Origin of the sequence: Geodermatophilus marinus, from assembly GCF_003428645.1 — a bacterium.
GTDB lineage: Bacteria > Actinomycetota > Actinomycetes > Mycobacteriales > Geodermatophilaceae > Geodermatophilus.
Genome location: NZ_QVQH01000002.1, coordinates 286,327 through 342,370, shown reverse-complemented (window position 1 = coordinate 342,370; position 56,044 = coordinate 286,327). Strand labels below are relative to the sequence as shown.

The following is a 56,044-nucleotide window of genomic DNA, read 5'->3' as shown; positions in this document are numbered from 1 at the left end:
CGCCGGGCACCTCCAGCAGCACAACCAGGCTCACCACGGTCGGGCCCACGGCGGAGAGCACCAGGTTGAGCAGGGTGTGCCCGAACAGCTGGGCGCAGACGGTGATGGCGGCGATGAGCAGCCAGTCGCGGGCCGTGAAGCCGACGAGCGGGTCGCCGACCACGGCCGCGGCGAGGGCTACCACCACCGCGCAGGTGGAGTAGCAGACGACGGCGTAGGCCGACGTGGACAGCCGCTGCCGGGCCCGTGCCCCGGCCAGCACGTAGCCTGCGGCGCAGATCGCGCCCAGCAGCGCCAGGCCGTCGCCGGCCAGGGCGCGCAGGCTCACGCGGACGTCGACGCCGGCGATGAGGACCACCCCGGCGACGGCCAGCACCAGCCCCCACCAGACCGCGGCCGGCAGGCGCACCCCGCTGGCCCGGGCGACCAGGGCGGTCCAGACCGGGGTCGTGGTGACCAGCGCGGTGGAGGCGGCCACCGTCGTCATCGACAGGCTGGGCAGCCAGGCGGCGAAGTGCGCGGCGAGGAACAGCCCGGCCAGCGCGGAGGTGCGCAGGTCGGCCGCGCCCAGCCCGGCCAGGGCGCGCCGCTCGCGCATCAGCAGCACCGGCAGCAGCACGGCCGCCCCGGCGGCGTTGCGCCAGAAGGCCAGCGCCAGCACCGGCGCGGCCAGCAGCGTCGTCAGCGGCGCGGACAGCGAGATCCCGACGACCGCCAGCGACATGACCCCGAGCTCGCGCCCGCCGGGCCGGTGCACCGCCCACGCGGAGGCGGATGCCGGGGCGGTCACGGGGCCCGACGGTAGCCTCGTCCCCCGTGACCACGGTGACCCGGGCGTACGTCTCGCGCGTCGCCGGGCTGCCGGTGTTCGACCCCAACGGCGACCGCGTCGGCAAGGCCCGGGACGTCGTCGTGGCCCTCCGCGTGGGCACCGCCGCGCCGCGGGTCCTCGGCCTGGTGGTGGAGGTGGTCGCCCGCCGCCGCATCTTCGTGCCCATGGGCCGGGTGACCACCCTGGACCCGGGGGCCGTCGTGCTCGCCTCCGGCACCCTCAACCTGCGGCGGTTCGAGCAGCGCGCCGGGGAGACGCTGGTGCTCGGTGAGCTGCTGGACCGGTCGGTGCGGATCGCCGAGTCCGGGCGGCCGGCGACCGTCGTCGACGCCGGCATGGAGCAGACCCGCACCGGCGACTGGGTGCTCTCCCGGCTGGCCGTGCAGGAGCCCGGCCGGCTCGGCCGCCGCGGCCAGTTGCAGCAGCTGGCCTGGGACGAGGTGACCGGGCTGGCGCTGCCCGAGAGCGGGCAGGGCGCCCAGACGCTCATCGCCACCTACCGCGAGCTCAACGCCGCCGACCTCGCCCACGCGCTGCAGGAGCTGCCGGTCAAGCGGCGGCACGAGGTGGCCGAGGCCCTGGACGACGACCGGTTGGCCGACGTCCTCGGCGAGCTGCCCGAGGGCGACCAGCTGTCGATCCTGGGCACCCTCAACGAGGGCCGAGCCGCCGACGTCCTCGAGGTCATGGACCCGGACGACGCCGCCGACCTGCTCGCCGAGCTGTCCAACGTCGACCGCAACCGGCTGCTCGAGCTGATGGAGCCCGACGAGGCCGAGCCGGTGCGCCAGCTGCTGCAGTACTCCGAGGACACCGCCGGCGGCATCATGACCAGCGAGCCGGTGATCCTCACCCCCGACGCGACCATCGCCGAGGCGCTGGCCCGCGTGCGCCAGCCGGAGCTGAGCCCGGCGCTGGCCAGCCAGGTCTACGTGTGCCGCCCGCCCTCGGCCACCCCCACCGGGCGCTACCTGGGCCTGGCGCACATCCAGCGGCTGCTCCGCGAGCCGCCGTCCAGCCTGGTCAGCGGCGTGCTCGACGACATGGACCCGCTGCGTCCCGGGGCGCCGCTGGGCGAGGTCACCCGCTACTTCGCCACCTACAACCTGGTCGCCGCCCCCGTCGTCGACCCGCAGCGCCGGCTGGTCGGCGCCGTCAGCGTCGACGACGTCCTGGACCACCTCCTGCCCGACGACTGGCGCGAGCGGGCCCGCCGTGGCTGAGGGGCGGCGGCTCGACGTCCCCCGCGGGGCGCGGACCTTCGGCAGCTTCCTGCGGCTGGACCCCGACGCGGTGGGCCGCTACGCGGAGGGGATCGCCCGCTTCCTCGGGACCGGCCGCTACCTCGCCGTCCAGACGCTGCTCGTCATCGTCTGGATCGCCCTGAACGTCTTCGCCGTCCGGCTGCGGTGGGACCCGTACCCGTTCATCCTGCTCAACCTGGCGTTCTCCACCCAGGCCGCCTACGCCGCGCCGCTGATCCTGCTGGCGCAGAACCGCCAGGCCGACCGCGACCGGGTGCAGGCCGAGGAGGACCGCGCCCGCGCGGCGGTGACCCGCGCCGACACCGAGTACCTGGCCCGCGAGCTGGCCGCCCTGCGCGTGGCGATCGGCGAGCTGGCCACCCGCGACTTCATCCGCGGCGAGCTCACCCGGCTGACCGAGGAGACCGCGGACGAGGCCGAGCGCCGGGAGCGCAAGGCCCGCAAGAAGCGGGAGCGCGAGGCCGCCGCGCAGGAGACGGCCGGCTGACCCCGCCGGCCGGCGACCTCAGCCGGTCAGCACGTTCACCAGGGCGCCGGCCGCCCCGGCCAGCAGCAGGACGACGACGAACGGCGCGCGCAGCGCCAGCGCCAGCGCAGCCACGGCCAGCCCGGCCAGCCGGCCGTCGACGACCAGGGCGGTGCCCGCCGTGAGCGCCTGCACCGCGACCAGCGCGGCCAGCAGGGCGGCCGGGACGACGTCGACCACCCGGGTCACCCACGGGTGCTGCACCCACGCGGCCGGCACCGACAGCCCGGCCAGCTTGAGCAGGTAGCAGCCGACCGAGGCGGCGACCACCACGGCCCACAGCGCGCCGCCGCTCACGCCCGCCCCCCGGCCGGGCGCGGCCGGCCGGCCAGCAGCACGGCCACCGCGGCGGCGAGCACCTGGACCCCCGGGGGCACGACCGGGGTCAGCAGCAGCGCGACCGCCGCCCCGCCCGCGGCCACCCGGCGCTGCACCGGGGCCTCGGGCGCCCCGCGCCGCAGCCGGGGCCAGAGCAGCGCCAGGAACGCCGCGGGGACGACCGCGTCGAGCGCGGCCCGCGCGGTCTCGCCGAGCGCGGCCGCGCCGAGCACGCCGGCCAGCGTCGCCGCGTTCCAGGTCAGGTACAGCGCGGCGCCGCCGGCGAGGAAGGCCAGCCGGGCCAGTCGGCGGTCGGGGGCGGCGACGGCGAGCGCGGTGGTCTCGTCGATGACCCAGTGCGCGGTGCCGGCGCGGCGGAGGAACCCGCGGGGGCGCAGCAGCGGCAGCAGCCGCACCCCGTAGAGGGTGTTGCGGGTGCCGAGCAGGAGGGCCGAGCCGATCGCGGCCGGGCCGCCGCCGCCGGCGCCCAGGACGCCGACGAGCGCGAACTGGGAGGCACCGGTGAACATGACCGCCGAGAGGACGACGGCCTGCCACGGGGACAGCCCGGCGGCGCCGGCCGTCGCCCCGAAGGCGGCGCCGTAGAGGCCGACCGCCAGCCCGAGGCCGATCGCGTCGCGCAGGGTCGCGGCGCGCTCGGCGGTGGTCACCCGGCGACCCTAGGGAACGCCACCGACAGGTCGTGTGACCTCCCCCGTGGGCGGGCACGGGGAGGGGGTCGGCCGGCCGAGACGAGGTGCTGATGACGCTGACCCAGCGGCTGGACCGGTTCCAGCGGCGCCACCGCTGGGCGGGGTTCCCGCTGGCGGTGCTCTACAAGTTCTTCGACGACACGGGGATCTACCTGGCGGCGCTGATGGCGTACTACGCGCTGCTGTCGCTGTTCCCCCTGCTGCTGCTGCTCACCACCGTGCTCGGGTACGCCCTGGCCGGCAACCCCGAGCTGCAGGCCGACATCGTCGGCACCGCGCTGGCCCAGTTCCCGGTCATCGGCGCGCAGCTGGAGGAACCGGAGCAGCTCGGGGGCGGCGCCGTGGGCCTCGCCATCGGCATCGCCGGCGCCCTGTACGGCGGCCTGGGCGTCGGGCTGGCCCTGCAGAACGCCGTGAACACCGCGTGGGCCGTGCCGCGCAACCGCCGTCCCAACCCCGTCGCCGCCCGGGGCCGCAGCCTGCTGCTGCTGTGCACGGTGGGCCTGGCGCTGCTGGCCACCACGGCGCTGTCGACCTTCTCGGGCAACGCCACCGTCTTCGGGACCGACCTGGGCACCGCCCTCCCGGTCGTCATGATCGGCGTCTCGGTGCTGGTCAACGCCGGCTTCCTCGTGCTGGCCTTCCGGCTGGCCACCGCCCGCGACCTGGGCATCCGCGACGTCGCCCCCGGCGCCCTGGCCGCCGCGGTCGTCTGGCAGCTGCTGCAGTCCTTCGGCGGCATCCTGGTCACCCGGGTGGTCCGCGACTCCAGCGCGACCAACGGGGTCTTCGCCCTGGTGCTCGGTCTGATCGCCTTCCTGTTCGTGGCCGCGATCGCCGTCGTCCTCTGCGTGGAGGTCAACGTGGTGCGGGTCGACCGGCTGTGGCCGCGGGCGCTGCTCACCCCGTTCACCGACGACGTCGAGCTCACCCGCGGCGACGAGCGGGTCTACACCCGCGCCGCCCGCGCGCAGCGCACCAAGGGCTACGAGCGGGTCGAGGTCCGCTTCGACAAGCGGCTCGACGAGGACACCTCCCCGGGCGTCCCGCTCCCGGGGACGCCGGTGATCCCGGTGCTGCGCGAGCCGGAGGACGAGCGGCCGCGGTGAGGGGTACCTCACGGCCGCAGCCGCCGGTGCCCTCCGGGGCCGCCGTACAGTGGCGGTGGTCCGAGTGAGCAGGTCGTGGCCCGGATGCGGCCGGCCGCCCCCGGATCCCCGACGGAGGAGACAGACGAGAACGATGCCCGACCAGCTGACCGGCACGCCCGCGCTGGACGCCGTCAACGCGGCGCTGGCGACCGTCCAGGACCCGGAGATCAACCGCCCGCTGCCCGAGCTGGGCATGGTCAAGGACGTCCAGATCGAGGCGGACGGCACCGTCCGGGTCGAGGTCTACCTCACCGTCGCCGGCTGCCCGATGCGCCAGACCATCACCGACCGGGTCACCGAGGCCGTCTCCGGGGTCCCCGGGGTCACCGCGGTGCAGGTGGGCCTGGACGTGATGAGCGACGAGCAGCGCGCCGAGTTGCGCCGCACCGTCCGGGGGGACGCCGCCGACCCGGTGATCCCGTTCTCCCAGCCCGGCTCGCTGACCCGCGTCTACGCGGTCGCCTCCGGCAAGGGTGGCGTCGGCAAGTCCAGCGTCACGGTCAACCTCGCCGCCGCGCTGGCCAAGCGGGGCCTGTCCGTGGGCGTGGTGGACGCCGACATCTACGGGCACTCGGTGCCGCGCATGCTCGGCGTCGAGGACAAGCCGACCCAGGTCGACAACATGATCATGCCGCCGCAGGCCTTCGGCGTGAAGGTCATCTCGATCGGCATGTTCACCCCGGGCAACACCCCGGTCGTGTGGCGCGGGCCGATGCTGCACCGGGCCCTGCAGCAGTTCCTCGCCGACGTGTGGTGGGGCGACCTCGACGTCCTGCTGCTCGACCTGCCGCCCGGCACCGGCGACGTCGCCATCTCGATCGCCCAGCTGCTGCCCAACGCCGAGATCCTCGTCGTGACCACGCCGCAGCTGGCCGCGGCCGAGGTGGCCGAGCGGGCCGGGGCGATCGCCACCCAGACGCACCAGCAGGTGGTCGGCGTCATCGAGAACATGTCGTGGCTCGAGCTGCCCGACGGCTCCCGCATGGAGGTGTTCGGCTCCGGCGGCGGCCAGACGGTCTCCGACGCGCTGACCCGCACCCTCGGTGCCCGGGTCCCGCTGCTGGGGCAGATCCCGCTGGACACCCGGGTGCGCGAGGCCGGGGACGCCGGCGCGCCCGTCGTCCTGGCCGAGCCGGGGTCGCCGGCCGCGCAGGCGATGAGCGCGGTGGCCGAGGGCCTCGCCGTCCGCCAGCGCGGGCTGTCGGGCATGTCGCTGGGGCTGACCCCGGTCCGCCACTGAGCCCGGTCGCCGAGAGGCCGGTCCCCGCGCGGGCCGGCCTCTCGCGCTGTCGGGGGTGGTAGCGGGGCGTGATCGGCACCGGCCGGGTCACCCCTCGCTGGCCGAGGGGCCGGGGTGCCTCCGGGGCCGGACCTCCGGCTGCGCCGCCTCCGGCGGACGCAGCGCGGCGGGCCCTCCCGGCGCGGACCGGCGGATCAGGTCGCGTCGACGTCGAACGGCGGCGGGGTGGCGTGGTCGCGGGTGCGGACGGCGTCCCTGGCGGCCACCGCACCGCCGGTCTTGGTCAGCCCGACCGAACCGGTGGCGCTGCCGCGGCGGGCCGGTGGGGCGTCGTCGTCGGCGAGCAGCTGGCTGCGGATGAAGGTCTTCGGGTGGTACTGGCGCAGGTCGAGGTCGCGCAGCCCGGCCAGGTCCTCCCCCAGCGACTCGTCGACCTGCGCCCGGACGCCGGTCACCGCCGCGCGCACCTTCTTCAGCCCGGCGGCGGCCTCCTTGGCCAGGTCGGGCAGCCGCTCGGGGCCGAAGATGAACAGCGCGGCGAGCACGAGGACGACGATCTCGCCCCAGCCGATCGAGTCGAACACACCCGCTCCCGTCCTGCCGGCGCACGGACCGGTGCCGCGCGCCCTCAGCGTAGGCCCCCGCCGCCGCGGGTCACCGCCCCCGAGCTGGGGGGCGGGTCACGCCGCGTCGAGGGTGGCCTCGAGCGTGGTCGACGACCCGGTGCGGACCACCTCGACGGTGACGGTGTCCCCCGGGTCCCGGGAGTCCACGGCGACGACGAGCTCCTCGGAGCTGCCCACGGGCTGGTCGTCCACGGCGATGATGACGTCCTGCTCGCGGATGCCGGCCTCCGCGGCCGCGCTGCCCGGCTCGACGTTGACCACCAGGGCGCCGTCCCGGGTGCCGTCGGTCACCGACCGGGCGTTGACGCCGAGCGAGGCGTGCACGGCGCGGCCGGTGCCGATCAGCTGCTCGGAGATGTCGCGCACGGTGTCGATGGGGATCGCGAAGCCGAGGCCGACGCTGCCGCCGCCGAGCGAGGCGATGGCGGTGTTGATGCCGATGACCTCGCCGGCGCCGTTCACCAGGGCGCCGCCGGAGTTGCCGGGGTTGATCGGCGCGTCGGTCTGCACGGCGCTGATGACGGCGTTGGTGTCGCTGCCCTCACCGGCCAGCCGCACCGGCCGGTCGAGGGCGCTGACGATGCCGCTGGTGACCGTGCTGGCCAGGCCGAGCGGCGACCCGATGGCGACGACCGGGTCACCGACGACGACGGAGTCCGAGCTGCCGAGCGCGGCGGTGAGCAGGCCGGGCCGCTCGACCTTGAGGACGGCGATGTCGCTGGCCGGGTCGCGCCCGACGATGCGCGCCGCCGAGCCGCTGCCGTCGTCGAAGACCGCGCGGATCTCGGCCCCCTCGATGCCGTCGGCACCGGAGACCACGTGGTTGTTGGTGACGATGTACCCGTTCTCGCCGTCGACCACCACGCCGGAGCCGGTGGCGCCGGCCTGGCCGATGCGCACCTCGACCGAGACGACGGCGGGGGTCACCCGGGCGGCGATGTCGGAGACCGAACCGGGCTCGCGGGCGATGCCCTCGTCGGTCTCGTTGAGCTGGGTGCCCGGCGCGAGCAGCGGCGTCTCCTCGGCGGTGCGGGTCAGCAGGTAGCCGATCCCCCCGCCGAGGGCGCCGGCGACCAGGACGGCGAGCAGCACGAGCGCCGACACCCGGACCGACAGGTCGCGCAGCCGCAGCCGCCGGCGGCCGCGCGCGTCGACCACCACGGGCCCGGGCTGCTCGGCCAGGTCGTCCGCGAAGACGGCCGGCCCGGTGAGCCCGGCCGGGGCGTGCGGGTCGCGCCAGGGGTCGGAGCGCGCGTCGGGCTTCCACCACGGCCCGGCCGAGGTGCGGCGGCGGCCCGGCCGACCGCCCGGCGGCTCCTGCAGCCCGCGCCCGGCGCCCGGCGGCGGGGCGAAGGCCCGCAGGACCGCCTCCGGCGGCGGGGCGGGGACCGGGGGCGGCGGGGGCAGCGGCCGGTCCCGGCCGAAGCTGCCGTCGACCGCCGCGGGGCGGGAGAAGGCGGCCTGCTGCGCGGCGTCGGGCCGCCCGGCCCGGGGCAGCGCGACGGGCCGGGTCGCGCCCGGCGGCGGGTCGAAGCCGCCCACGCCCTCCCGGGGGCGGGCGAAGGCCTCGTCGGGGACCTGCTGCGGCGGTGCGCCGTCCTGCGGGTCGCGGCTGTCCTCGGGGTCGGCGGGCAGCGGGTCCTCCCCGGACGGTCCGGCGGTGGGGGTGGTCAGGGCGTGCCGCCCGCGGCGCCGGCAGGGGCGGGGGCGGCCGAGCCGGTGCCCGCGACCCGGGCGGCGAACGGCGGCACGATCTCGCTGCGCTGGTCACCGGACGGCCGGGCCACCGACGGGGGTGCGCCCCCGTCACCCGCCCCGCCGGCCGGGAGGCTCAGCGCCATCAGGGTCACCCCGAGGCCGAGCCCGGCCAGCGCGCCGGTCATCCCCCGGCGCAGCCACCGGGCCTGCCCGGGGCGCTCCTCCGGCCGCCGGACGTCGAGCGGCACCGACCAGGAGCCGGACGCGCCGGAGACGGTGAGCTGCCCGGGGCCCGCGCTCAGCGAGCCGCCGCCGGACCCCGGGACGTCCGCGGTGAACGGGATCGCCTGCAACCGGCTCAGCAGGTCGCCGGGGACGCAGACGTCGGAGGCCCGGTGCAGTGTCTCCTTGGCCTCGCGCTGGGCCTCGACGGCCGTGCGGCACTGCGCGCAGCTGCCGAGGTGGCGGGCGGCCCGGGCGGCCGGGCCGCCGGACAGCTCACCGTCGACCAGGGCGGTGATCGCCTCCTGGGCCAGGTGGCTCTCGGGGATGTTCACCCCGCACTCCCCTCCGGGACCGGCGGCCGACGCGGGGCGAGGTGGGCCAGCGCCTCCCGCAGCTGCACGCGGCCGCGGTGGATGCGGCTGCGGACGGTGCCCAGCTTGATGCCGAGCGTGGCCGCGATCTCCTCGTAGGTCAGGCCCTCGATGTCGCAGAGGACGACGGCGACGCGGAACTCCGGGGAGAGGGCGTCGAGCGCCGCCTGCACCTGCGGGTCGAGGTGGGTGTCGGCGTAGACCTGCTCCGGGCTCGGCGCCGTGCCGGGTAGCCGTTCGGTGTCCTCCGGCAGCGCGTCGAAGCGGATGCGCTGCCGGCGGCGGACCATGTCGAGGAACAGGTTGGTGGTGATGCGGTGCAGCCAGCCCTCGAACGTGCCGGGCGAGAAGTCGGCCAGCGACCGGAACACCCGGACGAAGGTCTCCTGGGTGAGGTCCTCGGCGTCCTGGGCGTTGCCGGAGAGCCGGTAGGCCAGCCGGTAGACCCGGGCGGAGTGGTCGCGGACCACCTGCTCCCAGGTCGGCGCGACCCAGGGCTCGCCGCCCGCGGTGGTCGCGGGGGTGGGCACGTCGGGCTGCTGCACGGCTCCAGTATCGCGGACGGGGGCCGTGCCGGGCCGTCCAGCGTCAGCGGGTCGGGGGACGGTGGCTCGCTCGGGGCGCACGTACGGGTCAACGGGGCCGGATCGGGCCGGTGTTCCCGTTCACAGGGTGTTCACAGCTGCGCGGCGCCGCCGGGCGGAGCGGCACCGGCCACTACCCTCGCCCGGTGATGACGGACGCGGGGACGACGGGCGGGCGGCCCTCGCCCCCGCGCGGGGTGCGGCGGTGACCGCCGGGGCGCCGCGGCCGGGCGTCGACGCCTGGGCCGACCGCTACGCCACCGAGACGACGGCGGTCGTGGCGGCCCGCTCGCGGGCCGCCCGGCTCGGCGGGCCGCCGCCGGTCGAGCCCGCCGTGGGGGCCACGCTGGCCGTCCTCGCCGCCGGCGGCGGCGCCCGGGCCGTCGTGTCGATCGGCAGCGGGGGCGGCGTGGTCGGGCTGTGGCTGCTCCAGGGCATGCGGCCCGACGGCGTCCTCACCGCGCTGGACGCCGACCCCGAGCAGCTGCGCGCCGCCCGGCGCGCCTTCGGCGAGGCCGGGTACCCGGCCGGCCGGACGCGGATGATCTTCGGCACCCCGGCGGAGGTGCTCCCGCGGCTGTCCCCCGGCGCCTACGACATGGTGGTGTGCGCCGGTCCGCCCACCGAGTACGCCGGGCACCTCGCCGCGGTGCTCGACCTGGTCCGGGTGGGCGGCACGCTGACCTGCCACGGCCTGCTGGAGGGCGGCCGGATCGCCGACCGGGCGGCCCGCGACGAGCAGACGGTGGCCTGGCGCGAGCTGGCCCGCACGGTGCGCGAGCACGAGGACCTCACCTCCGCCGTCCTCCCCATCGGGGCCGGGCTGCTGGTGGCCACCCGCCGCCGCTGACCGCCCGCGGCAGCCGGGGGTCCGATCAGACGGTCGTCAGCCAGATCGACGCGCCGTCGCCCTTGCGGGCCCCGAAGTCCGGCCAGCGCGCCTCGAGCACCTCCCGGTGCTCGCTCATCAGGTAGGCCGAGAACCACAGCACCCGGAACCTCGGGTTGTCCGTGAGCAGGGCCCGCAGGAGGTACGCCTCGTTCCAGTAGCGCCCCTGGGCGACCCAGTGCTTCCAGTACTCGAACGGCCAGGGGATGTCGTGGACGTGCACGAGGACCCCGGCGGGCAGCCGCGGCAGCACCTCCAGGAAGAGGTGGTTCACGTCGGACCCGATGCGGGAGACGTGCGACGAGTCGATGAACAGGAGGTCACCGGCCCGCAGACCGGAGAAGACGACGGGGTCGAGCAACTCGGCCCGCTCCTCGATCACCGTGACCCGTTGCCGGTCGCGGTCGGACAGGAGGCCGTGCAGCCGCTCCGGGTGGGGGTCGATGAACGTGAACTCCGTCCTGCTGCGGAAGTGGGTGTCGTCGGTGTCCAGCATCAGGGCGGAGCTGAAGCCGGAGCCGACCTCCACCACGCGCGGCGGCCGGTGCAGGCGCAGCATCGCGTAGAGGACCAGCGCATCCCCCCGGGCGAACATGTGGTTGTCCATGCGGTACCGGAGCGCGTGCCCGTCCTGCCAGGGGTGCTCCGCCGCCAGGTCGGCCAGTCGGCCGGCGAGGGCGAGCTGCTCGTCGGCGTGCAGGTCGATGCCCGGCACGTCGTCCCGCGATGCCCACAGCGCCGCCTCCCGCGCCCAGACGTCGTCCATGTCGGGGACCGGCGAGTGGAAGTGGCCCACCGGGTACTCGCCGACGGAGGCCGCACGGGCCGCGGTCGCCAGATCGGCACGCAGGCGCTCCACCTCGCGGTGCAACGACTCGACCTCCGCTGCCGCCGCCCTGCGCCGGTCCACCACCCGCCGGGCGACGGGCACGGTCCGGATCATGGCACTAGCGTGACGGCGCATGTACTGAGAGTAGTTCAGCAGGGTGGGGCCGCCGGGCAACCTCGCCTCAGGTGCGGTCGGGGGCGAACGGGAACTCGGCGACCGGCTCCCACGGGCCGCCGGCGTAGCGCCACAGCCCGAGTCCCCGCGCGGGCACCCGCTCGGGGACGAACGCGGCCGAGAGGTCGGCCAGCAGGGCTCGGGCGGCGGCCGGGTCCACCTTGTTCTGCACGGTGACGTGCGGCCGGTGCGGCTGCCGGTCCTGCGGGGTGAGCCGGTCGGCCCAGCGGGCGGCCAGCCCCGCGCGCAGGGCGGCGAGCTCGGCGGACTCGAGGGTGTAGGCCACGCCGCGGCCCAGCGAGCGCAGCCCGGTGACGGCCACCTCGAAGGCGGGGCGGTGCGCGGCGGCGGCGAGGTCGGCGGTGACGGCCTCGGCGTCCTCCCCGGGCAGCGCGTGGAAGAGCGTCACGTGCGCGGCGAGGTGGTTGCGCTCCGGCGGGAAGTGCGCGGCGCGCAGCCGGTCGAAGCGGGCCTGGGCCTGCCCCCCGAGCAGCAACGTGACGATCAGGGGGCGCACGGCCGCCGTCCGCGGGCGGGCCTCACACGTGGGCCCGGGCGCCCTTGCCGAGCACGGTGACCCCGCCGGGGCTGACGTGGTAGCGGTCGGCGTCGCCGATGACGTCCACGCCGACGCGGGCCCACGCGGGCACGACGACGTTCTTGTCGAGGATCGCCCGCCGCACGTAGGCCCCCTCGCCGACGTGGACGCCGTCCATGAGCACGCTGTCCTCGACCCGCGCGCCCCGCTCCACCCGCACACCCGGGGAGATCACGGAGTTGTGCACGGACCCGCCGCCGATGATCACCCCGGCGCTGACCATCGACTCCTCGGCCCGCCCGCCGAGGACGAACTTCGCCGGGGGCTGCTGCGGCGGCAGCGTGAGGATCGGCCAGCGGTCGTTGTAGAGGTTGAAGATGGGGGTCACCGACACGAGGTCCATGTGGGCGTCGAAGTAGCTGTCGATGGTCCCGACGTCGCGCCAGTACCCGTGGTCGCGCTCGGTGGCGCCGGGGACGACGTTGGTGGAGAAGTCGTAGACCCAGGCCCGGCCCTCGTCGGCCAGCATCGGCATGATCGAGCCGCCCATGTCGTGCACCGAGTGCTGGTCCTCGGCGTCGACCCGCAGGGCCTCGAGCAGGGCGTCGGTGGTGAAGACGTAGTTGCCCATGGAGGCGAAGCTCTCCTCGGGCGAGTCGGGCAGCCCCGGCGGGTCCGCGGGCTTCTCCAGGAAGCCGCGCACCCGCCCCTCGGCGTCGGCGTCGATGACCCCGAACTCGGTGGCCTCCACCCGGGGCACCCGCAACCCCGCGATGGTGACGCCGGCCCCGGTCTGCAGGTGCTGGTCGATCATCTGCGCCGGGTCCATGCGGTAGACGTGGTCGGCGCCGAAGACGACGACGATGTCGGGCCGGGCGTCGTAGATGAGGTTCAGGCTCTGGAAGATGGCGTCGGCGCTGCCCATGTACCAGCGCGGGCCGAGGCGCTGCTGCGCCGGCACGGGGGTGATGTAGTTGCCCAGCAGCTGCGAGAGCCGCCACGTGGTGGTGATGTGCCGGTCGAGGCTGTGGCTCTTGTACTGGGTGAGGACGGCGATCTGCCGGATGTCGGCGTTGACCAGGTTCGAGAGCACGAAGTCGATGAGCCGGTAGTTGCCCCCGAAGGGCACCGCGGGCTTGGCCCGGTCCTGCGTCAGGGGCGCGAGCCGCTTGCCCTCACCACCGGCGAGGACGATGCCGAGAACCCGAGGACCGCCGCGCATGCCCGCAACCTAGTCCCTGGCCAGGGCCGCCGCGCCCCCGCAGGGCACCGGCGCCCGTTCAGGGGACCCCCCGGTTCACCTGCGCGGCCCCCCCTGCAGGGTCCCGCCGCGAGCCCGCGAGGGGCGGGGGCAGCGGCGGCCCCGTCCAGAGGCTCGCCGCGAGCCCGCGAGCGGTGAGGAGGACGGGGTCCTCTTAGGGTGACCGCGTGCACATCGGGATCGTGACCCGCGAGTGGCCCCCGGACGTCTACGGCGGGGCCGGCGTCCACGTCGAGCACCTCGCCGCCGCCCTCCGCGGGCTGGAGGACGGCCCGCGCGTCGACGTCCACTGCTTCGGCGGCGAGCGGGCCGACGCGGTCGGGCACGCGGTCCCGGCGGGCCTGCGCGAGGCCAACGGCGCGCTGCAGGCGCTCGGGGTCGACGTGGAGATCGCCGGCGCCCTGGCCGGGGTCGACCTGGTGCACAGCCACACCTGGTACGCCAACGGGGCGGGCCTGTTCGCCGGGCTGGTGCACGGCACCCCGCACGTGGTCACCGCGCACTCGCTCGAACCGCGCCGGCCGTGGAAGGCCGACCAGCTCGGCGGCGGCTACCGGCTCTCCTCCTGGGTGGAGCGCACCGCCTACCTCGCCGCCGACGCGGTGATCGCGGTCAGCAACGGCATGCGCGCCGACGTGCTCGACGCCTACCCCGACCTGGACCCGGCGCGGGTGCACGTCGTGGGCAACGGCGTGGACGCCCAGGCCTACCGCCCGGTGGCCGACCCGGACGTCGTCCGGTCGCTGGGCGTGGACCCCGACCGGCCCTACGCGCTGTTCGTCGGCCGGATCACCCGCCAGAAGGGCGTGACCCACCTGCTCGCCGCCGCCGAGCAGCTGCCCGCCGAGGCCGGCCTGGTGCTGTGCGCGGGCGCGGCCGACACCCCCGAGGAGCGCCGCCAGGTCGCCGACGCGGTGGCCGCGCTGCAGGAGCGCCGGGACGGCGTGGTGTGGATCGAGGCCATGCTGCCGCGCGAGCAGCTCGTCCCGCTGATCACCGGGGCCACGGTGTTCGTCGTCCCGTCGGTGTACGAGCCGCTGGGCATCGTGAACCTGGAGGCCGCCGCCTGCGCGACCGCCGTGGTCGCCAGCGCGGTCGGGGGCATCCCCGAGGTGGTGGACGACGGCCGCACGGGCCTGCTCGTCCCCTACGACCCCGGGGACACCGCGGCCTTCGAGGCCGGGCTCGCCGCGCGGGTGGCCGAGCTGCTCGCCGACCCGGCGCGGGCCGCGGCGATGGGGGCGGCCGGGCGCGAGCGGGTGCTCGCCGAGTTCGGCTGGCCGGCGATCGCCCGGCAGACGGTGGAGGTCTACGCCGCCGTCCTCGCCGGCCGGGGCTGACCAGCGGCGCTGGTACCGTCGCCTGGCCGGCCCACGGCCGGTGGCGCGCCCGCAGCGAAGTCCGGTGGGAACCCGGCACTGTCCCGCAGCTGTGATGGCCCGAGAACGGGCCCGAGTCAGATCGCCTGCTCGCGCCGTGTTCCGACCCTCGCGGCAGGGGTCGCACACCCGGGCGCCCGGCGTCCGCGTGGGCGGCGCGTGCCGCCCCTCCGGAGAGGCCCCGTTGTCCCGCACCCCCCGCCGGCTCTCCGCCGCCGCGCTGCTCCTGCCCCTCGTGCTCGCCCTCCCCGCCTGTGGGGACGACGCCGAGCCGGGCGCCGTGGTCCCCGAGGCCCCGTCCTCGGGGAACGCCTTCCCCGTCACGGTCACCGGGGACGACGGCGAGCTGACCCTGGACGAGCGACCCGAGGCCGTCGTGTCGATGTCGGCCACCGCCACGGAGATGCTCTTCGCCGTCGGCGCCGGGGACCAGGTCGAGGCGGTGGACAGCACCTCCGACTTCCCGGCCGGGGCCCCGACGACCGACCTGTCGGCCTTCACCCCGAGCGCCGAGGCGATCGCCGGGTACGAGCCCGACCTCGTCGTCCTCAGCGACGACCTGAACGGCGTCGTCGACTCCCTCGACGCGCTGGGGATCCCCACGCTGCTGCTCGGCGCCGCCGACGACCTCGAGGAGGCCTACGACCAGATCCGGGCCCTCGGCGCGGCCACCGGGCACCCCCAGGAGGCCGCCGAGGTCGTCGCCGACGTGCAGGAGCGCATCGACGCGGCGGTCGGGTCGGTGCCCGACGACGCCGCGGGCATGCGCGTCTACCACGAGCTGGACCCGAGCTACTACTCCGCGACCAGCGACACCTTCATCGGCGGCGTCTACTCCCTGTTCGGCCTGGAGAACATCGCCGACGGCGCGGCCGACCAGGCCGGTGGGTACCCGCAGCTGTCGGCCGAGTACGTCGTGGGCCGGGCGCCGGACCTCGTGGTGCTCGCCGACACCGCGTGCTGCGGGGAGACCGCCGCGACGCTGGCCCAGCGGCCGGCGTTCGACACCGTCCCCGCCGTCCAGGAGGGCCGCGTGCTCGAGGTGGACGACGCGGTCGCCTCGCGCTGGGGCCCGCGGGTCGCCGACCTCGCCGAGGCGGTGGCCGGCGCGCTGCGGGGCTGAGCCGCGTGACGGTGACCGCCGGCGGCACGCGGGCTCCCGGTGCCCTGGCCGCCACCCGCCGCCACCCCGGGGTGGTGCTCGCCGGGGCCGGCGCGGCCGTGGTCGCCGCGGTGCTGGCCGGGGTGTGGGTGGGCGCGCTGCCGCTGCCGCCGGGCGCGGTGGTGGCGACCCTGCTCGACCGGGCCGTGGCCCCGCTGGGGCTCGACGTCCCCGGCGGGCTGACCGGCACGGAGGCCGCGGTGCTGCTGCGGCTGCGGCTGCCGCGCGTGGTGCTGGCCGCGTTGGTGGGCGCGGCCCTGGCGGTCTCGGGGGCGGCCTACCAGGGGGTGTTCCGCAACCCGCTGGCCGACCCGTACCTGCTCGGCGCGGCGGCCGGGGCCGGACTCGGCGCGACCCTGGTCATCGCCCTGGCGCCGGGTGCCTCGGTCGGTCCGGTCGGGGTGGTGCCGCTGGCCGCGTTCGCCGGGGCGCTGCTCGGCGTCGGCGCCGCGCTGGCGCTGGGGACGGCGGCCGGCGGGTCGCACACCGCCACCCTGCTGCTCGCCGGGATCGCCGTCGCCTCCTTCCTGGCCGCGGCCCAGACCCTGGTGCAGCAGCAGAACACCGACGACCTGCGCGAGGTCTACGGCTGGCTGCTCGGCCAGCTCGGCCGCGCCGCCTGGTCCGACGTCGTCCTCGTGCTGCCCTACCTGGGGGCGGCCTGCCTCGTGCTGCTGCTGTGCGCCCGCGCCCTCGACGTGCTCGCGGTCGGGGACGACGAGGCCCGCGCCCTGGGCGTGCACCCGGCACGGGTGCGGCTGCTGGTGGTCGCCGCCGCCTCGCTGGCGACGGCCGCGGCGGTGGCGGTCAGCGGCCTGATCGGGTTCGTCGGCCTCGTCGTCCCGCACGTGGCGCGCCGGCTGGTCGGCGGGGCCAACGCCCGGGTGCTGCCGGTGGCCCTGCTGGCCGGCGCGGCGTTCCTGGTGCTGGCCGACCTCGCGGCCCGGGTCGTGCTCGCCCCGGCCGAGCTGCCGCTCGGGGTGGTGACGGCGTTCGTCGGGGCGCCGTTCTTCGCCGGCCTGCTGTGGGCGGGGGCGCGGCGCCGGTGAGCGGGGCCCGCCTGGAGGTGGTCGGGCTGTCGGCCGCCCACGGCCGCACCCGCGTCCTCGACGACGTGCGCCTCACCGTCGAGCCCGGCGGCTGGACGGCGGTCATCGGCCCCAACGGCTCGGGGAAGACGACGCTGCTGCGCGCCGTCCTCGGCCTGCACCGGCACGCCGGCGAGGTGCGGGTCGACGGCCGCCCGGCCGCCGGGCTCGGCCGGCGCGGGCGCGCGCTCGTGCTGGCCTACGCCGCGCAGCAGCCGGTGCTGCCCGAGGGCGTCACCACCCGGGACTACGTGGGGCTGGGCCGCACGCCGCACCGGGGCCTGCTCGCCGCGCCCCGCGCCCGCGACGCCGCGGTGGTCACCGACGTGATGGCGCGGCTGGGGCTCACCGGCCTGGCCGACCGCCTGCTAGGGACGCTCTCGGGCGGCGAGCAGCAGCGCGCGGTGCTGGCCCGGGCCCTGGCCCAGCAACCGCGGGTGCTGCTCCTGGACGAGCCCACGGCCGCCCTCGACCTGGGGCACGCCCAGCAGGTGCTCGACCTCGTCGACCGGCTGCGCCGCCAGGACGGCCTGACCGTCCTCTCCACGCTGCACGACCTCAGCCTGGCCGGGCAGTACGCCGGCCGGCTGGCGCTGCTGGCCGGCGGGCGGGTGGTGGCCGAGGGACCGCCCGCGCAGGTGCTGACCGACGCCGCGCTGGCCGCGCACTACGGCGCCCGGGCCCGGGTGGTCGCCGGTCCCGACGGGCCCGCCGTCCTCCCGCTGCGGCACCCGCCGGCCCCCGCACCGGGCGGTGCCGCGTGAGCGCCCCGCCGGCCGCCCCGCTCGTGGAGCTCGGCCTGGTCCGCGGGCCCGGGGTCGCCGCCGACCTGGCCGACCGGCTGGCCGGCGAGCTCGGCCGGGTGCTGGCCGCCCGGCACCCGCAGGTGCGCTGGTCGGTCCGCACCGTCGAGGACCCGCTGGCCCGCCCGCCGGCCGACGACGACGACCTGGTCGACGCCGCCCGCCGCCGGCTGCTGGCCGAGGACTGGGACCTGGCCGTGGTCCTCACCGACCTGCCGCTCACCGTGGCCCGCCGGCCGGTGGTGGCCCACGCCAGCCCGCTGCACGGCGTGGGCCTGCTGTCGGTGCCGGCGCTGGGCGCGGTCGGCACCCGCCGCCGGGCCCTGGAGGTCGCCGTCGGGCTGGTCCGCACGCTGCTCGGCGACGAGGACGACGGCGACCGGGACGCCGTGGGGCGGCGGCTGCGGGAGCTGGCCACCGACCCGGCCGACGCGGACGCGGGGGTGCGCTTCACCGCCCGGGTGCTGACGGGCAACCTCACCCTGCTGCTCGGGATGGTGCGGGCCAACCGGCCGTGGCGGCTGGCGGTCCGGCTCTCCCGGGCCCTGACCGCCGCGGTCGCGGCCGGCGTCTTCGCGCTCGTCACCCCCGACGTGTGGGTGCTGGCCGACGCCTACGGCGGGGTCCGGCTGACCGTGATCGCCCTGGGGTCGGTGGCGGCGGTGGTCACCGCCCTGGTGGTGGGCGGTGCGCTCTGGGAGCGGGTGCCCCGGGGCCGCGGGCGCAAGCAGGTGCTGCTGTTCGACCTCGCCACGGTGGCGACCGTCGTCCTGGGCGTCCTCACCTTCCACGCGGCGCTGTTCGTGCTCGCCCTGGCCGGGGCGCTGCTCCTGGTGGTCGACCCGGTGCTCGCCGGGGCGCTCGGCCACCCGGCCGGGTTCGGTGACCACCTCGCGCTGGCGTGGCTCACCTGCTCGCTGGCGACCGTCGGCGGCGCGCTCGGGGCGGGCCTGGAGTCCGACGACGCCGTCCGGGAGGCGGCCTACACCCGCCGGTCCGAGGCGTCCGGGTCCGAGGCGTCCGGGACCGGGGCGGCCGGGGCCGAGCCGGGCCCGCCGGCGGCTGGGATGATCCGACCGTGACCATCGCCGAGCGCTTCTCCGCGGCCCTGCACGAGGCGGCGGACCCGGACCTGGGGGCCCCGGCCCTGCTGCCCGAGCGTCTGGCGCGGGTGTGCGCCCGGATCCTGCCGGTCGACGGCGCCGGGCTCAGCGCCGACGACGGCCGGGACCGGCGGCTCCCGCTGGGCGCCAGCGACCCGGTGGCGTCGCTGGCCGAGCGGCTGCAGTTCACCGCCGGCAGCGGCCCGTGCGGCACCGCCCAGCACGAGGAGCAGCCGGTGTTCGCCCCCGCCGACGACCTCGAGCGCCGGTGGCCGGCGTTCGCCGCGCTGCTGCTGGAGCAGACCCCCTACCGCGGGGTCGTGGCGCTGCCGTTCGTCCGGACGCTGGCCGGCGCCGGCGCCCTCGACCTCTACTTCACCGACGACTCCGCCATCCCGTCGCTCGACGTCTTCGAGGCGATGGCGGTCGCCGACCTGGTGGCCACCGAGCTCGCCGAGGCCGCGGTGTGGTCGACGTGGCCGGCCGGGCAGGGCCCGGCCTGGCTGCAGGCGCCCCAGGCGCGGCAGCGGTCGGCGGTCTGGGAGGGGCTCGGGCGGCTGTCGCTGGCCCTGGACGTCGACGTCCCGGCGGCGCTCGACCTGCTCCGGGCCGCGGCCTGGTCGGCCGGCCGGTTGGTCGACGACCTCGCCGCCGAGGTCGCCGACGGCCGGCTGGACCCCGCCCGGCTCCGGCCCGCGGACGACCTGGGCCCCGGCGGCAACGGGCACGGAGCGTGACCGGGCGGTTCCGTTTCCCCCCTGGATCGGGGGTCGGCGGACCCCAGCCCTGGCGCTGGCCGCCGTCGCCTGGTCGGATGACGCTGGCGGCACGGCACCGGACGGATCCCGGTGGCCGATCCGGCTCGGGAGGTGACGCGTGATCAAGGTGCTGCTCGCGGACGACCACGCGTTCGTGCGCTCCGCCCTCGCCGACCTCCTGCAGTCCAGCGGTGACGTGGCCGTCGTCGCCGAGTGCGAGGACGGCGAGGAGGTGCTCGACGCCACCCGCCGCACGCAGCCCGACGTCGTCCTCCTCGACGTGGCCATGCCCCGGGTGACCGGGCTCGAGGCCGCTCGGGAGCTGCTGGCCGAGCACCCCGGTGCGCGGGTCGTGGTCCTCACGGGGCAGCTGACGCCCGCCCTGGTCGAGGAGGCGCGGTCCCTCGGCGTGGCGGGGTACCTGCTCAAGGACGACGACCCCGCGGCCCTGCCCGGGCACGTCCGCACCGTGGCCGAGGGCGGCGAGGCGTGGAGCGAGGCGGCGACGGCCCTCTCCGGGTGAGGGGTGCGGCCGCAACCCTGCACTCGGGTGCTCACCCTCGGTGACGACCCGCGAGGCGTCTCCTCCGAAGTGGTGGGGTCCGAGGTCCCGTCGGTGGTGAAGCCGCTGGTCATCGCGTCGTGGACACGCTCACATACCCCTGCCACACCGTGTGAGGCACATCGCACATCCGGACGGACGGGGGGTCCACCGATGACGCTCGCCCAGCTCGAGCCACCCAGCGCCACCACGACGACCAGGGCGCGGGTGCTCGTCGTCGACGACCACCGCACCTTCGCCGAGCTGCTGACCGTCGCCCTGACGTCGTCCGGCATGGACCCCGTCGGCATCGCGCACTCGGCTGCCCAGGCCGTGGCGATGGCCCAGGACCTCCAGCCCGACATCGTCGTCATGGACATCGAGATGCCCCGGCAGGACGGGCTGGCGGCGACGCGGCGCATCCGCGACGTCGCTCCCGGCGCCGTCGTGGCGGTCGTCACCGCGCACCGCGACCCCGACTGGGTGGTCCGGGCCGCCCAGGCCGGCGCCTCGGCGTTCGTGCCGAAGGACGGCTCACTGGCCGAGATGATCGACGTCCTCACCCGGGTGCGGCCCGGCCAGATGCTCGTGGCGCCGTCCACCTTCTCCGGGGGCCCGACCGTCGCCCGACCGGCCGACCGGCACGGCGCCGTGGTGCCCCAGCTGACCCGCCGGGAGCAGGAGGTGCTCGACTGCCTCGGCCGCGGGATGCAGGTCAAGGCGATCGCCCGCGTCCTGGGCATCACCCTGGAGACCTGCCGCGGCTACGTGAAGAGCCTGCACGTCAAGCTCGGCGTGCGCTCGCAGCTCGAGGCCGTCGTCAAGGCCCAGCAGCTGGGCCTGCTCGGCTCCCCGGAGTGAGCGCGGCACCCGACCAGCTCGACCGCACCACCCCTCCCCCGGTCCCCCGGCGCCCGCGCCGGCCGGCCCGGGGGACGGGGCGGCCGCGCCGCGAGCTGGTCGCCTTCTGCGTGACCGCCCTGCTGGTGCTGCTCATCGTCTCCACCGGGACGGTGTGGGTCAGCGAGCGGATCGCCCGCGCCAACGCCCTCGCCGAGGCCGAGCGCACGGCCGAGCGGCTCGGCCAGTACCTGGTCGCGCCGCAGCTGCCCGAGGTGCTCGCCGGTGTCCCCGGCCGGCGCGAGGAGCTCGACCGCGCCGCCGCGAGCCGGATGCGCGACGGCTCGGTGACCCGGATGGTCGTCTGGAGCCCCGACGGCGAGGTGCTCTGGTCCAGCGACCCGGAGCTGACCGGCCGGGTCTTCGAGGTCGAGCGGGAGCTGGCGGCGGCCTTCGCCGGCGAGACGCACTCCGACGTCGACGAGGCCCCGGAGACCGCCCCGGCGGGGACCGGCTCGATGCTCGAGGTCTACGCGCCCCTGCGGGCGGCCGGCCAGGACCTCGCCTTCGAGGCCTACATCACCTACGAGGGCATCCAGCGGCAGGCCGCGCTCCTGCGCTCCCAGATCATCCCCATGGCGATCGGTGCGCTCGTCCTGCTGCAGCTGGTCCAGATCCCGATCGCCACGTCGCTCGCCCGGCGGGTCGCCCGTCAGGAGGCCGAGCGCACCGCGCTCATGGAGCGCAGCATCACCGCCTCGGAGCGGGAGCGGCGGGCGATCGCGGCCGACGTCCACGACGGCCCGGTGCAGGACCTCGCCGGGGTCAGCTACGCCTTGACCGCCCTCCGCGGGAGCGTGCCGGAGGACCGGCAGCCCACCGTCGACCGGTTGGTGACCACGGTCCGGCACGCCGTCGCCTCGCTGCGCCGCCTCATGGTCGACATCTACCCGCCCGACCTCTCCGGGCCGGGCCTGGGTGCCGCGGTCGCCGACCTCGCCGTGCCGCTGCGCGAGCAGGGCACCGAGGCGGTGCTCGACGTCGGGCTCCCCCCCGACCTCGCCCCCGGCACGGCCGCGGTGCTGTACCGGACGGCCCGCGAGGCGCTGACCAACGTGGCCAAGCACGCCGCGGCCGGGGTCGTCTGGATCACGCTGGAGGAGGCCGTGCTGCACGGGCGCCCGGCCGTGCGCCTCGAGGTCGCCGACGACGGGACCGGCCTGCCGGAGGACTGCGCGGACCGCCGCGGCGAGGGCCACCTGGGGCTGGCGCTGCTGCGTGACCGCGTGCGGGACGCGGAGGGCGAGTTCACCCTCGGCGCCCGGGCCGGCGGCGGGACGGTCCTGACCGCAGTGGTACCGCAGGGACACGAGGAGTGACCACAACAGGCCTCTGACCTGCACGGACCCCCCAATTGCGGGAGCCCCTCCACCCCCCGCGGCGGCTGTGACGGGAGGGGCTCCCTGGACGAAGGTCCTTCCGGACGAAGACGGGCCGGGACGAGAGGGGACCGACCTCATGGAGACGAGGATCAGCAGGCGGGACGTCCTCAAGGTGGGCGCGGCCGGGGCCGCGGCGCTGGCCCTGCCCTACGCCCCCGTGCTCCGGGCCAAGAGCGCCTCGGAGCTCGACGAGCGGAGGTTGCCCCGGCCCTACGCCGCCGCCTTCCGCGCGCCCCGGGTGCTCACCCCGGTCGCCCGGGACGACGTGCGCGGGCGCAGCTTCGGCACCCTCCCGGTCGCCCCCTACACCGACATCACCGGGCCCGAGTACTACGGCACCGAGTACTACCGGATCACCCAGAAGCCCACCACCGCGAACTTCATCAGCGGGGTCGCGACCACGATGTGGGGCTACGAGGGCGAGGTCCCCGGCCCGACGATCCGCACCTACCTGCGCCGCGACCCCCGGGACGGGGTGAAGAAGCCGAGCCGGGTCGTCATGCAGCAGATCAACGCCCTGCCGGCCACCCACCCGACGCTGCGGTACGTGCCCTGGACGTCGACCCACCTGCACGGCTCGCCGTCCAAGCCGCAGTTCGACGGCTACGCCGGCGACCTGACGAACCCGGGCGAGTGGAAGAACTACCAGTACCCGAACAACTGCACCCCGCGGACGCTCTGGTACCACGACCACGGCGTGCACCACACCGCCGAGAACGTCTACATGGGCCTGGCCGCCCAGTACCACGTCGTCGACCCGGAGCTCGAGGACGCGCTGGACATCCCGCGCTTCGACCCCGGCCTGCCGGTCACCGACCCGCGGCAGTACGAGTTCCCGCTGATCATCAGCGACGTCATGTTCGCCGCGAACGGCCAGCTCATGTGGGACGACGACGGCGAGTCCGGCGTCTACGGCGACGTCATCCTGGTCAACGGCGTCCCGTGGCCGACCATGCAGGTGCAGCCCCGCAAGTACCGCTTCCGCGTGCTCAACGGGTCGCTGGCCCGCGGCTACCGGCTCCGGCTGTCCAACGGCAAGCCGTTCCAGGTCATCGCGACCGACGGCGGCTTCATGAGCAGCCCGCAGACGGTCACCACGCTCACGGTCGGCATGGCCGAGCGCTACGAGATCGTCATCGACTTCGCCGGCCTGGCCGGCCAGAAGGTGCAGCTGGTCAACCTCGGCGTGAAGAACGCCCGGGACTTCGACCACACCGGCAAGGTCATGCAGTTCCAGGTCGGCACCTCGGTGCTCTCCACCCGCGGCAACACCGTGCCCGGCGTGCTCGGGGACCCGCACCCCACGATGACGCTGACCCCGGCCATGGCCACCGCCACCCGCCGGATGGAGCTGGAGCGCAGCAACGGGCTGTGGGTCATCAACGACGAGACCTGGGACGACGTCGTCCGCAGCAGGTACGAGCGGGTCTTCGCCCACGTCGAGCCGAACGCGGTCGAGATCTGGGAGGTCACCAACTCCTCGGGGGGCTGGTTCCACCCGCTGCACATCCACCTCGTGGACTTCCAGGTGCTCAGCCGCAACGGGCAGCCCCCGCGACCGGAGGAGCGCGGCCCCAAGGACGTCGTCTACGTCGGCGAGGGCGAGACCGTCCGCCTGCTCATGCGCTTCGAGCACGAGGAGGGGCGGTACATGATCCACTGCCACAACCTGTCGCACGAGGACCACGACATGATGACCCAGTTCCAGGTGGGTCACCACGACATCGACTGCGACTCGATCAACACCGCCCCACCGAAGAGCGGCACCCCGGAGCCGCTCGAGCCGCAGGTGGAGCCGGCGCCCGAGCCCGAGGACCCGGCGGACGACGACCCGGCCGACCCCACGGAGACGCCCGAGCCCACGGAGACGCCCGAGCCCACGGGCACGCCGGAGCCGACGCCCCCGGCGCCCACCACGACCGCACCCTCCACCACCCCGCGGCGTGCGCCGACCACCACCACCACCGCACCGACCACCACCGCACCGACCACCACCGCTGCGCCCACCACGACCCGGGCACCGCGCCGGGGCACGCGGTGACCACGGTCCCGCCGCCGCCCCGCCCGGCCCTCCTGCGGGCCCCGCGGGACGTCGCCCCGCGCAGCACGGGGCGCTGGCAGCTGGCGGCGGCCGCCGGGCTGGCCGCGGCCGCCGGGCTGCACGTGGCCGCCGGCGTCGACCACCTCGGCGCCGGGGACCTGGCGGTCGGCTTCTTCCTGCTGACCGCGCTGGCCCAGGCCGGGCTGGCCGCCCGCCTGGTGCTGGCCGCCCTGACCCGCTCACGGCCCGCGGTCGCGGTGGTCGCGGCGGCCCTCCTGGGCACCGTGCTGCTGCTCGGGCTCTACCTGCTGGCCCACACGACGACGCTGCTCGACGCCTTCGCCGTCCCGGGCTCGGGCGCCGGGGGCGGGCACGCCCACGCCGACACGCCGCAGACCCGCTTCGACCCGGTCACCGGTGTGGACTTCACGGCCGGCATGGCGCCGTCGGTCGAGGGGCCCGTCGCCATGGCCGGCGCCCCGCCGGTCACCGCCGCCCACGGACCCGACGGGGTGGGCTCGGCCGCCGTCGTCGCGGAGCTGCTGGCCACCACGGCCCTGCTGGCGCTGCTGCCCTCCCCCACCGCCCGCCGCCGCGCAGCGGATGCGCTCCTGGTGCTGGGCGGGGGCGCCTGGGTGCTGTGGTTCGCCGGCGTCCTCGGGTGACCCGCACCCCCCGGACCGCCGCCGCGGTCACCGGTGACCCCCGCACCGGTGACCGCGGCGGTGCCGTGCTCGGCCTCCTGCGGCGCACCGCGGCCGTCACCGGCCTCCTGCTGGCCGTCGCCGTCGCCGCCTCCGTGGCCGGCCTGCTGCCCCTCCAGCTGATGCGGGTCCAGTCGACCAGCATGGAACCCACGCTCGCGGCGGGCGACCTGCTGCTGGTCCACCACGGCCGGCACCCCGTCGCCCGCGGGGACGTGGTCGCCGCCACCGACCCGCTCGGCAGCGGCCTGCTGGTCAAGCGGGTGGTCGGCCTCGGCGGGGACCGCGTCGCCCTCGAGGACGGCGTGCTGGTGGTCGACGGCGAACCGGTCTGCGAGCCGGCCATCGACCCCGCGCTCATGGACGGTGTCTGGTTCGGGCCGGTCACCGTGCCGCCCGGCGAGCTGTTCCTGCTCAGCGACCACCGGGACGGCGGCATCGACAGCCGGGCTTTCGGGACGGTCCCGGAATCCGCGCTGCTCGGCCCCGTCACCGGCCGGGTCTGGCCGGACCCGGGCGCGCTGCCCTCCCGCTCCGCCGGCTGCTGAGCACTCCCGCCGGCTGCCCGGGTTGCGGCGCCCGCCGGTCAGCCGGCCGGTGCGGGCAGGTCGTCGCCGGCCGACCGGGAGAGCTCCCGCCACAGCCGGTTGGTGTCGCTGAGCTGCCGCTCGACCGCGGTCAGCGTGAGCCGCACCGGGATGCCCGGGCGGCCACCGACCTTGACCAGGAAGTGGCCGCGGCCGGGGGGCTCGACCTCCGGGCCGGTCCCCGGGTCCCATGACGGCGGGTCCTGCCAGCCCTGGAGGAGCTCCTGCTCGGCCCGGCTGAGCGGGACGGCCTGGGTGAGCGCCGGCATCTCGGCGGCGGGCAGCCCGGCGCAGATGACCATGCCGGCCCGCTCGACGAAGCCGCGGGCCTTGATCCGGTCCTCCTCGGTCGGCAACGCCAGCAGGTCGCCCATCGTGTGGCTGACCATGGCGGTGCCGACGCCCCGCTGGCGGTTGAGCCGGGTGAGCGCGTCGACCCGGTCGACCATGCCGCGCCCGGCCCGCAGCGCCCGCCACAGCTCGTCGAGCACCACGAAGTGGTGGCGGCGGGGCTCCAGGCCGGCGTCGGCGAGCGCGTGGGCCACGCTGATCGCCCCGAAGCCGGCCGACCAGCAGGCCAGCAGGACGGCGGCCTGCAGGTCGCCCTGGGCGTCGTCGAGGCTCGAGACGTCGACCACCACCGGGCGGTCCCGGCGGATGGGCGTGCTGGTCGGCTCGGCGAACACCCGGCCCAGCCGGCCGCCGCCGACGAGGCCGACCAGGGTGGCCTCGAGCTCCTCGGTCACCTCGTCGTACCGGGACCGGTCCCCCCGGTCCAGCGCGGCCGCCCGGACGGCCTCCGGGGCGGCGCGCAGCACCTCCAGCAGGTGGCGCAGGGTGGGAGCACCGAGCCGTGCCCCGTCGTGCGTGTCGTCGAGCACGCGCAGCCCGCGGTCGAGGACCGTCTCCTCGCGGTCCGAGGGGGGCGCGCCGCGCACGACCGTGACCAGCGCCGAGACGATGGCCTGCCGCCGGCCGTGCGCGTCGGCCAGCACCTGCTGCCGGGCCTCACCGGTGAGCCGGCGGGCCGCGGCCGCCGCCTCGCCCGGGTCGAGGACGTTGAGGTGCCCACGGCCCGGGCCCAGCCGCACGACCTGCCCGCCGACCGCCTCCACCAGGTCGACGTAGTCGGGCTTGAGGTCGCCGAGCACCATGGGCAGCACCCCGTAGCCGGCCAGCCCGAGGGCCATCCGCCGCACCACGGTGGACTTGCCCAGCCCGGGCCGGCCCAGGACGAACACCGACGGGTTGCTGATCAACCGGGCCCGCTGGAACCAGCTGATCGGGTCGCAGCACAGCGTGGCCCCGGAGAGCAGGTTGCGCCCCAGCGGGACGCCGGTGACCGGCGTCCCCGCGCCGACGGCGAAGGGCCACAGGCCGCAGGCCTGCACGGTCGTGGCCCGCCACTCGTCGGGCGCGTGGACGACGGTCGCCGCCCCGCGGCCGCGGCCGGGCCAGCCGCGGGGACCGGGCGCGGCGGGCGGCGGCCGGCGCTTCACAGCGCGTCCCGGAACTCGCGGGGCACCGACAGGTGGGCGGAGGGGACGATGCCCAGCGGCAGCGCCGCGGCGAACGCGGAGTCCTGGGAGCCGTGGACCGGCCGCAGCCGGGTCCGCGCGGTGGCCGCCAGGCCCTCCACGGCCGTGCGGGCGGCCTCGACCGCCGCGCGGGGGTCGTCGAACAGGTCCACGTCCGCGACGGTCGCGGTGACCAGCAGGGCGAAGTCCACCAGTCCCGCGCCGCGGGCCTCCTCCTCGGCGGTCAGCGCCGCGGCCTGCTGGTCGGCCAGCGCCCGGGCGCTGGGCCGGGAGGTCGCTATGGCCCGGAAGTCGGCGGTGCGCCGGTCCTGCTCGACGACGCGCGCGGCGCTGCCGGGGTCGAGCGGCCGGTAGAGCACCGTGACCCGCTTGCGGTCGACGTCGGGGTGGGGGGCGAGCAGGTCGGCGAGGACGGAGGAGAACACCTCCCCGCGGGGTGCCTCCGTCATGGACCAGGTCACCGACACCGCCCCGTCGTGGCGGTACCAGCCCCACGCGGCCTGCGCCGCAGTGGGGCCGACGTCGTCCCACCGCAGCTCGGGCACGTCGCCGGCGGCGTGCGCCTCGTCGAGCAGCGGGGCGGCCGAGGGGTCGTACGCCACGCGGATCGCCTCGCACAGCTCCTGGGCGGTGGCCGGGCGGACCGCGCCGGCCCCGGTCGCCGACAGCCCGGTGGTCAGCCCGGGGAGCCGGGCGGCGAGGTCTCGGGCCACGTCGGCGACACCACGCCGGCGCCCTCCGCGTCCGGCGGCGACGGTGAGCGCGACGTAGGCGGTGACCGTGGCCGATCCCGCGGGGTGGGTCTCGACGACCTCCCGCAGCACGGCCAGGGCCAGCTCGGGCGCGCGGGGGTCGAGGGCCGAGGCCACCTCGCGGCGCAGCCGGGCGCCGGAGTCGGGGGCGGTCTCCACCGTCACGGACGCCGCGACCAGGCCGGGTTCGTGGCCGAGCCCGGCCAGCCACACCCCCCAGTGGGCCACCCAGGTGTCGACCTGGTCCTGGTCGACCAGGGAGGCACCGTCGGGCTCGGAGACCAGGACCACGGTCGCGTGGCCGGTCGAGGGCAGCCACACCAGGGCGAAGGGCCGGCCCCGGGCGTCCTGCCACTCCGACAGCTGCGAGCCGGCGGCCAGCCCCGGCAGCTGGGCGGTCCCCCACGGCGTGCACCCGAGCGCGCCGGAGCGGTAGAGGTGCGCCCCGCGGCGGCGGGCCCGGGCCCACCCGGCCCGGGCGGCCAGCCTCTGCGCTCCGGTGCGGTGGTGCCGGTCGCGGAGCGCGAGCGGGCCCAGGACCGCCGCGATCGCGACGGCGGCGAGCACCGCGCCGAGCACGCCGGCCACGGCCAGCGCCGCGACCACCCCGACCAGGCCGGCCAGCAGCAGGCCGGTCGTCAGGGCCCCGAGGGAACCGAGCCCGGCCGTGCCGGGGCGCCGCCAGTTGCCGTAGGTGCGCGGGGCGGTGGGGGGTGCGGTCGTCACGGCAGGCGCTCCTCGTCGCGCGGTGCGGGCAGCGGGCGGGGTCCGCTACCGCGGCGGTGCCGGCCCTCGCCGGCCGGGACCAGGCGGTCGGGGGTGCCCGGCCCGCCGAGCGCGGGGATCTCCACCGGCGCGCCGCTGCGCAACCGGCGGCTCCGGGGGACGTCGACCGCGACACCGGCGGGGCCACCCCCGCGGCCGGAGGGCACCCGCAGGGCCGCGCCGGGCGCGGCGGCGGGGCCGCTCCCGGCCGGGACAACCACCCGGGCACCGGTGGGCAGCCCCCCGGCTCCCCGGCGCCGCCCGCCCGCGGTGGCGGTGCGGACGACCGGCTGCAGGAGCCGCAGCAGTGCGGGCAGGGTCGCCACGGCCAGCGCGAGGAAGGTGACGCCGGTGAGCGACCCGACCAGGGGGGCGTCGGACGCCGGGGGCAGCAGGAAGCCGGCGGAGTACACCAGCGCGGCGGCCGGCTGGTAGAGCACGAAGGCCAGCACCCAGGCGACCGTGCGGGTGAACACCGACCGGCCGAGGTCGGTGTTCGTCGCCGCCGCGGTCAGCGGCAGGGCGCCGGCGAGGACCACCAGGACGACGCCGCGAGCGACCAGCAGGACGATCTGCACCAGGGCCCCGAGCAGCACCGCCGTCCCGAGCAGGACGGTCAGCACCGGGGAGGAGGCCCCGTCCTGCGGGACGGCGAGCAGCTCGGTGAGCCCGGCCTCGACGTCCCCGGTCGCCTGCTGCAGCACCCAGAGGGAGAAGGCGTCGGCGGCGCTGACCACCAGGGTGACGCCGGTGACCGCGGCCCCGCCGACGAGGACGAGCGTGAGCAGGCCGCGCAGCAGGTCGGCGACCGGTGCCCCCCGGCGTTGCCACACCATGCGGCCGGCCGCGACGAGGACCGCGACGACGGCGAGCGCGGCGGTGTACCACGTCAACGACCCGACGACGAGCTGGGCCGCCGCCGACGGGTCGATGGTCCCGTCGGCGCCCACCGCGCCGATGCCGGGGGACGGCGGGTCCGCCCACAGCCGCGCGACCGCGGCGAGCGCCTCGCCGGCCGCCTCGACGACCTCTCGCGCGAGATCCTCCACGGGGTTGCCTCCTCGTGCCTCGTCCACGACCCCGACGCCGGCGGCCGGCATGGCGGGGTCGATCCAGCCGGCGACCGGTTCGGTGCCGCGCGATCCGCCCCGACCGTCGGTGACCACGTCCACCGGCCGCAGGTCGCCCGCCGCGGTGCCGCGGAGGGTCTCGTCGGGGACGACGACGCCCGGGACGCGGTCGAACGCGGCATCGGGCGCGGGGAGCTCCGGGGCGGGGACCAGCACCCCGGGCACGCGGTCGAACGCGGCCTCGAGTGCGGGGGGCTCCGGGGCGGTGGGGACGACGCCGGTGAGCGGGTCCTCCGGCGGCGCGGTGTCCGCGGGCGGCGCGGTGACCGGCGGTGCGGGACCGACCGGCTCCACGGGCGGGGACGGCGGCGCCGGATCGGCGGGTGGGGCGGGGACCGCGGGCTCGGCCGGCGGCGCGGGCGTGGCGGTCGCGGCCGGTGCGCCCGTCGGCTCCGCCGGTGCCCCCGTCGGCTCCGCCGGTGCCCCCGTCTCGACCGCCATCGCCGTCGCCTCGCCCTGCGACTCAGACGAGTGCCGCGACGAGCCCGGAGGCCGAGCCCACGAGCACCGCCGCACCGAGGACGTAACCCAGGCTCACCGCGTGCTCGGCCCCGTCGCCCCGCCGGTGCGCGAGCGCCATGCGGGCCCCGACCAGCAGCACGCCCAGGACGCAGAGGGCGAGCACCGTCCAGGCCACCCAGGAGACGATCGTGACGACGCCCTCGGCGCCCGGCGGGGCGATCCCGGTGCCGGGGTCGACCACCGCGGCGATCGGGTCGGGGCGCTCGCTCATCGCATCCGTCCTCGGGTCCTTCGGATGGGGCGGGTCCACGGTGCGGTCCCGGCGGGAAGTGCGGCAATGCCCGGAATTGGGGGTGCCCCGAGCCGGCCCGCGGGAGCTGTACTCGGGAGGCGACGGGAGGGGAGGGCACCGATGTCCGCGAGGGGACGACGCCGGTCGGCAGCCGTGGCCCGGCTCGCCGCCGTCGCGGCGCTGGCCGGGTGCGCAGCCGTGCTGGCCGGGTGCGGTTCGGTGCGGACCGAACCGGTGCCCGATGCGGACCGGCCCGCCGCCACGGCGGCACCGGGCCCGGGCGACGCCGGGGCGGCGCTGCCCTCCGCGCTGCCCTCCCCCACCGACGACGCCGCCTCCGACGGCGCCGCGCTCGAGGCCGCCCGGACCGCGGTCACCGCGTTCGCCCGACCCCGGCTGGACCCGGCCACCTGGTGGGCCGGGCTCGCGCCGCTGCTCTCGCCGTCCGCGGCCGTCGCCTTCGAGGGCACGGACCCGGCCGAGGTCCCCGCGAGCGCCGTCACCGGGCCCCCGCGCGCGGCCGCCGACGACACCGCCTACCTGGCCACCGTCCTGGTGCCCACCGACACCGGGGACCTCGCCGTCCTCCTGGTGCGCGAGGGCGCCGGCGCCCCCTGGCTCGTCGAGCGGATCACCCCCGTCGGCCCGGCGCCGTCCGCCCCGTGATCCGCACCGCCGTCGCCGGCACGCTGGCCCCGGTCCTGGTCGCGGCCGGGTTGCTGACCGCCGTCCTCGTCCTGGACGCCCGGCCGGCAGGGTGCGCCCCCGCCGGCGGGTCGCTGTCGGTGACCGGGGTGCCGGGCGGGGAGGTGGCCGGCTGGTCCGGTGAGCAGCTAGCCAACGCCGCGGCGATCGTGCAGGCGGGTGCGGCGCTCGGCGTGGGCGCGCGCGGCCAGGTCGTCGGGGTGATGACCGCGATGGGCGAGTCGTCGCTCACCGTGCTGGACCACGGGGACGCCGTCGGGCCGGACAGCCGCGGGCTGTTCCAGCAGCGGGACAACGGCGCGTGGGGCAGCTACGCCGACCGCATGGACCCCGCCACCTCGGCCGCCAACTTCTTCCGGGCCCTGCTGCGGGTGGAGAACTGGGATCAGCTGCCGCCGACCATCGCCGCGCACCGCACCCAGCGCAACGCCGACCCGTGGCACTACGCCCGCTGGTGGGACGACGCGCTGGCCGTGGTCGGAGCGCTCACCGGGGGCCGGCCGGACGGGCTGGCCCCGGGCACCGGTTCGGTCTCCTGCACCGGGGCCGCACCGGTGCTCCGGGCCGTGACCGGGGGGTGGACGTCCCCGTCGGAGGGCCCGATCACCAGCGGTTTCGGCCTCCGCGACGACCCGACCGGCGACGGGACGGCGGTGCACGCGGGCCTGGATCTCGCACCCGGCTGCGACGCCCCGATCGTGGCCGCCGCCACCGGGGTCGTCGTCCGGGCCGGGGCGGCCTCCGGGTACGGCAACCTCGTCGTGGTCGACCACGGCGGCGGGGTGGTGACCCGCTACGCGCACATGGCGGACGACGGCCTGCTCGTCGTCGTGGGCCAGCCCGTGGTGGCCGGCCAGCAGGTGGCGCGGGTGGGCAGCGAGGGCGACTCGACCGGGTGCCACCTGCACTTCGAGGTGCTGCTGGACGGCGTCCCCACCGACCCCCTGGCCTTCCTCACCGATCGCGGCCTCGATCCGCGCTGACCGGCCCGGCTCCCGGAACAGCGCGGTCCCGGCCGGTGCTGCACCCGGCGTGCCCGACGCCGTCCCCACCGTCCCCTCCCCCACCCCCGCAGCGACCGCCCCGGGCCGCCTGCTGCAGGTGCGCCGGGTCTACGCCGAGCCAGCCGCGCTGACCTCGACCCGGGGCCGGGAGGTGCTGGCGCGCTTCCCGGCCGCGGAGGTCGTCGAGGTCGACTCGCACTGGCGGATCCCCGAGCTGCACGGCAACGAGGGCAACGTGGAGCGCTGGGTCCGGGTGAAGACCGAGACGCTCGTGCTCGGCGTCAAGAAGTCGCTGACCGCCCGCCCCAACGGCCGGTCGGCGGACTGGATCGCCCCGTCGACGGCCAACGGCTGCGCGATGGCCTGCGCCTACTGCTACGTGCCGCGGCAGAAGGGCTACGCCAACCCGATCACGGTCTTCACCAACATCGAGCAGATCACCGGCTACCTGCGCCGGCACGTGGCCCGGCAGGGCGTCAAGGCCGAGCCCGACCAGTGCGACCCGGTCAGCTGGGTGTACGACATCGGCGAGAACAGCGACTGCTCGGTCGACGCCCTGGTCAGCGACAACGTCGCCGACCTGGTGGCCACCTTCCGGGAGCTGCCGACGGCGAAGGCCTCGTTCGCCACCAAGTACGTCAACCGGCAGCTGCTGGACCTCGACCCGCGGGGCCGCACGCGCGTCCGGTTCTCGGTGATGCCGGACGCCGACGCCCGCGTCGTCGACGTCCGGACCAGCCGGGTGGCCGAGCGCGTCGCCGCCGTGGACGACTTCGTCGCCGCCGGCTACGAGGTCCACCTCAACCTCTCCCCCGTCATCCTCCGGGACGGCTGGGAGGCCGACTGGGCCGCGTTGCTCCGGCAGCTCGACGACGTGCTCGGCCCGGCCGCCAAGGCCCAGGCCGCCGCCGAGGTGATCATGCTGACGCACAACCGGGACCTGCACGCGGTCAACCTCGGCTGGCACCCGCGCGCCGAGGAGCTGCTGTGGCGACCGGAGCTGCAGCAGCCCAAGCGCAGCCAGAACGGCCAGTGGAACGTGCGCTACCGCAACGACGTCAAGCGGGCGGGCGTGGAACGGCTGCGGGCCCTGGTCGCGGCGCACGCCCCCTGGTTGCGCATCCGGTACGCCTTCTGACGATCGTGTGACCTCGGTGTCCGGGCACCGGGCACCGGATACGGGTGTCCCATGGCCGACACCACCCTCGACGACCGCACCCGGGCCGAGCTGGCCGCGCTGGCCCGGGAGGCCGACCTGCCCGGGCGCTCGTCCATGAACCGGGCGCAGCTGATCGAGGCGCTGCGCGACCGGGGGAACGGGGGCGGCGCCGACCCGAACGGGGACGGTGCCGGGGCCCTGGGTGACGGACCGGAGCCGCCCGAGGACGCGGCCCGCACGACCGGGGAGCGCGGCGGGCGCTCGCCGGTCTCCCGTGTGGCGGCCTTCGAGACCCTGGCGCGGGCCCGGGCGGAGGGCCAGATGGTGCTGGTCCCCCGCCAGCTCCACGGCAACGACCGGCGGATGCACGTGCGCGAGACCGTCCGCGAGGACCACCGCTTCCGCATCGACCGCAACGCCGAGGGCACGCAGGAGAAGTTCGACGTCCTCGCGGACTCGCAGTACGCCTTCTTCCGCGGCACCGCGCTGCTCTTCTACCGCGACATGGCCGGCGAGGACGCCCGGATGCCGACCGTGCTGGCCCTCGGGGACGTGCACCCGGGCAACTTCGGCGTCATGCCCAGCGCCGACAACGTGCCCATCTTCGGCGTGAACGACTTCGACGAGGCCTCCTACGCCCCCTTCACGTGGGACCTCAAGCGCGGGTCCACCGGGTTCCTGCTGGGCGCGGAGGTCCTCGGCGGCCGCGGCCCGGGGAAGGCCGAGGAGGTCGTGCGCTGCTTCGTGCGCGGCTACCTCGACGGGATGGCCACCTTCGCCCGCCGCGGCGACGAGACCGACACGCAGGTGCGCCGGGACAACGCACCGCCGCTGATCGCCGACCTGATCGCCGGGGCGGTCGCCCGGCCCCGCGCCGGGTGGCTCGCCGACAAGCACCTGAACCCGACCCGCACCGGCTTCAAGGTGAGCCGCAAATGCGTGCCGGTCACCTCGCGGGTCGAGGAGTTCCAGGAGATCGTCGACCGGTACGTGGCCGAGAACGGCATCGACGTCCCGGCCCGCGCGAACGGGATGCAGGTCAAGGACGTCGCCCGGCGGCTCGGCAAGGGCACCGCCTCGCTGGGGCTGACCCGCTACCACGTGCTCCTCGGCGGGCCGGCCGGGGACGGCACCGACGACCTGGTGCTGGAGTTCAAGCAGGCCCGCCGGTCGGCGCTGGCCGGGCTCGTCCCGCCCTCGAACTTCCGCCTCGACGGGTACGGCGGCCGGATCCGCGACGCCCAGCGGGTCCAGCTCGTCGGCGGCGACGTGTTCTTCGGCGCGGCGAGCGTCGACGGGCAGAGCTTCATGGTGCGCGAGCGGGCGCCCTACCGGGACGACCTCGACCTCGAGGACATCTCCGGCAGCGAGTGGCGGGAGTACGCGGGCATCTGCGGGCGGGTGCTGGCGCACACGCACTCGCTGTCCGACGACGCCGGTGAGGTCGACTACGACGTGGAGCCGGCGGTGCTCGAGGCCGCCGGGGAGCCGGAGCTGTTCGTCGACGACATGCTGCGCTTCGCCGGCGAGGCGGTGGACCGGCTGCGCGCCGACCACGCCGCCTTCCGCGCCGACCACGCCCTCGGGGCCTTCCAGCACCTGGAGCTCGTCTACGACTGACCCGCCCGGCGCCCGGGCCGTAGCGGCGCTCTACCGTGGCGGGCGTGGCGCGGGTGGCGGTGGTCGGGGCCGGCCTGGGCGGGCTCGCCGCGGCCGCCCGGCTCGCCGCGCAGGGCCACGCGGTCACCGTCCTGGAGCAGGCACCGCAGGTCGGCGGCAAGCTGGGCTGGTACGCCCGCGACGGCCACGGCTTCGACACCGGGCCCAGCCTGGTGACCCTGCCGCAGGTGTACCGGGACCTCTTCGCCGCCACCGGCGCAGCGCTGGAGGACGCCGTCGACCTGGTGCGCCTCGACCCCGCCGTCGCCTACCGCTTCCCCGACGGCACGCGGCTCGCCGTGCCGGGGGAGGCCGCGCGCATCCCGGCCGCCCTCGACGCCGCCCTCGGCGCGGACGCCGGGACCCAGTGGGACCGGCTGACCGCGCGCGCCGAGGCGATGTGGCGGATCACCGAGCAGCCGTTCCTCCGCTCCCCGCTGGCCGGCGCCGGCACCCTGGCGCGGCTGGCCCGCAGCCCGCGGGACGTGGCCACCGTCGCGCCGTGGCAGACCCTGCGCGGCCTGGGCGCGGAGCTGCTGGACTCCCCCGCGCTGCGCATGCTGCTGGACCGGTACGCCACCTACTCGGGGTCGGACCCGCGGCGGGCCCCGGCGGTGCTGGCCACCGTGCCGTACGTCGAGCAGCGGTTCGGCTCGTGGTACGTCCGCGGCGGGCTGCGCCGGCTGGCGCTGGCGGTCGCCGCCCGGGCGGCCGAGCGGGGGGCGGTGGTCCGCACCGGCTGCCCGGTCGAGCGGGTGCTCGTCGAGGGCGGCCGGGCGGCCGGGGTGCGGCTGGCCGGCGGCGGGGTGCTGCCGGCGGACGTCGTCGTCGCCGCCGGGGACGCCGCGGGCCTGTACGCCGACCTGCTGCCGCCGGGGCGCGCGACCCGCGGGGTGCGCCGCGACCTGGCCCGGAGCACCCCCTCCCTTTCGGGCTTCGTGCTGCTGCTGGCGCTGCGCGGCCGCACGCCCGGGCTGGCCCACCACACGGTGCTGTTCCCGGCCGACTACGACGCCGAGTTCGACGCGGTCTTCGGCGTCGGCCGGCACGCCGGTGCGCCGCGCCCCGTGCCCGACCCGACGGTCTACGTATCGGCGCCCGACGACCCCGCCACCCGGCCGGACGACGACAGCGAGTCGTGGTTCGTGCTGGTCAACGCCCCGCGGCACGACCCGGCCGGCGGGGCGGACTGGGACGCCCCCGGCCTGGCCGACCGGTACGCCGCGCGGGTGCTCGACGTGCTGGCCGCCCGCGGGCTCGACGTCCGCGGGCGGGTGCGCTGGTCGGTGGCCCGCACGCCGGCCGACCTCGAGCGGGACACCCGCAGCGTCGGCGGCTCGATCTACGGGACGTCGAGCAACGGCGCCCGGGCGGCGTTCCTGCGCCCGGCCAACGCCTCCCCCGTGCCCGGGCTGTTCCTCGTCGGCGGGTCGGCCCACCCCGGCGGCGGGCTGCCGCTGGTGACCCTGTCGGCCGAGATCGTCGCCGCGATGGTCGGCCCGGCCTGACGACCGCGGTACACCTGTCGTACACCTGTGGCGGGTACGGTAGGTGCATGACCCGGTCCCGGACCAACATCGAGCTGCCCGACCACCTCGTGGAGACGATCATGGAACGGTACGGCGTCCGGACCAAGACCGAGGCCGTGGACCTGGCGCTGCGCCACCTCGCCGGCCAGCCGATGACCCGGGAGGAGGCGCTGGCCATGCGCGGGGCCCGGGCGATCGGCACGCTGCCCGACGACTCGCCCCCGGCAGTTCGCGGGTGATCCTGGCCGACACCTCCGCCTGGGTCGAGTACGACCGGGCGACCGGCAGCCCGGTGGATCGCCGGCTGACCGCGCTCGTCGCGGCCGACGGCCCCCTCGCCGTCACCGAGCCGGTGGTGATGGAGGTGTGCGCCGGAGCGCGCGACGACCGCCGGGCCGCGGACCTGCGCCGCCTGCTGCTGCGGCACCACCTGCTGCCGGTCGACCCCGCCGCCGACTTCGACGCAGCCTCGCGCGTCTACCGCCGCTGCCGACGCGTCGGGGTGACCCCGCGCGGGATGGTCGACTGCCTCATCGCGGCCGTCGCGTGGCGCACCTCCGCGGTCCTCCTCGCCCAGGACGTCGACCTCGACCGGGTCGCGCGCGTGCTGGACCTCGAGGTGGACGCCGCCTCGCTCCGCAGTTGAGCCGTGGTCCGCGCGCGCGTGACGCCCTGATCCCGGTCGGGGACGCCGGGGGTCACCCGCGGGCGGCCCCGTAGCCGAGCAGCGCGGCCAGGCCGAGCGCGCTGCGCGGGGCGTAGGCGGCCCGCCACAGCCCGCCGTGCGCGGCGGCGAACGCCTCGTCCTCCCACGGGTGCGCGTGCGCCGGGCCGCCGCCGGTGTGCAGGTCGTGCACGAGCAGGGCCGCCATGAGCACGTTGGACGTCGCCGGCTCGAACACCTCCACGCCGAACCGGTGCGCCCCGGCGTAGGCCGCCGCCAGCGCCCGGTTGCGGACGACGGAGCGGGTGCGGGTCGGCGGCGCGACGTTCATCGACACCGTCGTCCCGGCCGCCCGGGCGACGGTGGCCCGCCAGCGCTGCAGCCGCTTGGCCAGCGCGTAGTTGGGGCCCTGCTGGGCGACCAGGCTGTCGGCGATCCCGGGCGCGCTGCCCGGCACGTAGGCCCGCTGCAGCAGCCGCCCCGCCGACAGGGTGCGCAGCGGCCGGCCGATCAGCTTGGCCGTCCGCGAGCGCGCGCCGTAGGCCCGCACCGACTGCTCCACCGCGTCGGCCGGGACGGCGAAGACGTCGGTGGGGGTCGCGAGGAAGGCCAGCGCCAGGTCCGGCCGCTCGGCCGAGAGCCGGGCGGTGAGCGCGTCGACGGCCACCGACACCCGCACGTTGGTCGCGCCGTCGGCGTACACGTAGTTGCCGAGGACCGGCCGGCCGGGCAGCCCGGCCAGCCAGCCGGCCACCGCCGGGACCTCGGTCACCAGGTCGGCGCCGGCCCGCCCGGTGAGGTCGCCGTCGCCGCCGGACGCCGGCACGAGCAGGGTGCCCGCGCCGCGGCGGGCGGTGTCGAGCACCCGCTCCCACAGCGGGCGGCGGGGCAGGTCGACCCCGGCCACCCGCGCCCCCCAGCGCAGCAGCGCGGTCAGCGGGCCCATCTCCGCGCCCGCCCCGAGGACGGCGACCGTGGTGCCGGGCACCGACAGCCACTCGGGGTGCGCCGCGACCGTCCGCACCGCCTCCGCGCAGGAGGGCTCCACGACCCCGGCGCCGACCCAGGCGTCGAGCCGGCGCAGCAGGTCGTCCCCGCGCAACCGGCCGCCGTGGAAGGGCAGCGACAGCTCCCGCTCGGGCTCGGCGGTGCCGGTGACCTCGACGGTCTGCGGCACCCGGCCGGCCGGCGCGGTGGCCAGCTCGCCCAGCCCCTGCTCGGTGCCGTCGGGCCCGGCCACCCGCATCCGCCGGTGCAGCGAGGCCAGGCCGGCGTCGGCGACGGCCAGCGCGGCCTCGCGGCTGGGCAGCCCCGCCTCGACCAGCCGGCGGAAGTGCACCAGGTACCCGGACCGCCAGTTGGTCTCCCGCTCGGCGGCCGCGGCCCCGGTCGGGTCGACCGGTCGCAGCGCGTCGGCGACCACCGACCGGCCCAGCACCGCGGTGCTGCGCCGCCCGTCCGGCCCGGCGGGGAAGACGACCCCGGTGTCCTCGCCGGTCATCGGACGGGGTCCTTCCACGGCGCGCCGGCCTCCAGCCAGCGCAGCAGGGTGCGGGCACCGAACCCGGTGCCGCCCTTGACCAGCTCGGCGTCGTCGGAGCCGGCGCGCGCCGGCCCGGCGACGTCCAGGTGCGCCCAGGGCAGGTCCCCGGCGAAGGGCCGCAGGAACAGCGCCGCCGTCGTCCCGCCGGGGTTGCCGGGGGCGTTGTTGGCGTCGGCGACGGCACTCTCCAGCAGGTCGGCGTGCTCCTCGGCCAGCGGCATCCGCCAGACCGGCTCGCCGGCGTGCGCCGCCGCGGTGGTCAGCGCGTCGGCCAGCCCGTCGCCGGTGGCGTACAGCCCCGCGGTGCGGGTGCCGAGGGCCACCTTCATCGCGCCGGTGAGCGTGGCGACGTCGACGAGCACGGTGGCGCCGAGGTGCAGCCGGGCGTGCGCCAGCGCGTCGGCGAGGACCATGCGGCCCTCGGCGTCGGTGTTGAGCACCTCGGTCGTCCGGCCGCCGACGTGCCGCACGACGTCCGAGGGCCGGTAGGAGGAGCCGGAGACGGCGTTCTCCGCGGCCGGGACGACGGCGGTGACCGCGACCGGCAGCGCGAGGCGGGCCGCGGCGTCGACCGCGGCGAGCACGGCCGCCCCGCCGGCCATGTCGGTTTTCATCTCCCGCATGCCGGCGTTCGGCTTGATCGAGATCCCGCCGGTGTCGAACGTGATGCCCTTGCCGACCAGCACGGGGGCGGCCGGCCCGGCCCCGGGCGGCCGGTAGGCGGCCACCACCAGCCGGGGCGGGGACGCCGAGCCGCCGCCGACGGCGAGCACGCCCCCGAACCCGCCGGCCCGGAGCTCGTCGGGGCCGAGCACGGTGACGGTGACGTGCGCCAGCCCGGCGAGCCGCGCGACCGCCTGGTCGGCCAGCCAGGCGGGGTCCTTGGTGCTGCTCGGGGTGTTGACCAGGTCGCGGGCCCAGGCGACCGACCGGCCGGTGACCTCGCCGGCGCGGGCCGCGGCGAGCACCGCCGGGTCGGCGCCGTCGGCGGCCACGACCGCGACGGTCGCCAGCCGGGGCGGGTGCGGCTTCGACGTCTCCCGGTACCGGTAGCCGGCCAGCAGGGCGACCTCGACGGCGGCGCGGACCTCCTCGGCCCCGGCCGGGGCGGCCGGGTCGTCGAGGGGGAGCACCAGCCGGCGGGCGCCGTGCTCGGCGAGGGTCTGCGCGCGGCGGACCGCGACGGCCGCGTAGCTGCGCAGGTCGGGCAGGGTGGCGTCGCCGACGCCCACCGCCACCACGCTGCGCGGCCGGCGGCCGGGCACCGGCAGGTTGGTGATCGTGCCCGGCTTGCCGGTGTTGCCGGTGTCGGCCAGCGCTCCGGCCAGCAGCGCGGCGTCCAGCGGCGCGCCGGGACCCGACAGCCAGGACGGCAGGACCGCCCCGGGGCCGACCGGCACCGCGAGGACGTCGTCCTCGCCGAGCGGGGGCAGGGTGGACAGGACCTCGACCCGCGGCAACGGCGCGGCCCCGGTCGCCGGGGAACCGGCGGCCGGGGCCGTGTCGTCCTGCGCGGGGCTGCCCGGGGGCAGGCTCGCGGGGGTGTTCAGCTGGTCGCGCCCTTCAGTGCCTCGGAGAGGGCCGCGGCCTCGTCGGGCGACAGCTCGACGACCAGGCGCCCGCCGCCCTCGAGCGGTACGCGCATGACCAGGCCGCGCCCCTCCTTGGTGACCTCCAGGGGACCTTCACCCGTGCGCGGCTTCATGGCCGCCATGCGTGCCTCCTTCGCAGACCACCCGCGGCCGGTCGACCGCGGTGTCGCTCTCGTCGATGTCGTGAGCTCCGCTCCCATGATCCCGTATGGGGGGTCCGTAGACCAACAGGAGGTCCCCCGCGCGGAGCCCCGCGCCGCGGCGGGTCCCCGGGAGGGGCCGGTCAGCCGGTCGCCCGGAAGCAGCCGGCGACGTGGTCGTCGACCATGCCGGTGGCCTGCATGAGGGCGTAGGCGGTCGTGGGTCCGACGAAGACGAACCCCCGCCGCTTGAGGTCGCGGGCCATCGCCGTCGACTCCGGGCTCGTCGCCGGGACCTCGGCCAGCGTCGCCGGGCGGGGGCGGGGACCGGCGGGCGCGAAGGACCACAGCAGCGCGTCGAGGCCCTCCGGGAGCTGCCGGGCGGCGCGGGCGTTGGTGACCGCCGCGCGGATCTTGGCGCGGTTGCGCACGATGCCGGCGTCGGCGAGGAGCCGGGCCTCGTCGTCCTCGGTGAAGGCCGCCACCGCGTCGATCGCGAAGCCGGCGAACGCGGCCCGGAACGCCGGGCGCTTGCGCAGGATGGTGATCCAGGACAGCCCGGACTGGAACGCCTCGAGGCAGAGCCGCTCGAACAGCGCGTCGTCGCCGTGCAGGGGCCGGCCCCACTCCTCGTCGTGGTAGGCCGCGTACTCGGGGGTGCTGTTCCCCCACGCACATCGAACGAGCTCTGCGCAGCGGGTGCGGTCGTCCACGGGCGGCAGGCTAGACCGGCCCGCCGACAGGTCGGCGCCGCTCAGGGGACGGCGGTGTCCACCGGGGGCGGGACCTCGGTGGCCGGGCGGGGCCGGCCCCGCCGCGTGGCCAGCACGCAGCCGAGCACGACGAGCGGCAGGCCGACGGCCAGGCCGAGGGTGAACGGCTCGCCGAGCAGCAGGACGCCGAGCAGGACGGCCACCGCCGGGTTCAGGAAGGTGATCACCAGCGCGCGCTGCGGCCCGACCTCCCGGATGAGCGCGAAGAACAGGGCGAGGGCGACCGCCGTGCAGAGCACCCCCAGCAGCGCGACCGAGGCCAGCGCCGGCGCCGGCGCCCGGGCGGCCTCGTCGAGCCGGGGCAGCGCGAAGGGGGCGTAGACCACGGTGGTGACCGTGAGCGCGATCGCGCCGGCGGCCACCCCGGGCACCTCCGCCAGCGCCCGGCTGACGACCAGCGGCGCCGTGGCGTAGCCGACCACGGTGAGCGCGACGGCGAGCAGGGGCAGCAGCGCCACCCGCTCGACGTCCAGGCCGAGCAGGACGGCGATGCCGACCACCCCCACCCCCATGCCGAGCAGCCGCACCGGGGTGAGCCGCTCCTCCTCCCCCGCGAGCCGGCCGGCGAGCGCGGCGACGAACGGCACGCCCGCGACCAGGAGGCCGGTCAGCGAGCTGGAGAGGGTCTGCTCGGCGTAGGAGAGCAGCAGCCACGGCCCGGTCATCTCCAGCACCGTGAACAGCAGCAGCGCCCGCCAGTGCCGCAGTGCCGGCCGCAGCTGCCCGCGGGCGACGGTCCAGGGCAGCAGGAGCGCGGCGCCGAGCAGGCACCGGCCGAAGACGACGGTCACCGGCGAGAGGTCGGTGACGGCGACCTTGATGAGCAGGTAGGGCACGCCCCAGATCACCGACATCGCGAGGAAGAGTGCCCAGCCGCGCCGGCTCACCGCTCCTCGCGCGCACCGTCGCACGCCCTCACGGGGACATCCTGCCCCGGGCTCTAGGCTGGACCGGTGTCGGGGTACGGCGGGTTCGTCGCCTTCGCGGTGGTGCTGGTCCTCGTCCCGGGGCCGGACGTCGCCGTCGTCGTGAAGAACACGCTGTCCGGCGGCCGGCAGCGGGGCGCCTGGAGCGCGGTCGGGGTGACGTCGTCCAACGCGGTGCAGGGGGTCGCGGCCGCGGCCGGGCTGGCGGCGCTGCTCGTGCGGGTCGAGCCGGTCTTCCAGACCGTCCGCTGGCTGGGCATCGCCTACCTCGCCTGGCTGGGCGTGCAGGCCCTGCGCTCGGCGGTGCGGGGGAGGTACCCGGCGCCCCCGTCCGGCGGGCCCCTGCACGGGCAGGCGCTGGCCGGCTGGCGGCAGGGGTTCCTGTCCAACATCACCAACCCCAAGGTGCTGGCGTTCTACCTCGCCGTCCTCCCGCAGTTCCTCGGTCCCGGCGCCGCCGTGGCGGTCCTCGCCGCCTTCGCGCTGACCCACGCCGTGCTGTCGCTGGCCTGGCTGCTGTTCCTCGTGGCCGGGCTGCACCGGGCGCGGGCGGTGCTGTCGCGGCGGCCGGTCCGGCGGGCGCTGGACGCGGTCACCGGGTGCGCCCTGCTCGGCTTCGGCGCGCGGCTGGCGGTCCAGCGCGCCTGATCCCGGCGCCGGCGCGGTCCCCGGGGCGCCCGGCTCAGCCGGGGTGGCGGCGGGCGAAGTCCCGGAACCGGCTGAGCGAGAGCCGGACGCCGGCGACCACGAACGGGCGGGCGAGCGGCCAGCCGAGCCGGCCGAGCCACCCGAACGGCAGGTGCAGCCGCTCGGTCCACACGAACGTCGTGCCCGCGCCGCGCGGGCGGACCTCGAAGATGCCGGGGCCGCGGATGATCCGCCCGGTGTGCTGCACGGTGACCCGGTGCGGCGGGTCCCACTCGGTGATGACCATGGTGTCGAGGACGCCGAGGTGCCGCCCGCGCCGCACGGGGACGCCGGTGCGGGCGGCCAGCCGGCCCCCGACGCCCTGGGCCGGGCCGCCGACGATCTCGACGTCGGTGAGCAGCATCCACTCGCCCTGCCGGGTCCAGTCGGTGAGCGCCGTCCACACCTGCGCGGGGGGCGCCTCCACGTCGACCGACAACTGCAGCTCAGGCATCCGCGTGCGCTCCGTCCGCCGGGGCCGGCGGCGGGACGTCGTCCGGACCGGGACCGGACGGACGACGGCGCAGCGCGGCGATCTCCTCGTCCCGCTCCTCGATCGTGCGGGCCAGCTGCTCGAGCAGCCAGTCGACCTCGGTCATCCGGTAGCCGCGCGCGGTCACCGAGATGCGCACGCCGCGGACGTCGTCGGCGGTCACCGGCCGGTCGGCGGGCAGCTCCACCGTCGAGCGGTCCGGGTCGGCCGGGGGCCGGGTCTCCCCCCGGCCGAGCAGCAGCGACCCGCCGAGGAACAGCAGGCCCCCGACGACCAGCACGCCGAGGACGAAGACGGCGAACGAGAGCACGCCGGCTCAGGCGTCGCTGGGTGCGACGTCGAGGCGGAGGCCGCGCATCCCGCCGCCGTTGTCCCCGGCCTCCCGCGCGGCCTCGGCCTCCTGGATGATCCGCACGACCTCGGCGACGTCGTCGGTGACCGTGAACAGGTCCAGGTCGCTCTCCTTGATCGTGGCCGCGGGCACCATCGTGCTGCGGATCCACTCGACCAGGCCCGACCAGTACGCCGACCCGAAGAGCACCACCGGGAAGCGGGTCACCTTCCGCGTCTGCACCAGCGTCAGCGCCTCGAACAGCTCGTCGAGGGTGCCGAACCCGCCGGGCAGGATGACGAAGGCCTGCGCGTACTTCACGAACATCGTCTTGCGGACGAAGAAGTAGCGGAACGCGATGCCGACGTCGACCCACTCGTTGAGCTCCTGCTCGAACGGCAGCTCGATGCCCAGGCCGACCGACATCCCACCGGCCTCCGAGGCGCCCCGGTTGGCCGCCTCCATGGCGCCGGGCCCGCCGCCGGTGATGACCGCGTAGCCGGCCCGGGCCAGCGCCGCGCCGATCTCCACGCCCGCCGCGTAGTGGTCGTGGTCCCGGGGGGTGCGGGCGCTGCCGAACACGCTGACCGCCCGCGGCATCTCGGCGAGCAGGCCGAAGCCCTCGACGAACTCGGACTGGATCCGGAGCACCCGCCACGGGTCGGTGTGCACCCAGTCGGTCGGGCCGCGCCGGTCGAGCAGCCGCTGGTCGGTCGTCGTCCCGGCGTCGCGCGGGTCGGGCTCACCGCCGCGCAGCATGACCGGGCCGCGGTGCCGGGTGGGGCGGGGCTTCCGCGCGTCGGCGGGCCCGGGCGTCGTCGTCATGCGTCCCCTCCGGAGAGGTAGGCGACGAGCGCGTCCTCGGCCGGCTGCAGCCGGTCGACCAGGACGTGCTCCTCGCGGGTGTGGGCGAGCTGGGGGTCACCCGGGCCGTAGTTGACCGCGGGGATGCCGAAGGCGGCGAAGCGGGCCACGTCGGTCCAGCCGAGCTTGGCCCGGGGCGGGCGGCCGACCGCGGCGACGAAGGCCGCGGCGGCCGGCTCGCCCAGGCCGGGGAGCGCGCCGCCGGCGTTGTCCACCACGGTGAGCGTGGCGCCGGTGGCGAGGGCGTCGGCGAGGACCTCGCGGACGTAGGCCTCGGCGGCGTCCTCGTCGCGGTCCGGGGCGTAGCGGAAGTTCACCTGGACCCGGCAGAGATCGGGGATGACGTTGCCCGCCACCCCGCCCTCGATGCCGACCGCGTTGAGCCCCTCGCGGTAGGTGCAGCCGTCGATGTCCACCGTGCGCGCCTCGTGGGCCGCCAGTGTGGTCAGGACGCCGGCCGCACCGTGGATCGCGTTCTCCCCGAGCCAGGAGCGCGCGCTGTGCGCCCGCCGGCCCGGCACCTCGAGGACGGCCCGCAGCGTGCCCTGGCAGCCTGCCTCGACCTCGCCGTCGGTCGGCTCGAGCAGGACCGCGAGGTCGCCGTACAGCCAGCCGCGGTGCTCCCGGGCCACCCGGCCGAGGCCGTTGAGGGCCGAGTCGACCTCCTCGTTGTCGTAGAAGACGAACGTGAGGTCGTGGGCCGGCTGCGCGCCCGGGACGCCGAAGCGCCCGGCCAGCCGCAGCATCACCGCGTCGCCGGCCTTCATGTCGCTGGTGCCGCAACCGTAGAGCCGGCCGCCGGCCTCGTCGAGCCGGCTGGGGAGGTTGTCGGCGACGGGCACGGTGTCGAGGTGCCCGGCGAGCACCACCCGGGTGGGCCGGCCCAGGTCGGTGCGGGCCAGCACCGCGTTGCCGACCCGCTCGACCTCCAGCCCGCCGAGCCGGCGGAGGGCCGCCTCGACCGCGTCGGCCAGGGGCCCCTCGTCGCCGGAGACGGAGTGCTGGTCCACCAGCGCCCGGGTGAGCGTCAGCACGTCGGCAGAGAGGTCGAGCCCCGGCGAGTCGGTCACGGCTGCCGAGCCTACGGGCGACGGCCGGGTGCCCCTCGCGAGCCCGGGGCCGGTTCGCCGGACGGTCACCTGCCGTCCACCGGCGGTCCGGGCGCGGGATCCGGGCGCGGGGTCCGGGTGCGGGGTCCGGGTGCGGTCCGGGGTGCGTGGCCGGGCTGGGTAGCGTCGGGGCGTGACTGCCGCCGCCCCGCTCTCCGCCGTCGCCGCCGGCCTGGCCACCGTGACGCCCTCCGGCACGGTGCTCGACACCTGGTACCCCGAGCCCCGCCTCGGCGCGCCCGAGGGTGCGGCCCCGGGGACCACCCGTCTGGGCGCGCTCGAGCTCGCCGGTGAGCTCGGCCCCGACTACGGCGGCCTGGTCCGGCGCGACGAGGCCCGCGGGGTCGAGGTCGTCGGCGTCCGCACCGTCGTCCCGGACCTCTCCGCCCCGCCCGCGGACACCCACGACGTCTGGTTGCGCCTGCACCTCCTGTCGCACCGGCTCGTCCGGCCGCACGGGGCGGACATGACCGGCGTGTTCGGGCTGCTGACGAACGTCGCGTGGACCAGCGCCGGGCCGGTGGAGGCCGCCACCTTCAACCCGCACCGGCTGCGGGCCGCCTACGGGCAGGTCACCGTGCACGGCGTGGACAAGTTCCCGCGGATGGTCGACTACGTCATCCCGTCGGGGGTGCGGGTCGCCGACGGCAGCCGGGTGCGGCTCGGGGCCCACCTCGCCGAGGGGACGACGGTCATGCACGAGGGCTTCGTCAACTACAACGCCGGCACGCTCGGCCCGTCGATGGTGGAGGGCCGGATCAGCGCCGGCGTGGTCGTCGGCGCCGACAGCGACATCGGCGGTGGCGCGTCGATCATGGGGACCCTCTCCGGCGGCGGCAAGGCGATCGTCTCGATCGGCTCGGGCTGCCTGCTGGGCGCCAACGCCGGCATCGGCATCTCCCTCGGCGACCGGTGCGTCGTGGAAGCCGGCTGCTACGTCACCGCCGGGGCGCGGGTCTCGCTGCCCGACGGCTCGACGGTCAAGGCCGCCGAGCTCTCCGGCCGGGACGGGCTGCTGTTCCGCCGCAACAGCGTCACCGGCGCGCTGGAGGCACTCCCGCGGGACGGCGACTGGGGCGCGCTGAACGCCGAGCTGCACGCCAACTGACCCACCGCCCGGGCGCGCGCCCTCGTCGTCCTCGCGCCCCGGTCGTCCTCGCGCCCCGGTCGTCCTCGCGCCGCGCGCGCCTCCTCGACCCCGGGCGTTCCCGCGGGAACGCCGCACAGTCAGGCTCTCCGTCCGGTCACCGGCCAGGGCTGCTGGGACCTGGACGACGCGGGGACGTTCCCGCGGGAACGTGCCGGGGCGGTTGACCTGCGGTTCCTGTCGGAGGCGCCGCGTACGGTCCGAACATGCGTACGACGACGGGCGAGGCGGCCCGGGTGGCGGAGCTGGGGGCGGCGATCACCGCCGGGGCGGTGCGGCTGGCCGCGGCGAGTGCGGCGTGGCTGGGGCTGGTGGCCGAGTTCGACGCCCGCGCGGGCCGGGCCGGGCCGGGGCTGCGCTCCTGCGCGCACTGGCTGTCCTGGCAGTGCGGCCTGTCCCCCGGCGCCGCCCGCGAGCAGGTGCGGGTGGCCCGGGCGCTGCGCGGCCTGCCGCGCATCCAGGTCGCGTTCGGCGCCGGGCGGCTGTCGTACGCCAAGGTGCGCGCGCTGACCCGCATCGCCACGCCCGACTGCGAGGCCGAGCTGCTCGAGTTCGCGCTGGCGGCCACCGCCTCGCAGACCGAGCGGTTCTGCCGCACCTGGCGCCGTGTCGACGACCAGGCCGCCGAGCAGGACAGCGGGCGCCGCGCCGAGCCGGAGGTGGTGTTCGACTACCGCACCGAGGACGACGGCACCTTCACCCTGCGGGTGCGCGGCCCGGCCGCCCAGGGCGCTCCACTGATGGCCGCGATCGACTCCCTGGCCGAGCGCGCCGCCCGCCGCGACCGCGCCCAGGCCACCCGCGCCCGCGCCGCGCACGAGCAGACCCGCGCCGCCGGCGGCACCGTCGACGCCGACCTGGTGGCCCGCTGCGCCGGGGAGGAGACCGACGCCGGGCTGGCCCGGGCGCGCACCGCCGCCCGCCGGCTGGCCGCCCTGGCCGCCCTGGCCGAGGCCCGCCCGGCGCTGGACCGCCGCCCCGGCGACCCGCCGCGCCGGGAGGTCGTCATCCACGTCGACGCCGCGGTGCTCGCCGAGGACACCGCCGCCGGCCGCGCCTACCTGGAGGGCGGCCCGGCGGTCACCGGCGCCCAGGCCCGCCGGGTGCTGTGCGAGGCCAGCGCGGTCGCGATGCTCGCCGCCGGCCGCGAGCCGCTGGCCGTGGGCCGGCGCCGGCGGCGGGCCACGAAGGCGCAGCGCCGCGCGCTGCTGCGCCGCGACGGCGGGTGCGCCCGCCCCGGCTGCCCCGAGACCCGCATCGAACGGCTGCACGCCCACCACCTGCGGCACTGGCTCTTCGGCGGGCGCACCGACCTGCCCAACCTGGTGCTGCTGTGCGACACCGACCACGGCCTGGTCCACGACCTGGACCTGACCACGACCCGCCGCGACGGCCGGCTGGTCGTCACCACCCCCGACGGCCGCCGGGTCTGGGGCGGCGCCGACGGCGCCTTCACCGGTGGCCTGGCCGGCCTCGACCGGCTCCCGGCCACCGCCCCCGGCCTCGCCGGCGTCCCGCCCCTGGACACCAGCACAGCCCGCCGACCCACCGACGCCCCGGCACTCGGCGCCGAGCACGACATCGCCCCCGGCGCCCGGCCTTCCACAGCCCGGCTGCTCCCCCGCCGCCCAACCGGCACCCACCCGACCGCACGCCCCGGGCGCCGGACCAGCGAGGCCCGCCGCGCGGCCGCACCCGGCCGGCGCCCCGCCGGCCGCCGCGGGCAGCGCGGCACCACCACCGCCCGCAGCACCACCACCCCGACCAGCCCGGCCCGCGTGAGTCGGCGGATCGACCGAGCCCTGTTCCCCGACGGCGCCCCCGACCTGCCGGCCACCCTGCAGGACCACCACGACCCCCTCGACCTGCGCTACGCCATCGGCGTCCTCATGACCCACCGCGACCTCACCCGCCGCCTCGCCGTCGAGACCGGCACCCCGATGCCCGGCTGAGCCGTTCCCGCGGGAACGGCGGCGCAGCGGGGGGACCTGCCGGCGGGCACCGGCCGCGTTCCGCGCGGCTCCCCCGCCGCCGCGGGCGTCTAGGCTCGGCGCACCCCGTGGAACCGGCCGGAGGAGACGGCATGGCGGCGCTGCAGCACAAGATCCTGCTGGACGAGTCCCAGCTGCCGACGCAGTGGTACAACGTCGTCCCCGACCTGCCCGAACCGCCGCCCCCGCCGCTGCACCCCGGGACCCTGCAGCCGGTCGGCCCGGACGACCTGGCCCCGCTGTTCCCGGAGGCCCTCATCGCCCAGGAGGTCACCGGCGAGCGGTACGTCGACATCCCCGGCGAGGTGCTCGACGTGTACCGGCTCTGGCGACCCGCGCCGCTGTACCGGGCGCACCGCCTCGAGAAGGCGCTCGGCACGCCGGCGCGCATCTACTACAAGTACGAGGGCGTCTCGCCCGCCGGCTCGCACAAGCCGAACACGGCCGTGCCGCAGGCCTTCTACAACGCGCAGGCCGGGATCCGGAAGCTGACCACCGAGACCGGCGCCGGCCAGTGGGGCACCGCCCTGGCCTTCGCCGGTGCCCTGTTCGACCTCGACGTGGAGATCTGGCAGGTCGGCGCCTCCTACGACCAGAAGCCCTACCGGCGGACGATGATGGAGGTCTTCGGGGCCCGGGTGCACCGCTCCCCGTCGGACCTGACCGACGCCGGGCGGGGGATCCGGGCCGAGGACCCGCAGCACCCGGGGTCGCTCGGCATCGCGATCAGCGAGGCCGTGGAGGTGGCCGCCGCGGACCCGGGCACCCGGTACGCCCTCGGCAGCGTCCTCAACCACGTGCTGCTGCACCAGACGGTCATCGGCGAGGAGGCCCTTCTGCAGCTGGCCGCCGTCGAGGAGAAGCCCGACGTCGTCGTGGGCTGCACCGGCGGCGGCTCGAACTTCGGCGGGCTGGTCTTCCCCATCCTGCGGGAGAAGCTGGCCGGGCGGATGTCGCCGACGATCCGCGCCGTCGAGCCGGCGTCCTGCCCGTCGCTCACCCGCGGCGTCTACGCGTACGACTTCGGCGACACCGCCGGCATGACCCCGCTCATGAAGATGCACACCCTCGGCCACGACTTCGTGCCCGACCCCATCCACGCCGGGGGGCTCCGGTACCACGGGATGTCACCGCTGCTGTCCCACGTGCACGAGCTGGGCCTGCTGGAGGCGCTGGCCCTGCCGCAGACGGAGTGCTTCGCGGCCGCCGTGCAGTTCGCCCGGACCGAGGGCATCGTGCCGGCCCCGGAGCCGACCCACGCGCTGGCCGCCTGCATCCGCGAGGCGCTGGCCTGCCGGGAATCGGGCGAGGAGAAGGTGATCCTGACGGCGCTGTGCGGGCACGGTCACCTCGACCTCGGGGCCTACGACGCCTACCTGTCCGGCCGCATGGCCGACGAGGCCGTGACCGACGAACGGCTGGCGCCCGCGCTGGCCGGCCTGCCCCCGGTGCCCGCCGGCTCCTGAGGAGCCCGGCCCGGGACGCCCGGGAGCGGGGGTCAGCCCACGTCCCCCGGCCCCGGCGTCTCCGGGGTGTTCGAGGGCACCAGCGCCGGCCGGTCCAGGTGCTCGAGCAGGGCGACGGTGAACTCCTGCGGGCGCTCCACGTGCGGCGAGTGCCCGACCCCGGGCAGCACGACCTCGCGGTAGGCCCCGCCGGTGGCGGCGTACCGGTCGAGCACCGCCCGGGTCTGGGTCACCATCGGCTGCGGCGGGCAGACGTGCTCCCCCGGCCAGCCGGGAACGGCGCCCAGCACCCCCAGCTGCGCCAGGTCGAACACCGACGCGTCCGAGACGATGGCGTCGGCGTCCCCGCGGATCCAGAGCACCGGGGGCTTGCCGGCCAGGTCGACGATCCCCGAGACGTCGAACACCGTGGGCGCCATCGTGTTGAGCACCCCGCGGGTGCCCGGCGCCAGGCCAGGCCAGGTGCTCGCGGGCCGGCTGTCCCCGGGGTAGTGGTCCTCGCCGGTGCGCGTCGAGAGCATCGCCGCGACGAAGACGTCCTCCAGCCGCGGGTCGAGCGGCAGCGACCCCGGCGCCACGTAGAACGCGCGCAGGATCGAGCGCGGGCTGGTCGGTGCCGCGTCACCGGTGTCCCCGGCCGCCAGCGCCGCCACGAAGTCGGGGTTGGCCGCACCGCCGCCGGAGCCGGCGCCGTCCTCCGACAGCCGCCGCCCCTCCGGGCCGGCGGTGCCGCCGAAGCCGTACGGCGAGACCGGGGCGACCAGCGCGACCGACGCCACCCGCTCCGGCGCGTCGAGCAGGTGCTGGAGGACGACGCCGGCGCCCATGCTCCAGCCGACCAGGTGCACCCGGTCCAGCCCCAGGGTGTCGACGAGCGCGCCGAGGTCGTCGGCCCAGTCCCGGACCCCGCGGTTGGCGTCCACCGGCAGCGGGTCGGTGTCGCCGTAGCCGCGCAGGTCGACCGCGAGCGGCCGGGCCCGCCCCACCTCGGCGACCGCCAGCATCGTGGGCTGCCAGAACAGCGCCGAGCTGACGTTGCCGTGCACGAACAGGACGGTCTCCCCCGGCCCGGCCGGGTCGACGCCGTCGGGGTGCAGCACGTTCTGGGTCAGGCGCGGGGTGGTCACCCGCGTGGCGGTGATGCCGGGCAGCAGGACGTCGGCCATGGGTCTCCTCGCAGGCGGTGGCGGCGACACCGTAGCGAGCGACACCTCCCCCGCGACACCGCTGGAAGCGCAGCCCGGCCGCCTACAGTCGGCCGGGTGAGCGCACGAGGCGGCAGCGCGACGGCGGTCCGCCGGACCCCGGGTGCCCGGAGCCGCAGCGGCACCGCCGCCCGGGGTCCGGCGCGGAGGCCGTCCCGGGGGTCGTCGCGCCGGCCGGCCCGCGGGCGCCGTCCGGCGCGGCGTGACCTGGCCGGCTGGGCCTGGGTGGGCGTGGTCGTCCTCGTGGTCGTCCTCCTCGCCCTCTCCGCGCGGGCCGCCCGCGACGACGTGCCGATGGCGACGGCGGAGTGCACCCTGCCCGCGACCGGGATGCGGCTCAGCGGCGAGCAGGTCGGCAACGCCCGCACCATCGCGCAGGTCGGCTTCGACCGCGGCCTCCCCCACCGGGCGGTGGTCGTCGCCCTCGCCACGGCCATGCAGGAGTCCAGCCTGCGCAACCTCCCGTACGGCGACCGCGACTCCCTCGGCCTGTTCCAGCAGCGCCCCTCGCAGGGCTGGGGGACGCCGGAGCAGGTGCAGGACCCGGTGTACGCCGCCGGCATCTTCTACGACCGCCTGGTGGAGGTCCCGGGCTGGGAGGGCCGCCGGGTCACCGACGCCGCCCAGATCGTCCAGCGCTCGGCCTTCCCCGAGGCCTACGAGCGCTGGGCCACGATGGCCGAGGAGCTCACCGCGGCGCTCGCCGGCGGGGACCGCGGCTGCCCGTGACCTCCCTGCGCTGACCGCCCCGTCGCCGGAGGTCCCGGCTCAGGGGACGGGGCCGGCCAGCACGCGGGCCAGGGCGAGCAGGTCCGGGTCACCGCGGCCGGTGTCCCGCGCGCCCCACACCAGACCGACCGCCGCGCTCACGAACCCCCACGCGCGGGCCCGGTCCGGCGGCACCCCGAGCCCCACCGCGAGCAGCGCCACCCGCTCGTCGACCAGGCCGGCCAGGCCGGGCAGCGCCGCCCACGGCCGCGGCGGGTTGTGCAGCGCCGTCCCGGCGTCCAGCGCCGGCTCGCCCCACACGCCGTGCGGGTCGACGGCGACCCACCCGTCGCCGTCGCGCAGCACGTTGGCGCCGTGCAGGTCGCCGTGGCAGAGCACGGCGGGCGCCGCGGTGCCGAGCAGGTGCTCGAGCAGGTCCGCCGCCCGGGCGGTCAGATCGGCCGGCACCAGGGGTGAGCCGGCCCGCAGCAGCGGCACCCGCCGCCGGCTGTCCGGCGCGCCGGGTGGCCGGGCCGCGCCCGAGCGGTGCAGCCGCCGCGCGACCGCGGCCAGCAGGGGCAGCGCATCGGCGTCGGGGAAGCCGGACAGGTCGGTGCCGGGGACGGCGGCGGCCAGCAGCAGCGCCGTCCCCTCCGCGTCGGCGGCCACGTCGAGCAGCCGGACCGCACCCCGGCCGCCCCAGGCGGCCAGCGCCGCCGCCTCCCCGGCGAGGGTGGGGTCGCCGGCGGCCCCCGCCTTCACCACCACCGCGGTCCCGTCCGCACGCCGGGCCGGCGCCACGAACCGGCCGCTGGTCGGGAACGGCCGCCCGAGCCGCAGCCCCCAGCGGGCCGCCGCCCGGGCGCCCACGGCGGCGGGGGTCACCCCGCCAGGCGCTCCGCGGCCGCGGCGACCCGCTCGTCGGTGGCGGTCAGCGCCAGCCGCACGTGCCGGGCACCGGCCGGGCCGTAGAAGGAGCCCGGCGCGGCGACGATCCCCCGCCCGGCCAGCCAGTCGATGGTCGCCCAGCAGTCCTCGTCGCGGGTGACCCAGAGGTACAGCCCGGCCTCGGAGTGGTCGATGCCCGCCCCGGCGGCCCGGACGGCGGCCGCCAGCCGCTCGCGGCGGGCCCGGTAGCGCTCGCGCTGCGCCTCGACGTGGGTGTCGTCGGCGAGCCCGGCGGTCATCGCCGCCTGCACCGGGCCGGGCACCAGCAGGCCCAGGTGCCGGCGGACCTCCCAGACCCGCCGGACCAGCGCCGGGTCACCGGACAGCAGCCCGGCGCGGTACCCGGCCGCGGTGGACTGCTTGGACAGCGAGTGCACCGCCAGCAGGCCGGTGTGGTCGTCGCCGGACACGGCCGGGTGCAGCACCGACCGGGGCTCGACGTCCCAGCCCAGGGTCACGTAGCACTCGTCGGCGACGACCGGGACGCCGTGGGCCCGGCCCCAGGCCACCCAGGCCCGCAGCTGCTCGTCGGGGAGCACCCGGCCGTGCGGGTTGCCCGGGGAGTTGAGCCAGACGAGGACGACGCCGGCCGCGTCGTCCGGCGGGGTGTCGGTGCGGCGGACGGCGAGCCCGGCCAGCACCGCGCCCACCTCGTAGGTCGGGTAGGCGACCTCGGGCACGAGCACGGTGCCGGCGCCGCGCAGCCCCAGGAGGGTGGGCAGCAGGGCGACCAGCTCCTTGGAGCCGACGGTCGGGATGACCGACGGGTCGGCGCCCAGCGGGTCGGCCAGGCGGACGCCGAGGCGCCGCTGCAGCCACCCGGCCGCGGCGCGGCGCAGGTCGGCGGTGCCCAGCGCGGTCGGGTAGCCGGGGGCGTCGGCGGCGCCGGCCAGCGCGTCCTGGAGCACCGCCGGGGTGTCGTCGACCGGCGTCCCGATGGACAGGTCGACGACACCGCCCGGGTGCCCGGCCGCCTTGGCCCGGGCGCCGGCGAGGGAGTCCCAGGGGAAGTCGGGCAGCCGGCCGGCCGCCGTCCCCGCAGCGGTGGTCGTCAGTGGCCCTCGCCCTGCGGCGGCAGGGCGGCCACCAGCGGGTGGTCCTTGCCGATCTTCCCGGTCTTGGCGGCGCCGCCCGGGCTGCCCAGGTCGGAGAAGAACTCCACGTTGGCGTTGTAGAAGTCCTTCCACTTGTCCGGGACGTCGTCCTCGTAGTAGATGGCCTCCACCGGGCAGACCGGCTCGCAGGCACCGCAGTCGACGCACTCGTCGGGGTGGATGTAGAGCATCCGCTCACCCTCGTAGATGCAGTCGACCGGACACTCGTCGATGCACGCCTTGTCGAGGACGTCGACGCAGGCCTGGGTGATGACGTAGGTCACGGGCTTCCTCCGGGGCGGACGAGCGGCGCTCCCGGGGGCTCCCCGGGTGCGCAGGAACAGCGTTCAGTATGTCGTGCGACCGGGCTCCCGCGTGCGACGGGGGCGGGCCGGCTGCCCCCGTCGAGGGGCCCGGGCGGCACCGGCGAGGATCGCGGGCATGGGACAGAGCCGCAGCCCCCTCGGTGTCGCCGAGCTGGAGCGCGTCGCCGCGCGCGGCTGGCGCGGCACCGAGGAGGAGCCGCTGGGCGACTGGGTGTTGCGTGCCGGGGGCGGGTTCACCGGACGGGCCAACTCCGCCCTCGTCGTCGGCGACCCCGGGGTGCCGCTGCCGGAGGCTGTCGCGGCGGTGGCCGCCTGGTACACCGCACGGGACCTGCGGCCCACCGCACAGCTGCCGGGTGTGGCGTCGCGGGCGGCGGACGCGGCGTGCGCCGCCGCGGGCTGGGAGCGGGACGAGGACGTCCTGGTGCTCACCGCCCCGGTGACCGCGCCCCCGGCGGACGACGCGGTCGCCGTCGACCTCTCCCCCGTGCCCGACGAGGCCTGGCTCGCCGGGTACCGGCACCGCGGGCGCCCGCTGCCCGCCACCGCGCGGTCGGTCCTCACCAACGCCGACGAGGTCGCCTTCGCCTCGGTCCGGCGGGACCCGGAGCCGGCGCCGCTGGCCGCCGTCGGCCGCGGGGTGGTCACCGGCGACTGGCTGGGGGTGGCCGCGGTGACCGTCGAGGAGGCGCACCGCCGGCAGGGCCTGGCCACCGCGGTGATGGCCGCGCTGCTGCGCTGAGGGGCGCAGCGCGGCGCCCGGTGGGTCTACCTGCAGGTGACGGCGTCCAACGCGCCGGCCCGGGCGCTGTACCGGCAGGCCGGGTTCATCGAGCACCACCGCTACCACTACCGGCTGGCCCCGGGCTGACCCGGGGCGCGGCGAGCACCCGGCCCACGGCGAACGCCGCCGCCACGACGCCCAGCAGCAGGAAGGCGAGGTTGACCACCCCGGCCACCCCGTCCCCGGTGACGACGAGGTCCCCCTCCGGCCGGCGGGTGCTCGCCGCCAGGGCGACGGCCAGCCAGACCAGCGCCGGGAGGACGGCGGCCGCGCGGGAGCCGGTCAGCCGCGCCGCCAGCGGGACCAGCAGCAGGTTCCCGGCCACCGCCGCGGCCACCGAGACCGGGACCGGCACCGCGCCGATGCGCAGGGGCAGCCAGAAGACCTCGACGAGGGCCAGCCAGGTGGCCAGGACGACGACGAGCAGCCCGCCGGCGACCCGCGCCGCCGCCCTCATCCGGGTAGGCCGGCGAACAGGTCGTCCTCCCAGCCGTTCGACCCCCGGCCGGCCGGGCCGCGCTCGCCCCGCACCAGGCGGTAGTGCTCGACACCGAGCACCTCCTGGCCGAG

The 56,044-nt window shown here is 77.1% G+C and carries 58 protein-coding genes and 1 pseudogene (2 of these 59 running past the window's edge); 30 read left to right on the top strand and 29 right to left on the bottom strand.

Annotation, left to right across the window (positions count from 1 at the left end; all coding sequences use genetic code 11):
* Positions 1-790, bottom strand: partial view of a DMT family transporter gene (locus D0Z06_RS04025; protein ID WP_233517432.1) — the 5' portion only. 137 nt of this gene lie to the left of the window's left edge; the window shows 790 of its 927 coding nt (coding positions 1-790); its start codon is at positions 788-790; its stop codon lies beyond the left edge, outside the window.
* Positions 791-816: 26 nt separating this feature from the next.
* Here D0Z06_RS04025 and D0Z06_RS04020 point away from each other — a divergent pair, with 26 nt between their 5' ends.
* Both D0Z06_RS04020 and D0Z06_RS04015 read left to right on the top strand, forming a co-directional pair.
* Positions 817-2,055, top strand: coding sequence for a magnesium transporter MgtE N-terminal domain-containing protein (locus tag D0Z06_RS04020; protein WP_117376051.1), 1,239 nt, complete (start codon positions 817-819; stop codon positions 2,053-2,055).
* On the top strand, positions 2,048-2,584 hold the full coding sequence (locus D0Z06_RS04015) for a DUF1003 domain-containing protein (RefSeq protein WP_117376050.1): 537 nt from the start codon (positions 2,048-2,050) through the stop codon (positions 2,582-2,584). Before D0Z06_RS04020 ends, D0Z06_RS04015 begins: the two co-directional genes overlap by 8 nt.
* Positions 2,585-2,602: 18 nt before the next feature.
* Here D0Z06_RS04015 and D0Z06_RS04010 read toward each other — a convergent pair whose 3' ends face one another.
* Positions 2,603-2,920 (bottom strand): AzlD domain-containing protein, encoded by a 318-nt coding sequence (locus D0Z06_RS04010; protein WP_117376049.1) that lies wholly within the window; start codon positions 2,918-2,920, stop codon positions 2,603-2,605.
* Positions 2,917-3,612, bottom strand: coding sequence for an AzlC family ABC transporter permease (locus D0Z06_RS04005; RefSeq protein WP_117376048.1), 696 nt, complete (start codon positions 3,610-3,612; stop codon positions 2,917-2,919). Before D0Z06_RS04005 ends, D0Z06_RS04010 begins: the two co-directional genes overlap by 4 nt.
* Before the next feature lie 92 nt (positions 3,613-3,704).
* On the opposite strand from D0Z06_RS04005, the gene D0Z06_RS04000 reads away from it, so the two are divergent.
* Positions 3,705-4,763, top strand: a complete 1,059-nt coding sequence (locus tag D0Z06_RS04000; RefSeq protein WP_117376047.1) for a YihY/virulence factor BrkB family protein — start codon at positions 3,705-3,707, stop codon at positions 4,761-4,763.
* Between the two features lie 133 nt (positions 4,764-4,896).
* Positions 4,897-6,045, top strand: a complete 1,149-nt coding sequence (locus tag D0Z06_RS03995; RefSeq protein WP_117376046.1) for an Mrp/NBP35 family ATP-binding protein — start codon at positions 4,897-4,899, stop codon at positions 6,043-6,045.
* Positions 6,046-6,239: 194 nt separating this feature from the next.
* Here D0Z06_RS03995 and D0Z06_RS03990 read toward each other — a convergent pair whose 3' ends face one another.
* From D0Z06_RS03990 to sigE, 4 genes are all read right to left on the bottom strand, one after another.
* A complete protein-coding gene (locus D0Z06_RS03990; RefSeq protein WP_117376045.1) occupies positions 6,240-6,629 on the bottom strand; it encodes a twin-arginine translocase TatA/TatE family subunit in 390 nt (129 codons plus the stop codon).
* Between the two features lie 96 nt (positions 6,630-6,725).
* Complete coding sequence (locus tag D0Z06_RS03985) at positions 6,726-8,213, bottom strand: S1C family serine protease (RefSeq protein ID WP_117376044.1); 1,488 nt, start codon at positions 8,211-8,213, stop codon at positions 6,726-6,728.
* Between the two features lie 128 nt (positions 8,214-8,341).
* Entirely contained in the window at positions 8,342-8,926 is a 585-nt protein-coding gene (locus D0Z06_RS26865; protein WP_117376043.1) for an anti-sigma factor family protein, read from the bottom strand.
* The gene (gene sigE, locus D0Z06_RS03975; RefSeq protein ID WP_233517431.1) at positions 8,923-9,510 is read right to left on the bottom strand and encodes an RNA polymerase sigma factor SigE; all 588 of its coding nucleotides are present in this window, start codon (positions 9,508-9,510) and stop codon (positions 8,923-8,925) included. Before sigE ends, D0Z06_RS26865 begins: the two co-directional genes overlap by 4 nt.
* 244 nt (positions 9,511-9,754) lie before the next feature.
* Here sigE and D0Z06_RS03965 point away from each other — a divergent pair, with 244 nt between their 5' ends.
* Positions 9,755-10,399 (top strand): O-methyltransferase, encoded by a 645-nt coding sequence (locus D0Z06_RS03965; protein WP_117376042.1) that lies wholly within the window; start codon positions 9,755-9,757, stop codon positions 10,397-10,399.
* Between the two features lie 25 nt (positions 10,400-10,424).
* Here the strand turns inward: D0Z06_RS03965 and D0Z06_RS03960 are convergent, their stop codons facing one another.
* The 3 genes from D0Z06_RS03960 to glgC all read right to left on the bottom strand — a co-directional run bounded on the left by D0Z06_RS03960 (position 10,425) and on the right by glgC (position 13,201).
* Positions 10,425-11,381 (bottom strand): class I SAM-dependent methyltransferase, encoded by a 957-nt coding sequence (locus D0Z06_RS03960; protein WP_158579870.1) that lies wholly within the window; start codon positions 11,379-11,381, stop codon positions 10,425-10,427.
* Between the two features lie 67 nt (positions 11,382-11,448).
* Complete coding sequence (locus tag D0Z06_RS03955) at positions 11,449-11,958, bottom strand: 2'-5' RNA ligase family protein (RefSeq protein WP_117376040.1); 510 nt, start codon at positions 11,956-11,958, stop codon at positions 11,449-11,451.
* A 22-nt stretch (positions 11,959-11,980) separates the two neighbouring features.
* Positions 11,981-13,201: a glucose-1-phosphate adenylyltransferase gene (glgC, locus tag D0Z06_RS03950; RefSeq protein WP_117376039.1), complete on the bottom strand. Its 1,221-nt coding sequence runs from the start codon at positions 13,199-13,201 to the stop codon at positions 11,981-11,983.
* A 206-nt stretch (positions 13,202-13,407) separates the two neighbouring features.
* Between glgC and glgA the strand changes: the two genes are divergently transcribed.
* The 12 genes from glgA (at position 13,408) to lepB (ending at position 25,649) form a co-directional block, all read left to right on the top strand.
* Positions 13,408-14,580 (top strand): glycogen synthase, encoded by a 1,173-nt coding sequence (gene glgA / locus D0Z06_RS03945; RefSeq protein WP_117376038.1) that lies wholly within the window; start codon positions 13,408-13,410, stop codon positions 14,578-14,580.
* A gap of 223 nt (positions 14,581-14,803) precedes the next feature.
* Positions 14,804-15,742, top strand: coding sequence for an ABC transporter substrate-binding protein (locus D0Z06_RS03940; RefSeq protein ID WP_233517430.1), 939 nt, complete (start codon positions 14,804-14,806; stop codon positions 15,740-15,742).
* Positions 15,743-15,747: 5 nt separating this feature from the next.
* Positions 15,748-16,830, top strand: coding sequence for a FecCD family ABC transporter permease (locus tag D0Z06_RS03935; protein WP_233517429.1), 1,083 nt, complete (start codon positions 15,748-15,750; stop codon positions 16,828-16,830).
* A complete protein-coding gene (locus D0Z06_RS03930; protein WP_117376127.1) occupies positions 16,827-17,633 on the top strand; it encodes an ABC transporter ATP-binding protein in 807 nt (268 codons plus the stop codon). Before D0Z06_RS03935 ends, D0Z06_RS03930 begins: the two co-directional genes overlap by 4 nt.
* Complete coding sequence (locus D0Z06_RS03925) at positions 17,630-18,754, top strand: hypothetical protein (RefSeq protein WP_199522112.1); 1,125 nt, start codon at positions 17,630-17,632, stop codon at positions 18,752-18,754. Before D0Z06_RS03930 ends, D0Z06_RS03925 begins: the two co-directional genes overlap by 4 nt.
* Entirely contained in the window at positions 18,751-19,512 is a 762-nt protein-coding gene (locus tag D0Z06_RS03920; RefSeq protein ID WP_117376036.1) for a serine/threonine-protein kinase, read from the top strand. The genes D0Z06_RS03925 and D0Z06_RS03920 overlap by 4 nt, the downstream gene beginning before the upstream one ends.
* Before the next feature lie 139 nt (positions 19,513-19,651).
* A complete protein-coding gene (locus tag D0Z06_RS03915; protein WP_117376035.1) occupies positions 19,652-20,056 on the top strand; it encodes a response regulator in 405 nt (134 codons plus the stop codon).
* Positions 20,057-20,248: 192 nt separating this feature from the next.
* On the top strand, positions 20,249-20,935 hold the full coding sequence (locus tag D0Z06_RS03910) for a response regulator transcription factor (protein WP_117376034.1): 687 nt from the start codon (positions 20,249-20,251) through the stop codon (positions 20,933-20,935).
* Positions 20,932-22,293 carry a sensor histidine kinase gene (locus tag D0Z06_RS03905; RefSeq protein WP_117376033.1) on the top strand — a complete coding sequence of 454 codons (1,362 nt, stop codon included), beginning with the start codon at positions 20,932-20,934 and terminating at the stop codon, positions 22,291-22,293. The genes D0Z06_RS03910 and D0Z06_RS03905 overlap by 4 nt, the downstream gene beginning before the upstream one ends.
* Positions 22,294-22,432: 139 nt before the next feature.
* Complete coding sequence (locus D0Z06_RS03900; protein ID WP_117376032.1) at positions 22,433-24,397, top strand: multicopper oxidase family protein; 1,965 nt, start codon at positions 22,433-22,435, stop codon at positions 24,395-24,397.
* The gene (locus tag D0Z06_RS25225; protein ID WP_158579869.1) at positions 24,394-25,062 is read left to right on the top strand and encodes a hypothetical protein; all 669 of its coding nucleotides are present in this window, start codon (positions 24,394-24,396) and stop codon (positions 25,060-25,062) included. Before D0Z06_RS03900 ends, D0Z06_RS25225 begins: the two co-directional genes overlap by 4 nt.
* Positions 25,059-25,649, top strand: coding sequence for a signal peptidase I (gene lepB, locus D0Z06_RS25220; RefSeq protein WP_158579868.1), 591 nt, complete (start codon positions 25,059-25,061; stop codon positions 25,647-25,649). Before D0Z06_RS25225 ends, lepB begins: the two co-directional genes overlap by 4 nt.
* A gap of 38 nt (positions 25,650-25,687) precedes the next feature.
* Here lepB and D0Z06_RS03890 read toward each other — a convergent pair whose 3' ends face one another.
* The 4 genes from D0Z06_RS03890 to D0Z06_RS03875 form a co-directional block, all read right to left on the bottom strand.
* Positions 25,688-27,187: an ATP/GTP-binding protein gene (locus D0Z06_RS03890; RefSeq protein ID WP_117376125.1), complete on the bottom strand. Its 1,500-nt coding sequence runs from the start codon at positions 27,185-27,187 to the stop codon at positions 25,688-25,690.
* Complete coding sequence (locus tag D0Z06_RS03885) at positions 27,184-28,704, bottom strand: SCO6880 family protein (protein WP_199522111.1); 1,521 nt, start codon at positions 28,702-28,704, stop codon at positions 27,184-27,186. The genes D0Z06_RS03890 and D0Z06_RS03885 overlap by 4 nt, the downstream gene beginning before the upstream one ends.
* Positions 28,701-30,167: a hypothetical protein gene (locus D0Z06_RS03880; RefSeq protein ID WP_147331975.1), complete on the bottom strand. Its 1,467-nt coding sequence runs from the start codon at positions 30,165-30,167 to the stop codon at positions 28,701-28,703. Before D0Z06_RS03880 ends, D0Z06_RS03885 begins: the two co-directional genes overlap by 4 nt.
* A gap of 169 nt (positions 30,168-30,336) precedes the next feature.
* On the bottom strand, positions 30,337-30,606 hold the full coding sequence (locus D0Z06_RS03875; RefSeq protein WP_117376030.1) for a hypothetical protein: 270 nt from the start codon (positions 30,604-30,606) through the stop codon (positions 30,337-30,339).
* Positions 30,607-30,780: 174 nt separating this feature from the next.
* Between D0Z06_RS03875 and D0Z06_RS03870 the strand changes: the two genes are divergently transcribed.
* The 7 genes from D0Z06_RS03870 to vapC are packed head-to-tail and all read left to right on the top strand — an operon-like array spanning position 30,781 to position 37,329.
* The gene (locus D0Z06_RS03870) at positions 30,781-31,293 is read left to right on the top strand and encodes a hypothetical protein (protein WP_117376029.1); all 513 of its coding nucleotides are present in this window, start codon (positions 30,781-30,783) and stop codon (positions 31,291-31,293) included.
* Entirely contained in the window at positions 31,290-32,315 is a 1,026-nt protein-coding gene (locus tag D0Z06_RS03865; protein ID WP_117376028.1) for a M23 family metallopeptidase, read from the top strand. The genes D0Z06_RS03870 and D0Z06_RS03865 overlap by 4 nt, the downstream gene beginning before the upstream one ends.
* 49 nt (positions 32,316-32,364) lie before the next feature.
* Positions 32,365-33,474 carry a spore photoproduct lyase family protein gene (locus tag D0Z06_RS03860; protein ID WP_199522110.1) on the top strand — a complete coding sequence of 370 codons (1,110 nt, stop codon included), beginning with the start codon at positions 32,365-32,367 and terminating at the stop codon, positions 33,472-33,474.
* 51 nt (positions 33,475-33,525) lie between these two features.
* On the top strand, positions 33,526-35,115 hold the full coding sequence (locus D0Z06_RS03855; protein WP_233517428.1) for a DUF2252 domain-containing protein: 1,590 nt from the start codon (positions 33,526-33,528) through the stop codon (positions 35,113-35,115).
* Positions 35,116-35,159: 44 nt separating this feature from the next.
* Positions 35,160-36,662 carry a phytoene desaturase family protein gene (locus tag D0Z06_RS03850; RefSeq protein ID WP_117376026.1) on the top strand — a complete coding sequence of 501 codons (1,503 nt, stop codon included), beginning with the start codon at positions 35,160-35,162 and terminating at the stop codon, positions 36,660-36,662.
* 47 nt (positions 36,663-36,709) lie between these two features.
* Positions 36,710-36,922, top strand: a complete 213-nt coding sequence (locus D0Z06_RS03845; protein ID WP_117376025.1) for a type II toxin-antitoxin system VapB family antitoxin — start codon at positions 36,710-36,712, stop codon at positions 36,920-36,922.
* The gene (gene vapC, locus D0Z06_RS03840; protein WP_117376024.1) at positions 36,919-37,329 is read left to right on the top strand and encodes a type II toxin-antitoxin system VapC family toxin; all 411 of its coding nucleotides are present in this window, start codon (positions 36,919-36,921) and stop codon (positions 37,327-37,329) included. Before D0Z06_RS03845 ends, vapC begins: the two co-directional genes overlap by 4 nt.
* A 52-nt stretch (positions 37,330-37,381) precedes the next feature.
* Here the strand turns inward: vapC and D0Z06_RS03835 are convergent, their stop codons facing one another.
* The 5 genes from D0Z06_RS03835 to D0Z06_RS03815 all read right to left on the bottom strand — a co-directional run bounded on the left by D0Z06_RS03835 (position 37,382) and on the right by D0Z06_RS03815 (position 42,282).
* Positions 37,382-38,848 carry a hypothetical protein gene (locus tag D0Z06_RS03835; protein ID WP_117376023.1) on the bottom strand — a complete coding sequence of 489 codons (1,467 nt, stop codon included), beginning with the start codon at positions 38,846-38,848 and terminating at the stop codon, positions 37,382-37,384.
* On the bottom strand, positions 38,845-40,350 hold the full coding sequence (locus D0Z06_RS03830) for a leucyl aminopeptidase family protein (RefSeq protein ID WP_117376022.1): 1,506 nt from the start codon (positions 40,348-40,350) through the stop codon (positions 38,845-38,847). Before D0Z06_RS03830 ends, D0Z06_RS03835 begins: the two co-directional genes overlap by 4 nt.
* Before the next feature lie 86 nt (positions 40,351-40,436).
* Positions 40,437-40,604 (bottom strand): DUF3117 domain-containing protein, encoded by a 168-nt coding sequence (locus D0Z06_RS03825; RefSeq protein ID WP_012947303.1) that lies wholly within the window; start codon positions 40,602-40,604, stop codon positions 40,437-40,439.
* A 161-nt stretch (positions 40,605-40,765) separates the two neighbouring features.
* Positions 40,766-41,335: a DNA-3-methyladenine glycosylase I gene (locus D0Z06_RS03820; protein ID WP_304999744.1), complete on the bottom strand. Its 570-nt coding sequence runs from the start codon at positions 41,333-41,335 to the stop codon at positions 40,766-40,768.
* A gap of 41 nt (positions 41,336-41,376) precedes the next feature.
* A complete protein-coding gene (locus D0Z06_RS03815) occupies positions 41,377-42,282 on the bottom strand; it encodes a DMT family transporter (RefSeq protein ID WP_117376021.1) in 906 nt (301 codons plus the stop codon).
* Positions 42,283-42,348: 66 nt separating this feature from the next.
* On the opposite strand from D0Z06_RS03815, the gene D0Z06_RS03810 reads away from it, so the two are divergent.
* Positions 42,349-42,969 (top strand): LysE family translocator, encoded by a 621-nt coding sequence (locus D0Z06_RS03810; RefSeq protein WP_117376020.1) that lies wholly within the window; start codon positions 42,349-42,351, stop codon positions 42,967-42,969.
* 34 nt (positions 42,970-43,003) lie between these two features.
* Here D0Z06_RS03810 and D0Z06_RS03805 read toward each other — a convergent pair whose 3' ends face one another.
* The 4 genes from D0Z06_RS03805 to dapE are packed head-to-tail and all read right to left on the bottom strand — an operon-like array spanning position 43,004 to position 45,766.
* Complete coding sequence (locus D0Z06_RS03805) at positions 43,004-43,462, bottom strand: SRPBCC family protein (protein ID WP_117376019.1); 459 nt, start codon at positions 43,460-43,462, stop codon at positions 43,004-43,006.
* Complete coding sequence (locus tag D0Z06_RS03800) at positions 43,455-43,811, bottom strand: DivIVA domain-containing protein (protein ID WP_117376018.1); 357 nt, start codon at positions 43,809-43,811, stop codon at positions 43,455-43,457. The genes D0Z06_RS03805 and D0Z06_RS03800 overlap by 8 nt, the downstream gene beginning before the upstream one ends.
* A gap of 6 nt (positions 43,812-43,817) precedes the next feature.
* Positions 43,818-44,657 carry an LOG family protein gene (locus tag D0Z06_RS03795; protein ID WP_117376017.1) on the bottom strand — a complete coding sequence of 280 codons (840 nt, stop codon included), beginning with the start codon at positions 44,655-44,657 and terminating at the stop codon, positions 43,818-43,820.
* Positions 44,654-45,766, bottom strand: coding sequence for a succinyl-diaminopimelate desuccinylase (gene dapE / locus D0Z06_RS03790; protein WP_117376016.1), 1,113 nt, complete (start codon positions 45,764-45,766; stop codon positions 44,654-44,656). The genes D0Z06_RS03795 and dapE overlap by 4 nt, the downstream gene beginning before the upstream one ends.
* A gap of 172 nt (positions 45,767-45,938) precedes the next feature.
* Here dapE and dapD point away from each other — a divergent pair, with 172 nt between their 5' ends.
* The 3 genes from dapD (at position 45,939) to D0Z06_RS03775 (ending at position 50,409) form a co-directional block, all read left to right on the top strand.
* The gene (dapD, locus tag D0Z06_RS03785) at positions 45,939-46,913 is read left to right on the top strand and encodes a 2,3,4,5-tetrahydropyridine-2,6-dicarboxylate N-succinyltransferase (protein WP_117376015.1); all 975 of its coding nucleotides are present in this window, start codon (positions 45,939-45,941) and stop codon (positions 46,911-46,913) included.
* A 245-nt stretch (positions 46,914-47,158) separates the two neighbouring features.
* Complete coding sequence (locus D0Z06_RS03780; RefSeq protein ID WP_233517427.1) at positions 47,159-48,904, top strand: HNH endonuclease signature motif containing protein; 1,746 nt, start codon at positions 47,159-47,161, stop codon at positions 48,902-48,904.
* Between the two features lie 131 nt (positions 48,905-49,035).
* Positions 49,036-50,409: a TrpB-like pyridoxal phosphate-dependent enzyme gene (locus D0Z06_RS03775; protein ID WP_117376014.1), complete on the top strand. Its 1,374-nt coding sequence runs from the start codon at positions 49,036-49,038 to the stop codon at positions 50,407-50,409.
* A gap of 32 nt (positions 50,410-50,441) precedes the next feature.
* Here the strand turns inward: D0Z06_RS03775 and D0Z06_RS03770 are convergent, their stop codons facing one another.
* Positions 50,442-51,575: an alpha/beta fold hydrolase gene (locus D0Z06_RS03770; RefSeq protein WP_117376013.1), complete on the bottom strand. Its 1,134-nt coding sequence runs from the start codon at positions 51,573-51,575 to the stop codon at positions 50,442-50,444.
* Positions 51,576-51,671: 96 nt separating this feature from the next.
* Between D0Z06_RS03770 and D0Z06_RS03765 the strand changes: the two genes are divergently transcribed.
* A complete protein-coding gene (locus D0Z06_RS03765) occupies positions 51,672-52,343 on the top strand; it encodes a hypothetical protein (protein ID WP_147331974.1) in 672 nt (223 codons plus the stop codon).
* 39 nt (positions 52,344-52,382) lie between these two features.
* Here D0Z06_RS03765 and D0Z06_RS03760 read toward each other — a convergent pair whose 3' ends face one another.
* From D0Z06_RS03760 to fdxA, 3 genes are read right to left on the bottom strand one after another with little or no spacing between them, the layout of a single operon-like run.
* Positions 52,383-53,207, bottom strand: a complete 825-nt coding sequence (locus D0Z06_RS03760) for an aminoglycoside phosphotransferase family protein (protein WP_117376011.1) — start codon at positions 53,205-53,207, stop codon at positions 52,383-52,385.
* The gene (dapC, locus tag D0Z06_RS03755) at positions 53,204-54,289 is read right to left on the bottom strand and encodes a succinyldiaminopimelate transaminase (RefSeq protein ID WP_304999745.1); all 1,086 of its coding nucleotides are present in this window, start codon (positions 54,287-54,289) and stop codon (positions 53,204-53,206) included. Before dapC ends, D0Z06_RS03760 begins: the two co-directional genes overlap by 4 nt.
* A 32-nt stretch (positions 54,290-54,321) precedes the next feature.
* Positions 54,322-54,648, bottom strand: coding sequence for a ferredoxin (fdxA, locus tag D0Z06_RS03750; RefSeq protein WP_117376009.1), 327 nt, complete (start codon positions 54,646-54,648; stop codon positions 54,322-54,324).
* A gap of 157 nt (positions 54,649-54,805) precedes the next feature.
* Here fdxA and D0Z06_RS03745 point away from each other — a divergent pair.
* Positions 54,806-55,561: pseudogene (locus D0Z06_RS03745) on the top strand (GNAT family N-acetyltransferase).
* On the opposite strand, the gene D0Z06_RS03740 reads toward D0Z06_RS03745, so the two are convergent.
* Both D0Z06_RS03740 and mshB read right to left on the bottom strand, forming a co-directional pair.
* Entirely contained in the window at positions 55,518-55,931 is a 414-nt protein-coding gene (locus D0Z06_RS03740; RefSeq protein WP_117376008.1) for a hypothetical protein, read from the bottom strand. The pseudogene D0Z06_RS03745 and the gene D0Z06_RS03740 sit on opposite strands and share 44 nt — an antisense overlap.
* Positions 55,928-56,044: the final stretch of an N-acetyl-1-D-myo-inositol-2-amino-2-deoxy-alpha-D-glucopyranoside deacetylase gene (gene mshB / locus D0Z06_RS03735; RefSeq protein WP_117376007.1), read on the bottom strand. Its footprint extends 780 nt past the window's final position; the window shows 117 of its 897 coding nt (coding positions 781-897); the start codon falls outside the window, past its right edge — the gene reads right to left on this strand; its stop codon occupies positions 55,928-55,930. The genes D0Z06_RS03740 and mshB overlap by 4 nt, the downstream gene beginning before the upstream one ends.

Coding starts and splice junctions, on each gene's coding strand:
- D0Z06_RS03805 (WP_117376019.1), bottom strand. CDS start 43,462: ATGCCTGAGCTGCAGTTGTCGGTCGACGTGGAGGCGCCCCCCGCGCAG.
- D0Z06_RS03995 (WP_117376046.1), top strand. CDS start 4,897: ATGCCCGACCAGCTGACCGGCACGCCCGCGCTGGACGCCGTCAACGCG.
- D0Z06_RS03775 (WP_117376014.1), top strand. CDS start 49,036: ATGGCGGCGCTGCAGCACAAGATCCTGCTGGACGAGTCCCAGCTGCCG.
- D0Z06_RS03910 (WP_117376034.1), top strand. CDS start 20,249: ATGACGCTCGCCCAGCTCGAGCCACCCAGCGCCACCACGACGACCAGG.
- D0Z06_RS03770 (WP_117376013.1), bottom strand. CDS start 51,575: ATGGCCGACGTCCTGCTGCCCGGCATCACCGCCACGCGGGTGACCACC.
- D0Z06_RS03780 (WP_233517427.1), top strand. CDS start 47,159: ATGCGTACGACGACGGGCGAGGCGGCCCGGGTGGCGGAGCTGGGGGCG.
- D0Z06_RS03845 (WP_117376025.1), top strand. CDS start 36,710: ATGACCCGGTCCCGGACCAACATCGAGCTGCCCGACCACCTCGTGGAG.
- D0Z06_RS03825 (WP_012947303.1), bottom strand. CDS start 40,604: ATGGCGGCCATGAAGCCGCGCACGGGTGAAGGTCCCCTGGAGGTCACC.
- D0Z06_RS03740 (WP_117376008.1), bottom strand. CDS start 55,931: ATGAGGGCGGCGGCGCGGGTCGCCGGCGGGCTGCTCGTCGTCGTCCTG.
- D0Z06_RS03855 (WP_233517428.1), top strand. CDS start 33,526: ATGGCCGACACCACCCTCGACGACCGCACCCGGGCCGAGCTGGCCGCG.
- D0Z06_RS03875 (WP_117376030.1), bottom strand. CDS start 30,606: ATGAGCGAGCGCCCCGACCCGATCGCCGCGGTGGTCGACCCCGGCACC.
- D0Z06_RS03795 (WP_117376017.1), bottom strand. CDS start 44,657: ATGACGACGACGCCCGGGCCCGCCGACGCGCGGAAGCCCCGCCCCACC.
- D0Z06_RS03960 (WP_158579870.1), bottom strand. CDS start 11,381: ATGATCCGGACCGTGCCCGTCGCCCGGCGGGTGGTGGACCGGCGCAGG.
- D0Z06_RS03900 (WP_117376032.1), top strand. CDS start 22,433: ATGGAGACGAGGATCAGCAGGCGGGACGTCCTCAAGGTGGGCGCGGCC.
- glgC (WP_117376039.1), bottom strand. CDS start 13,201: ATGCGCGGCGGTCCTCGGGTTCTCGGCATCGTCCTCGCCGGTGGTGAG.
- D0Z06_RS04000 (WP_117376047.1), top strand. CDS start 3,705: ATGACGCTGACCCAGCGGCTGGACCGGTTCCAGCGGCGCCACCGCTGG.
- D0Z06_RS03835 (WP_117376023.1), bottom strand. CDS start 38,848: ATGACCGGCGAGGACACCGGGGTCGTCTTCCCCGCCGGGCCGGACGGG.